Source organism: Mycobacterium sp. NGS68 (assembly GCF_059812195.1).
Genome location: NZ_JCALCE010000015.1, coordinates 1 through 56,964, shown reverse-complemented (window position 1 = coordinate 56,964; position 56,964 = coordinate 1). Strand labels below are relative to the sequence as shown.

Genomic DNA, 56,964 nt, shown 5'->3' with positions numbered 1-56,964 from the left:
GTGTTAACGATTTAGCTTCGGCGCCGCGTGGCGTCAGACGTAGTCGGGTACATAGACCCCTTGCCCCTGGGCCATTGCCTCCAGGGTGTGATAGGCGATCCACACGAAACCCTTTTCACCCCAACCCGTTCCGAAGCTGTTCTGCACCTTCACCGCGCCGTTGTCGTTGCGGAACGCGTCATCGTAGCCGACGATGAGCATCACGTGGCCGACCTTCTTGCCGTTGGCGCCCTGCATCCACTGCCCGTTGCCGACGTAGGGCGCGCGTTTGCCGCGATAGCGCGGGAAGTCGCTGTAAAGGTATGTGCCGAAAGCGATCGGCATTCCCCTGGCGATGACGGTGCGCATATTCTCCAGGCCCTCGGGGCCGGTGATCTTGGTCAACTTCCACTCGGGGATCGCGAAGGCCGGGTCGGGCGGGATTGGCTGCGAACCATACGCCGCCCAGTTGACGTCACACGACGATCGCGGCGCCTGCTTACCGAGATTCGGCGCCGCCGCCAGCGACGGAGTACCACCATTGGATTTGAGCCACTGAAGGCATCTCCCGATTTGGCCACCCACACAGGTCTTTTGGCCTATCTTGATCGACGTCTGGTAGTGGATGTAGGCGTAGTCGGGACCGGCCTGCCTGTCCAGGCCGGTCGGCGGGGTCTTGCTCTTGCGGGCCGCATAGAAGGTCGCCAGACCGTACACGGACGCCCACACGAAACAATTCGGCATCGTTTGCCTGCCGACCGGCGGCAGCCAGTCGGCACGGACGGACGCCGACCGCGGCAGTTCGTCGAGGCGTCTGGGCCGCTCCACCGGTGCGGGTTCGGGGACGGACGGGTCGTATCCATAGTCGTCGAGTACGTAGGGCTCCTCGCTCGGGCCGCTCGGCGGCGTCGAACAGCCCGGCAAGGCCGCAGCGAGAGCACCGGCCGCCGAGAGCGCGAGCATCGACCGCCTGTCGATCCGTGCCTTCATGCGCGCTCCCTCATTTCGGTCAACCTATGCTGGACCCATGGCGTCGATCTTCACCAAGATCATCAACCGTGAACTGCCTGGCCGCTTCGTATATGAGGACGACGACGTCGTCGCGTTTCTCACGATCCAGCCGATGACCCAAGGGCACACGCTCGTGGTGCCGCGCGACGAGATCGACCAGTGGCAGGACGTCGACGGCGCGGCGTTCGCGCGCGTCATGGCGGTGAGCCAGCTGATCGGCAAGGCAGTGTGCAGGGCCTTCGACGCGCAGCGCGCCGGCGTGATCATCGCCGGGCTCGAGGTGCCCCATCTGCACGTGCACGTGTTCCCCACGCGCAGCCTCAGCGACTTCGGCTTCGCCAACGTGGATCAAGACCCGTCGGCGGAATCGCTGGACGAGGCGCAGGCCAAGATCAAGGCGGCGCTGGCCGAGTTGGCGTGAGACGCCGGCTACACCGTCGCCGGCACGTCGCTCACGCGCGGCATGCGCACCCGGAAGCAGCAACCCTCCCCGGGTGCGGTCGTCACCGTGACAACGCCTCCGTGCGCACGCACCAGTGAGGCGACGATCGAAAGCCCCAGGCCCGTCCCGCCGCTGGCCCGCGCACGCGACGAGTCGGTGCGATAGAACCTTTCGAAGATCCGCGCCGCGTCCTCCTGGCTCATGCCCGGGCCCTCGTCGGCGACCTCGAGCACCGCGTCGTCGCCCTCGGTGCCCACCCGCACCGTGACCGCGGCCGTCGCGGGGGTGTGTTGCAGGGCGTTGGCCACCAGGTTGGACAGCACCTGGCGCAGGCGGGGCTCGTCGCCGAGCACCTCCGGGGTGCCCGGACCGTCGAGGACCTCCATCGCGACCTTGCGCTTGGGGTCGATCGCACGCGCGTCGTGCACAGCGTCGCTGGCCAGCGCCAGCAGATCGACCCGATTGTGTTCGAGCGGCCGCTGCACATCCAACCGGGCCAGCAGCAGCAGGTCGTCGACCAGCATGCCCATCCGGCTGGCCTCGCTTTCGATCCGCGACAGCAGCATGGCCACATCGCGCGCGGCGCCCTGCCGATAGAGCTCCGCGAACCCGCGGATGGTGGTCAACGGCGTGCGCAACTCGTGGCTGGCGTCGGTGATGAACCGCCGCATCCGCTCCTCGGATCCTCGGGCCGTCTCGGCGGAGGACTCCGAGGACGCCAGCGCCTCCTGAATCTGGGCGAGCATCCCGTTGAGCGCCAACGAAAGCCGGCCCACCTCGGTGCGCGGGTCACGCTCGGGAACCCGGCGATCCAGCTGGCCGGCGGCGATCGCGGCGGCGGTCTGTTCGACCTCGGCCAGCGGCCGCAGGCTGCGGTGCACCACCGCGTAGCCGGCCAGGCCGACCACGACCAGCACGGCCACCCCGATCCCGAACTGCAGCCAGACCAGCGACCGCACCGTGTGCTGGACGTCGGAGAGATCGATGGCCACGGTGGTGAGGCCGTGCGGCCCGCGAACCGACACCGCGCGCCATTGGATGTCCGAGCCGTTGATCGACGGCAGCGTCGTCGGGGTGGGGCCGACGTCGTTGTTGGGCGGCAGAGCCGGCTCGCCGTTGCGGTCGTTGATGGCGGTGAACGCGGTGCCGTCGACTCCGACGCCCCGCACATAGAACTTCGACGGCGGACGGCCGGGATCCGGGCCTTCGTAGGGCGGCGCCGACTGGCGCCGGGGGGCCTGCGCCCAACTTCTGGACGCCTCGAGCAGGGTCGAGTCGATCCTGCTGATCAGGCTGTGCCGCAGTATCGAGGTGACCGCGATCCCCGATGCCGCCAGGCCGCAGGCCACCAGGAGCAAGGTGCCCGCCACCAGGCCCACCCGCAGCGGCAGTCCACGTCGACGCTGTCTAACCATTTCCGCCTATCCCGCGTGCGAGCCCCGGCGCTCAGCGCGGCTCGCGCAGCACATAACCGACCCCCCGCAGGGTGTGCAGCAACCGCCGCTCGCCGGTGTCGATCTTGCGGCGCAGGTATGAGACGTAGGACTCCACGACATTGACGTCTCCTCCGAAGTCGTAACGCCACACGTGGTCAAGGATTTTGGGCTTGCTCAACACGGTGCCCGCGTTGATGACAAAGTAGCGCAACAGCGTGAATTCGGTGGGTGACAGCGAGACCGGTTCTCCGGCCTTCCACACCTCATGCGTCTCCTCGTCGAGTTCGATGTCGGCGAACGACAGGCGCGCATTCTTCGGTTCCGCACCGCCCTTGCCGGCGCGCCGCAGGATGACTCGCAGCCTCGCGACGACCTCTTCGAGGCTGAACGGCTTGGTGACGTAGTCGTCACCGCCGAGCGTCAGGCCGGCGATCTTGTCCTGCAGGGAGTCGCGGGCCGTCAGGAACAGCGCCGGGGCCTCGATACCGTCGGCCCGTAGCCGGCGCAGCACCCCGAAGCCGTCCATGCCGGGCATCATCACGTCGAGAATCACGGCGTCGGGCCGGGCTTCCCGGGCCCGGTCGAGCGCCTGGGCCCCGTTGGTGGCGGTGATGACCTCGAATCCCTGGAATTTGAGGCTGACGGAGAGCAGTTCGACGATGTTGGCCTCGTCGTCGACGACGAGGACACGCGCCTCCGGCGAATTTCCGCTTGGGGTTCCGGCGGTCATGGGATCAGTTCTCTCGCATTTTGTTGAATGTTAGCTTGACAATCATTGTGAAAATCCTGGGAACTCGGTGCGAATGGTCTGAATACATTCTGCCAGGCGGCCCGCTGGGAGCCCTCGCGGCCACTCCGGCCAACCGGCGTTTTCTCAGGGCGGAGCCTTTCAGAACAGACCCCGAATACACTCGCAGCATGAATCTCGGCAAAAGCATCGTTGGGCTGGCGACCGCTCCCGCGCGAATCGGGATCGTCGCTACCGAAGCGAGCTTGAATCTTGCCCGCGCGGGCCTCGCCATCGCCAAGCAGGCGCTGGGCGACATCGGCGGGCCCGGCGGCTCCAACGCGATGGCCAACATGCTGGGGATCGACGACGCGCTGGCGCGCGCCAACCGGCTGGCCAGGCTGCTGGACGAGGACATGCCGCTGGGCCGCGCGATCGCGGCCGACGGTCCGATGGACCGCCTGCTGCGCCCGGGTGGGCTGGTCGACCTGGTGACGGCACCCGGCGGACTACTGGACCGCCTGACGGCCGAGGGCGGCAGCCTGCAGCGCGCGCTTCAGCCCGGCGGGCTCGCCGATCGGCTGTTGTCCGAGGACGGGATGATCGACCGGTTGCTGGCCGAGGACGGGGTGGCCGAGCGGTTGCTCGCCGAGGGCGGCCTGATCGACCAGATCACGTCGAAGGACGGCCCGCTGGAACAGCTCACCGACCTCGCCGACACCCTGGCCCGGTTGGCGCCCGGGATGGAAGCGCTCGAACCCGCGATTGCCACCCTGCAGGACGCGGTCACCGCGCTCACCCTGGTGGTCAACCCATTGAGCAACATCGCCGAGCGCATTCCGCTGCCCGGGCGCCGCATGTCGCGCCGCCCGTCGTCCCCGCCGTCGCGGCCGGTGCGCTCGCAACGCATCATCGACAGCGACGAGTGACCACCGGCTAGGCTGGCACCCGGTTTTTGCCTCCTTAGCTCAGTGGTAGAGCACTCGCCTTGTAAGCGAGCGGTCGTCAGTTCAATCCTGACAGGGGGCTCCGGCTCGGGAATTGAAGTACCGCGATACTGCATCGACACGACGCGACACGATGCATGTTCTTCGGGTGAGCGATGAATTCAGCGAGCGCCAGCAGGCGCGACGCGCCGCCAGTCCTGTCCCGACGCCGGACTACCGGCGACCGCAGGGCCCGCCCGGCCAGTGGGATCCGGCGGCGACGCAAATCCGTCCGCAAACGCCACCCCACTATGGACCGCAGTTCGCGCCGCCGGCCCCCACAAGGGCGGACGGGGTCAGTCGGCGCACGGCAATCGCGCTCATTGTGAGCGTCGTCGTTCTCGTCATCATCCTTGTGATCGGCGCGGCCGTCTTGGTCTCTACCCTCAACGAACGCAGGCCTGCTGAGGCGTCCTCAGGATCGCCACCGCCGACAATTTCGGCAGCACCCCCGCCAACATCGGCGTCCCCAACCTCGACGCCGCGGTCCTTTGCGGCTCAGGTGGAGTTGCCGTTCACGGGGATCAACTTTCCCAACGGTGTCGTGGTGGACGGCGCCGGCAATGTCTACGTCACCATCTCCGGGGGCAAGAACCAGGTGCTGAAACTGGCGCCTGGTTCGACCACTCCGACCGCGCTTCCCTTTACTGGCCTCGACCAACCCATGGGCGTCGCCGTGGACAACGCCGGCACCGTCTACGTCACCGCAATCGGCAACAACAAAGCCCAGAGGCTTGCTGCGGGCTCTGCTACTCCGACTGCGCTGCCCTTCACCGGCCTCAACAGCCCCAGCGGTGTGGCCGTGGACGGCGCCGGCGCCGTCTATTTGGTCGACAACGGCAACAGCCGAGTGCTGAAGCTGACGGCGGGCTCATCCGCCCAGACTGTGCTGCCCTTCACCGGCCTCAGCAAGCCCTCGGGTGTGGCGGTGGACAACGCCGGCTCCGTCTACTTGGTCGACAGCGGCAACAACCGAGTGTTGAAGCTGGCGGCAGGCTCATCCACCCAGACGGTGCTGCCGTGCACCGGCCTCAGCTCGCCAATGAATGTGGCGGTGGACGGCGCGGGGAACGTCTACGTCAACGAGTTCGCGAACCACCGGGTGCTCAGATTGGCGGCCGGGTCGACCGCTCCGGAAGCGCTGCCGTTCACCGGCCTCAAGAACCCCACAGCCGTGGCGGTAGACGCCTCCGGCAACGTCTATGTCACCGACCTCAACAACCGGGTACTGAAGCTGCCGCTGCAGTGATCGGGTGCCGAGTCGCCGCAATTGCAGTAACCCTCTACTGAATCCGTCGCGGCCCGCGCGAGTAACGATCGGCCCACACCACCGAGCGGGGAGGCCTGATTCGTGACGCCGGTACTGCAACTCACGGACGTCAGCAAGACGTACCGCCGAGGCGACGAGCAGGTACACGTGCTCGTCGACTTCGACTTCTCTTTGGATGCAGGCGAATTCGTGGTCGTGACGGGGCCGTCGGGCGCCGGCAAATCGACGCTTCTGCATGTCGCCGGCGGGCTGGACGCACCGGACGCCGGCACCGTCGCCGTTGCCGGCGAGGACATCTGGGCGAAGGGCACCGGCGCGCGGGCCACGTTCCGTCGGCGCAACCTCGGGTTCGTGTTCCAGTTCTTCAACCTGGTGCCAATGCTGACCGCGGTCCAGAACGTGTCGTTGCCGCTGGTGCTCGACGGTGTGTCGGCCCGGACGGCCGACGCCCGCGCCGAGGAGCTGCTGCAGCGGGTCGGGCTCGGCGATCGGGCAGGGCATCGCCCGGCCGAGCTGTCGGGCGGGCAGATGCAACGAGTGGCGGTGGCGCGCGCACTGGTGGCCAAGCCGTCGCTCGTCCTCGCCGACGAGCCGACCGGAAACCTGGACCGCCACTCGTCGACCGAGGTCCTGGAGTTGCTGCGCTCGTTGTCGGACGAGGACGGCACGGCGGTGGTGCTGGTGACACACGACCTGACGGCGGCACGCTACGGCACGCGCGAGCTGCATCTGGTCGACGGGCGTGCATGCGCGGTCCCCGACACCCTGGCCGCCGGGGAACCGTGATGCAACGGCTCCGCGCCGGGTGGACGACCTTCCGTCGCATCCACGTGGCGGCGTTGATCGCAGACTGGCACCGAACGCTGCTCAGCGCCATCGGCGTTGCCCTCGGAGTGACCGTGGTGCTCGGTACGCTGATCATGAAATCCGAGCTCTCCCGCCCGTTCGACGCTTTCGGGCCATCGCTCACCCACGCGGCCGCCACAGGGGTCGTGGAGGTTACCCCGAACGTGAGCGGCCGGTTGCCGATAGGGACGGTCAACCGCCTGCGTGCGGAGGTGACGGACGCGGAGGCGGTGATCCCCGTCGTCGCCGCGTTGACGCCAGTGGACATGCCGGGTGGCCGCAGTCGCGGGTTCTTCCTGCTGGGTGGGTCGTGCCAGATCGAGCTGCTGGTCGGCCCGTTCGACTGCGAGAAGCGCGCCCGCGACGTCAAGCCGGCGGCCGGACCCGGTGTGCCGCTGCAGGTTCCGGCGATCATCGCCGCACGTCATGGCCTCAAGCTCGGCGACGAGCTGCGCCTGCCCGGCTTGCCTCCCGGTTCCGCGCACCTGGGTTGGACGTTTCCGGAGTTCGACCGCGTCAAGGGCATCAACGACGGCTACGTGCTGCTGGCCCCGTCGGCAGACGTCGCCGCGAGCCTGCTCGGCGCGCCCGGCTACGCCACGGCCGCATTCGTCCTCCCGCGGCACGGCGCCGAAAAGCCGCTGATCGCAACCGATCTCGACCGCGCAATCGCCGGTGTCGCAACGGCCGGTCCGCCGCGCCCACACCTGCCGGCCGTGTTCGCGAACAGCGCACAGAGTCTCAACCTGATCGCGCTGGCCGGCATCATCGTCGGGGTCCTCATCTCGCTGAACACCATCCTGCTGGCCGTGGAGGACCGGCGGGCGGTGATGGGAACCATCGGCGCGATCGGCGCCAAACCGCGCGGGTTGTTCGCCGGGATGCTCGCCGAGGGTGCAGTGGTCGGTCTGCTCGGCGGATTACTCGGAGTGCCAAGCGGTTTCCTGCTCGGGACCTATCTGGTGAACCGCTTCGGACAGGCTATGCTCGCCGGGTCAGGGGGCGCGATCGCCGCGCACTTCACGCCGGACCTGTTCGGGATTGGCGCTGCCGCGGGAATCATCTGCGGGATCATCGCGATGATCGGACCCGCCGCCAGGTTGGTCCGCGACGGGCCGTTGGCGTCGATGGCAAGCGCCGGCGGCGTGCAGCGCGCCAGGACGATTCCGATCTGGCCGCTGGTCGTCGGGACGGGCCTGCTGGCGATTGCCAGCGTCGTGTCGAAGATATTCGGGCGCGGGTCACTGCCGCTCAGCGCGGGCATCAACGCCATGACGGTTGGGTTGTGCGGCGTGGTGTTGGTGACGGTCTGGCTCGCCCCCCGCGGCGCGGGACGGGCGATCGAACTGCTGACGGTCGCCCGTCCCGCCGTCGGGCGCCTGCTCGGGGCCGATATGCGGCGCTACGCGCTACTGTTCGCCTTCTCCGCCGCACTGCTCGCCGAGAGCACCACCTTGGCCATCGGCTCACACAGCATGCAACTGCTCGGCACCAGGCAGATTGCCGCGCAGAAGGCCGAGCGACTGCCCGCCGCGTTATTGATCGCCGCGCAATCGGTGCTGGATCAGCGCGACGGCCAGATCTCCGACCCGGCGTTCGAATTGATAAGCGGCGCGGCCGACGGGCGCAGCGTGTCGTCGCACTGGCGATCGACGATCTCGTCGGGGCCGTCGTCGCGCTTGGTCGCGGGCGTCACTCCGGGCGACTGGTACAGCCAGGCGCTCTACGAGCCGGCCGGCGGCGCCGACGGATTCTGGAACCGCTTGCAGCAAGGGGAGATTGGCCTGAGCGAGATCGCCGCCAGTCGGCTCCGCGTGGCCGCGGGCGGCACCGTCGAGCTGCCCACCGTCGACGGGCCGAAGCGGTATCGGATCGCCGGCATCTTTCATCCACGAATGGTCAACGACGCCGCGTTGGGCGACATCGTCCTGGTCTCCGACAGATTGGCGCGTTCCGCCTGGGCCGCCGTACGCGATCAGGTCGCGGTTGGCTATTCCTCCTCCGCCGAAGCGGCCGCCCACCGCGGCGATTTCGGCAACCTGGGCTTGTGGGTGTACGACGACGATCGGTGGCGCTCGGTGGCCACTGCCGGCATCACCCGGTTCCTGGAGCCGATCACGCTCGCGGGGTATGTGGTGATGACGGCCGCGGGCATCAGCGTGCTGAATGTGTTCGTGCTGGCGCTCGTGCAACGCAAGCGTGAGCGGGCGGTATTGCGAGCGATCGGAGTGACCTCGGGACAAGAGCAGGCCGTAATCCTCGCTAACGCCGCGCTGCTCGGCGTGCTGGTCTCCGGCCTCGCCGTGCTCGGCGGCATCGGCCTCACGTACCTGTGGTCGCTGGGCTCACCGGTCTACTACGGCATCAAGATCGAATGGGGTGTGCCGCCGTCGGCGCTGCGAATGGGTGTGACGGCCGTGATGTTCATCGTCGCGGCCGCCGCGATCTATCCGGCGCTGCACGCGCGGCGGCTCGAGACGGTCGAGGTGCTACGCACCAGTTAGCCGTGCAACTCAGCGTGCACGCGCGGTATGTCGTCGCCGGCGTGCCGAAAGCGGTGCAGGTCCGCGAGCGTCGCCGGGCCAGACACTGTCGCGAATTCCCTGGGCGGCAACGCTATCTGGAACAGCAACCCGCGTCCGCCCGCCCCTTCCACCAGCGCGCCGACCCCCGCAACGGGCATTTTCAGCACCGGCGTGAAGTAGGAGGCGGTGGCGCCTTCGAATTGGATGCGGTAAACGCCGAAGCCGCTCTGGTTGGAGACAAGCGGATTCCAGCGGTCCGGGTTGAATGCGGTGGACACACAACGGGCACCCCGCCACGCGCCGACGCCGTCGAAGAACCGTTGGTTGAGGCGCATGTCGCAGTATTGGTCGGCGAAGTGGTCCACGCGTGAGCGGATGCGCTCGGCGATGGTGGCGGCATCCTCGCCGCGCCGCAGGTCGACGTTCAGCGTCGTGAGGATGTTGCCGGCAAGCCTCGGATCGAGGCCACAACGCTTGCGCGTGTTCACGGCGATCGCGAGGGTGCGGCGGTCGACAGCTGGATCCGCCGTCATGAGCGCCTCGGAGACCTGTGCGCAGACAACGTCGTTGGCGGACAAGCGCATCCGGTGTCCGTAGGCGGCGCGCATTCGCGCGATTTCGTCGTCGCCGAAGTAGAGGCTCAGGGTCCGCTGCTTTCGCGCGTCCTTCGCGAGGTACAGCGCGCTGCGCGCGAGTTCCGCCAGCCCGAGGCACCGCACGCCGGCCTCGCGGGCGCCGTCGGCGGGAAGATGCCCGTCGAGGTGGGCGGCGCGGTCTTCGACGATCAATGGCTCGGCGAGTGGCTTGTCTGCAGCGGCGCTTGCCCACGCGTTCATCAAAAACATGAACGTCTGCATGTCGCCGACGCTGTGGTGCCACGAGCAACCGATCGCCGTGGCGTCGTCGGCGAGGTGCGTGACACGCACCGTGCACAGCGGACGCCACCCCCAGCGGGCGACGGCGCCGTTCACCGGATCGACGAGCCAGACGCCGGCGTCGTCGGACACCGAACGAATCGCCTCGCGGAGCGTGCGTTCCGACGACACCGACGTGAAGGGCACTCCCTTTGCGTCACATCGGATTCGCATCGCGCCGTGGACGAGTGTCATTCGCCCCGCGAAGATCGGCAGGTTCGTCAGCGCGCGGGCAAAGGCGCGGGCGAGCGCCGTCGCGTCGAGGCGCCGCCCGAAGAAGAAGACGACGTGAATCGCCAAGTTCGCGACCATGGCATCGGCTACGTTGCAACTGATTTCGAGATTCTGCGGCGGCGCCGGCCGGATCAGTTGGGTCGACACTATGGTGCTACGTTCGCCGGTTCACGACCACGCGGCCACCGCGCTTCGGAGCATGGGCGACCCCGCGGAAATGCGGCTTCTCGTCGGGCGCCGCATCGGTCTGGATCCGGAAGTTCCGCAGCACCACCCGCAGCACGATATCCATTTCGGCGATCCCGAAATCGGCGCCGGGGCAACGCCGCGCTCCGCCCCCGAACGGCAGCCACGCTGACGCCGGAGGTCTGACGCCTTGGAAGCGGCACGGATCGAATCGTTCCGGATGCGGGAAGATTTTCGCGTTCTCGTGCAGATCGACCACACGCACGATCACCGTGCGGCCATGCGCCAACCGCCACCTGCCAAGGTCGAAGTATGTCGCGCTGACCCGGCGACCGATCGAATCGACGATGGTGCGTGACCGCAGCACCTCGAAAATGGTTGCCCGGCGCAGTTCGTCGCCCCCGTCGTCCGCCTCACGAACAAGTGCGGCCAGCACTTCGGGGTGACGCCGCAACCGCTCAAACGTCCAACTCAGCGCCGTCGCCGTGGTTTCGTAGCCGGCCCCGATCAGGGACAACAGCTCGTCGCAGATGTCTCGCCGCGACATCTGCGCTCCGTCGGTGTGACTATTGCGCAGCAATAGCGCCAAGACGTCGGTTCGCTGAGGCAGACCCGGATCGCTTTCGGCCCTGTCGATCAGCGTGAGCAGGATCCTGTCGAGCGCCGCACGGGACGCGTCCAGCTTGGCCCATGGGCCGCGGCGTCCGGCCCAGCGCGGTGGCGGCGGGACAAAAGTCATCAGTTGGCCAATTTTCATGAAGGTCGGGATGACTTTTCGCAGTTCCGCACGTTCGTCGGGTCCTGCCTGATCGGTCCCGAAGAGGATGCGCAGCATCACATTCACGGTGATCCTGGCCATCGGTTCGAGCGTCCGAAATTCCTTGCCCTCAGGCCAATTGGCGCTCTCGCGCAGGGTCTCGTCCACGACGATCGCCTCGTAGCCCTTGAGGCACTGGCCGTGCAGGGCCGGCGCGAGCAACCGGCGCCGATCGCGATGACGGCTGCCGTCAAGCCCGAACACCGACCCGGGTCCGAACCAATTTCCGAGGTTCGGCTGCACGTTGACCAGTTGCTCGGCGCCCGCGGTGCACACCGACTTCACCAGAGCGGGATCGGACACGACGACCGACCGGCCGAAGAATGGGGCATCGACTTCGAAGACGCGTCCGTGCCGGCTCATCCACTTCCGGATCGTCCTGCGCTGAAACAACACGAATCCGATGCCCTGCAGGAGCTTGGGCGAATGCACGAGCGGCGGGGTCAACCCGTGCGTCGCCGATGTTTCGCCAATATCGGCCACTGCCCGCTCGGTCATGCCGTCCCCAGATGTTCGTCGAATCGCCACGCTCGATGAGTGCCAGAGAAATCGTCGCTCGCGTCGGGTGAAACGAAATCGGTAGTGCACTACTGCAATGTCCACGCGTTCGGTGGGCAGTACCTAGGCGATTCTGCCGCCCCGACGGTGTGACGGGACCCTCATCACCGCGGCCAATAGCGACAAAAACGATGATGGCGAGCCACGTATGTGGCTACCATCTGTCGCCATAAGGGGGGCCGACCGGCAAAGGAGATGACGGTGATGCGCAGGTGGACACTGGGCCTGGCGCTGGCCCTGCTCATGTTGTTCGGGGCGCCAGGCACGGCGGATGCAAAGCAGTGGCAGGTCGGCGACAAGGTCCAGGCGTACAACGTCGATTGGTACGACGCGACGATTGTGGAGATCGGGTCCGGCACGTATCAGGGCTACTACCTCGTCAAGTGGGACAAGTTCTCGGGCCAGCAGTACATCGCCGCGGTCAACATCCGCGCCCGGCCCGGCGCCCCGTCGGCTTGGTCCACCGAGGACCCGGCCGCTGGTTCGCCACGGCGCGCATCAGCCGAACCGATAACGATTCCCTCTTCCTGCTGGCCCGGTGGATGCCAGAACGGCGTGATGCCCACCTGATGCCCGGCACCGCGCTAACCTGCCAGCAAAGCGATCGCCGGGGGGCCTAGCGAAAGTTGGGGGGATGACGTGAAAAGGACAAGGTGGGCGGGCGCCGTCGCCGCCTGCGCCCTGATCGCCGGGTGCGGCGGTAATCCAAGCCCCAGAGCGACCACATCGGCCCCTACCACCACACCTCCGCCGCCGCCACCACCGGTCGCGGCGCCCGCCCTCGACGGCCTCCTGCTCAGCCCCGAACAGATCAGCGCCGCGATGGATACCACCGGTTTGAAGGTCACCAGGACGTTGTCCGCGCTGATCGACGCCCGGAACGCCGTGGCCGACACGGACTGCCGGGCGATCAGCGACACCGCGGAACAGACGGCCTATTTCGGCAGTGGGTGGACTGCTGTGCACGGACAGATGCTGGAAGATGCCGGCCAGATCGCGACCGACAATTTCATGGTGCGTCAAGTTCTCGTGTTGTTCCCCTCCGCGGATCAGGCGGCCGGATTCTTCACCGCCTCCGCCAAACGCTGGCCCGCCTGCTCGAATCGACGCTTCACCAGCAACCTGGGCGGAATCTTCGGGCAGGTCGACGTGGGCCCGGTTGCAAACACTGGCGGAACACTCAGCGCAACCAAGACTCAACTGAATGCGAACGGATGGTCGTGTCAGCGGGCGCTGGCCGTGGCCAACAACGTGGCCATCGACGTATCGGCGTGCAGCTACAGGCCGGCCGACTCGGGGGTCAAGATCACCCAGCAGATCGCACGCAGCATCACTGGCGGATCCGGCAGGTAGTCTCCGATGGCCTGTCGCAGAGCGGTTTCCAGCTTCGAACTCAGGTCGGCTACAGCGAACTGACCACGCTCTGGATGACCGCCCCGGGGAACCCGATCGTCGTCGAGGCGACGTCGTTGATGCCGTCGTGCAGCGCGTTCACGATCGTCGCCGGATCTCCGGTGAACAGCGACTGCCCGATGTCCCAGGTCGCATACTGCGGCGCGGTGATCAGGTTGCGCAGGTCGACGAACAACTTGGTGCCCAGTGACGCCTGCGGGACCGGCACCCCGTCCCAGCTGACCAGCGTCCAGCCGTCGTGCGGGTTGCCCGTCACCTCGATGACGCCGGTGTTGGGCAGCGAATGCGTGAGCATGAGAAGAGGATTCGGGTTGTTGACGTTCATCAGCGTCCCGGTCTCGATGCTAAGCGCGCTGGAGTAGGCGACGACCCTGCCGCCCACGACCGGGCTCGTGACGGCCGCGGAATACATCGTGTTCATCGCGTCGGTGAAGCCGTGGTTGAAAACCACCCCGTTGACAGTGGTCGAGCCCGGGACCAGCATCGGCAGAATCGGGAATCCGGCTGTCCACGCCAGCGGACCCACCAGATAGAGCAGACCCAGCGGAATCTGCGGTTGACCTTCGAGGATGCCGGCATTGATCTCGTTGAGACCGGGCAATTGCTGTGCGCTGTTCGGAATGATGCCCAGGGCGTTGAGCAGCGGCAATGCGGTGTCCTGCGTCCTGAACACCTGCGAATCGAAGACGGCAGAGATGAGACCCCGCGACTGGAGTACGCCGGAGATGGCGTTTGCCTGGGCCCAGCCCGTCGCGTTGAGGTGCGGCCCGGGCACCGCGGTGTCGATCAGGTTCGCCACGTTGCTGTCCGTCTCGCCGTGCCGCACGAAGTCGATAGTTATCGTCTGTCCGCCGGGGAGGCTCGGCGTGCTTCCGGTGCCGACGAACCACCCGCCGCGGCCCAGCGCCCCGTCCACACCGCCAGTGCCCGCGGTACCGCCGGGGCCGCCGTTGCCGAACAGCAGGGCCTGCCCGCCGGCGCCGCCGTTGGCGCCGAAGGACCCGCCGCCACCGAGGCCGCCGTTGCCCATCAGCCCGCCACCGGTGCCGCCGCGGCCGCCCGCCCCGCCGAGGTCGCCGTTGCCACCGGTGCCGCCGGTGCCGATGAACCCGGCGTTGCCGCCGTTGCCGCCGTTGACCGGTCCGACGCCGCTGGTCGCGGTATAGCCCGTGCCGCCGTCGCCGAACAGCAGACCGCCCGGCTTGCCGTTGGGGCTTCCCGCCGTTCCGGGGGCGCCGTTGCCGATCAGGTCGCGACCCAACAGCAGGTTGGTGGGCGCGTTGAGGATCGGGTCGAGCGCCTGGCCGGCCGGGCTGGCGATCCAGGCCTGGCCGAGCGTGTGTACCGGTCCGTAGACCGCCGTCTGGAACCCGCCGGCGACCGCTTCTCGCACCGCGTCCTGCAGCGACGCGGCGATGGCCGCCTCAGCGCCCGCATACGATGTCGCAGCCGCGCTCAGGTTGTGGATGAACTGCTCGTAGGACGCCGCCGCCTGCGCCGCAACCGCCTGGTACTCGTCCGCATGCGTGCCGAACAGCGCCGCGATGGCAGTCGACACTTCGTCGGCGGCCGCGGCCGCGAGTTGCGTCGTCGGGATGGCTGCCGCCAGATTGCCGGCCCGCACCGCCGAACCGATCTGCGCAACGTCCGCCGCGGCCGCGTCCAGCAATTCCGGCGCTACGAGCACTGATGACATCGTCGTCTCCTGTTGCTATCGCCTACCAGACATCATGGAACGCGATGCCGGAAATGTTGGCCATATCGTTAAAACGGGGCGCCCCGCTAACGTCGCACAGGTGAACACCGCGCCCTACGGATCCTGGCCCACACCGTTCACGTCCGCGTCGGTGGTGGCCGACGCGGTGCGGCTCGGCGAACTTGCCATCGACGGCGCCGACGTTCTGTGGTCGGAGGGCCGGCCCGCCGAGGGCGGCCGCACCCAACTCGTGCGCCGCGGCCCCGACGGCACCGGCACCGACCTGCTGCCCGACGGCTACAACGCGCGCACGGCCGTGCACGAGTACGGCGGCGGCGCGTGGTGGGCCCGCGACGGCGTCGTCTGGTTCGCCAACTGGGCCGACCAGCGGCTCTACCGGCTCGCGCACGGCGCCGCACCAACGGCGCTCACCCCGGAGCCCGCCGCGCCGCGGGCCGACCGCTTCGCCGACGGCGACCTCGCACCCGGCGGCGGCACTATCGTCTGCGTGCGCGAACGTCACCGCGGGCCGACGGCCACCGAGGTCGACAACGAGATAGTGCGCCTCGACGCCCACGCCCCCTCCGAGCCGGAGGTGCTGGTCACCGGGTCCGACTTCGTCGCGGCCCCGCGCGTGTCGCCGGACGGAACCAGATTGGCGTGGCTGCGGTGGAACCACCCGTCGATGCCCTGGGACGCCACCGAGCTCGTCGTCCGCGATCTCGGCAGTGGCGCGGAAACGGTGATCGCGGGCGGGCCGGAGGAGTCGGTGCTGGAGTCCCGCTGGGACGCCGACGGCGCGCTGTGGTTCCTGTCCGACCGCACCGACTGGTGGAACCTGTACCGCTACGCGCCGGGTGGCGACATCACGCCCGTCGTCCGCATCGACTCCGAAATCGGTTTCCCACCTTGGGGACTCGGCTCGGCGCGGTACGCGATGCTCACCGACGGGTCGGTGGTGTTCGCGCGGGCACGCCGCGGGTACGACGGGCTCGCCCGCCGCGGTCCCGACGGCACCGTCACAGATCTGGATACGCCGTTCTCGCTGGTGACTTCGGTGCGAGACGGCGGCGACGGCTCGGTGCTGGTGGTCGCCGGATCGCCGACGCGGGAACCGGGCGTGCACCGCATCGCCGCGGACGGCCGGGTGGTCGAGACGCTGCGGCCACCGCGCGACCTCGGCGTCGATCCCCGGTTCATCTCCGTACCAGAGCACGTCACCTTCCCCACCGAAGGCGATCGCACCGCGCACGCGCTGTTCTACCCGCCCGCGCATCCGGACCTCGACGGGCCCGACGGTGAGCTGCCGCCGCTGATCGTGGCGATCCACGGTGGTCCGACGGCCGCGGCGGCGCCGGTGTTCTCGACGGCCGTGCAGTACTGGACCAGCCGCGGGTTCGGCTACGTCGATGTCAACTACCGCGGGTCGACGGGCTACGGGCGCGCCTTCCGTGGCGAGCTCGCCGGACAGTGGGGAATCGCGGACGTCGCCGATTGCCTCGCCGCCGCCCGCCACCTTGCCTACACGGGCCGCGTCGACGACCGGCGGCTCACCATCCGCGGCGGTTCGGCGGGCGGCTTCACCACGCTGGCCGCGCTGGCGCGCGACGACACCCCGTTCGCGGCGGGCGCCGACCACTTCGGCGTCGCGGATCTGGAAGCGCTGGCGCGCGACACGCACAAGTTCGAAAGCCGCTACCTCGACGGGCTCGTCGGCCCCTACCCCGCCGAGCGTGAGCGCTATGTCGAACGCTCGCCGATTCACCATGTCGACCAGCTCAACCGCCCGCTGATCGTGCTGCAGGGCAGCGAGGACGCCGTCGTGCCGCCGGCGCAGAGCGAGACGATCGTCGCCGCGCTGCGCGACCGCAGGGTCCCGGTGGCCTACCTGCTGTTCGACGGCGAGCAGCACGGCTTTAGGCGCGCGGAGAACATCCGCAGGGCACTCGACGCCGAATTATCCTTCTATGCACAAGTTTTGGGTTTCACCCTGCCGGCCGACGAGGGTATCGAGCCGGTGGCAATCGAAAACCTCTAACTGGCCCGCCTAGGGAGCGGGGGCACCGCTCGGCGGTGGCGGCTGAGGCGACGGCGGCTGATGCGAACAATCGGGCACGAAAATCCAGATACGTCCCGTCTGCTGCCAGGTAACCCCGCAGCCCAGCGGCACCCCGTCGGACGTCCCACCCGTCGTGATGACGGCGGCCACTGCCGCGGCGGCCAGCACCAGGCGAGAGACCGGGTGTGCCATGAGGTGTCCGTTCTGCCGGGAAGCTCAATCTCTGAGTCTGGGAGAGTTGGCGTACGCACGCAACTTGAAGCGCGCCACGACTACCCCGTGGACACCGGCAACCTGGCCCAGCCACGCACGCTCGAGGTGTGCGCCCGCTCCGCGTTGGCGTAGTCGACTTCCCAGTCCCGCCAGCGCTTGAGCACCTCTTCGAAGGCCACCCGCGCCTCCATCCGTGCCAGCGCCGAGCCGAGGCAGAAGTGCAGGCCCACCCCGAAGCTGAGGTGGCCGCCCTGGCGGCGGATGTCGTAGCGGTCCGGGTCGGGGAATCGACGTTCGTCACGGTTCGCGGAACCGTTGAGCAGCAACATGAACGAGCCTTCCGGCACAACGCGACCGTAGTGCTCGTCGTCGCGGGCGACGTAGCGGGCCTGCACGGGAGACGGGGGTTCGTAGCGTAGCGTCTCCTCGACCGCGCCGGGGATCAGCGACGGGTCCGCGGCGAGTTCACGTCGTTGGTCGGGGTGATCCGACAGCAGTTGTCCCATGAAGCCGATCAGCCGGGCGGTCGTCTCGTTCCCGGCTCCCGCAATCATCGTGGTGTAGGCCAGCACCTCGGTGCGGGACAACGCCCGTCGCGTGCCGTCGGCTTCCTCGATCTCGGCCCGCAGCAGTTCGGTCATCAGGTCGTCGGACGGGTGGTCGGCGCGCCAGTCGATGAAGTCGGCGAACATGAGCATCATGTCCTGGAACGGATCCGGGTTGGCCGCACCGGACTGGCGCCGCTTGTTCATCTCGATGATGGACCCGTTGCGGTCGCGGATGCTCGCCTGATCCTGTTCGGGAATGCCCAGCAGATAACCGATGGTGCGCATCGGCATCATCGCCCCCAGGTCCGCGATGAAGTCGAAGCCGCCGGCGCCGATCAACGGATCCAGTTCGCGCACACAGAATCCGCGCACCAGCGACTCCACGGCCAGCATGCGCCGCGGGGTGAAGACGCGGGACAGCAGGCGGCGATGCAGATCATGCAGCGGCGGGTCCTCGAACAGCAGAATGCCCGGCGGCACTTCGATTTTGCTGAACAGGATGTCGGCCGTGGTCCCGCGACCGGATCGGTAGGTCTCCCAGTTCGGCAGCTCGCGCGCCACGTCCTCGTATCGGCTCAGCGCGTAGAAGTTGTACTTCTCGTTGTAGTACAGCGGCGCTTCTTCGCGCATCCGCTTCCACACCGGGTAGGGATTGTCGTCGATCTCGAAATCGAATGGGTCGTAATACAATTCGACGGCGCTGAGCTCTGTCATATGGAGTCCCTCTCGTTGCGGTGCAGAAAGCCGTGCAGGGTTGCCTGGACGAGTTCGTCGACGATCACGTCCCTCGAAGGCTGCGTCGGCCCGAAGAAGGTCGAGCGCAGGGCGGCCATGCCGGCGATCATCGCGACCGTGGAATGCGCCGGCAGATCCGGCTGGCCCGAATGCATTCCACGCATCTGCATGCCCTCGGCGCTGATCCGGCCCAGCACGGCGAGCGCGCGCCTGACCTCGGCGATGCCGGCATCGGCCAGCTCCTCCTCGCTCAGCGCCTCGGATGCCAGCAGCGTGAGCAGCAGACCCTGGTGTTCCACGAACACGTCGTAGAGCTGTCCGACGAAGTGCCGGGCCAGTTCCTCCTCGGTGATCTCCTCCGGAACCACCGACTGCCACGTCCTGCCGAATTCGTCGACGAAGCCGGTGAACGGCAGGACGAGGGCCTCGCGGAACAGCGCCGCCTTGGAACCGAAGTTGCGGAAGAGCAGGTGTTCGGTGACGCCGGCGGACTGCGCGATCTCCCGCGTCGTGGTGCTGCGATAGTCCTGGCGGGCGAACAGGCGTCGGGCGGCATCGAGCAGAAGCCGACGCGGCTCGCCACGTGGCCGTCGCGTCTGGGTCACCAAGTCCACTCCTTTTAGGATAGTATGCACTATCTTAACCTGAGGGAGTTGCGACGTGGGTGCTGCAATCATGTTGGGGACGCTGTTCGGACTGATCGTCCTGGTATTCGCCCTGGTCCTGCGCTTCGATCCCGAGGCCCGCCGATGACGCCGCTACTCAAGGCGTCCATGGGGTTCGCCTACGTCACGGGCATCGCGTTCGCCTTGATCGGTATCTACCTGAGCTACCGGCGGCGCCGCCTGCACCCGCTGCTACTGCTGTGCATCTCGGCGATCTCGTTCTCGTGGATCGAGGCGCCCTACGACTGGGCGATGTACGCGCAGTTCCCGCCGGCGCTGCCCCGCATGCCGTCGTGGTGGCCGCTGAACATGACGTGGGGTGGGCTGCCGTCGTCGGTACCCATCGGCTACATCGCGTACTTCGTGCTGCCCGCCGTGATCGGCGCCGCGCTGGGACGATGGCTGGTCGCGAGGTTCGGCTGGCGTCGGCCGATCACGCTGCTGATCGTCGGGCTCGTCGTCGGCTTCTGCTGGGCGCTGCTCTTCAACGCGGTCCTGGGCGCCCGGCTCGGCGTTTTCCACTACGGCTACGTGATCCCCGGGCTGGCGATATTCGAGGGCACACCGCATCAGTACCCGCTGTATGACGCCCTGGCGATGGGCGTGCAGATGATGGTCTTCACCTACCTGCTCGGACGCACGGATGCGCAGGGCCGCAACGTGATCGAGATGTGGGCCGACAAGCGATCGAGCAGCCGTCTGCAGTCGTCGCTGCTGTCCGTCGTCGCCATCGTGGTGATCGGAAACTTGCTCTACGGCGCAGTTTTCGCGCCGCACCTGGTCACGAAGCTGGGGGGTTGGGTGACCTCTGGGCCCACGACACAGCACTTTCCTGGCGTGCCGAACCAGCCCCGGTAGGCCTACCCAAACCCCTCAGCGTCGATCCTCAGTAGAGCGGGACCCACACCCCGAAGAACCAGTAACCCCAGCCGCCGTACATCCAGTTGAAGACCGGAACCACGGTGAACGTGTTGTAGGTGAAGGGGACGAAGTTCGTCTGCGCGACGAGCACCGGGCGCTCCGGACCCTGCCACGGGCGGTTCCAACCACCGGGAGGCGGCTGCGGCGCGTTCCATCCACCCCGCGGCGGGGGACCTATCCAGCCTGGCGGCGGGTGACCGGGCGGAGGACCGTCGTTCCAGCCCCAGCCACGTGGCGGCGGCGGAGGCGGCGCTCCCCTGCCCTCGACGCTGAAGGTGACATTCCCGCCCGGGCCGCCCACGGTCGCGCTGGCGGTGACGGTTCCGCGCGGGCCCAACCAGGGCGGGTGCGGAGGCTGGACGCTCGGCGGGTTGAGCACCACGGTCGCCTGAACGCCCGGCGACGGACGGCTCGACGGCGAGCCCGCCGGCGTGCTGGTCGCGCTGGACGGCGCACCGCTGCTGGCCGCGGGCGTGGTCGACGGCGGCGACGATGCCGGGCTCGATTTCGCGGCCGGGCTGCTCGTCGGCGTCGGCGACGCCGACTGGGAAGGACTGGAAGCCGGATTCGACGTCGGCGTGGGTGCGGCCGTGGTCGACGGCGGCGCCTTCGACGGCGCCGGGGTCGACGCGGGCGCGCTGGACGGCGCCGGCGCCTGGGTGGTGGGCGGCGCATGCGTCGGTGGCGCATGCGTGGGCGGCGGGCCCTGGCTGGGAGCCGGATGGTTGGGCGCCGACGGCTGTGGAGGCTGCGGCTGCGTCGGGTCGGAATTGGCGAATCCGGCGTTGAACGTCGCGGCGAAGCTGAGGCCCACCGCGACCGCCGCAGCGCCGAGAGCGCGTTTGTTTGACATGGCTATGTCCCCTTTGGTCGGCCCGCCTACGGGCAGGTCACGGTCAGCTCGAATGGTTTGGTCACCGTCTTCGGGTTCGCCGGGTCGCTGAGATCGGCCCCCGTCGCCGTGCCCTTGATCGCGTAGGACTTGTCCTTCTTTGCGGCCCCGGCGTTACCGTTCTGACCTGGCGCGGCATCCGAGAAACCGAGGGTGATGCCACCCACGTTGCCCAGTCCGACGGCGTGCACGATCGGCGGATCGGCATTGCTGACCACCGCCCCGATGCCGTTCGCCGCATCACCGACGCCGATCTTGGTGTTGTCGCCGTCGACGGTGCAGGTGACGTCGCCCTTGATGTCCTGCTTCTGGCCGTCGACGATCAACTGCGGCCCGGCCGGCGCGGCCGCCGCCGGGGAACTCGACGCACCGCTATCCGACTTCTTATCCGAACAGCCGGCGACGCCCGCAACCACAACGGCCGCGGCGGTCACTCCGACGACGATGCCACGCTTCACCACTGCACTCCTCCGTGTCGCTGGTATCGCTACTCTATTTCTTCACTGTGCGCAGGCAATAGCTCTTCGGGTCTACTAACGATCCTCACAGGCCACACCCATAACGACGCATCTGCTTGTACCCGGTCGCCGGGTTTGCTAACCGCACTTCGTCGACGGGTCAGCGCGGGGCGTTGCGTGGCCGCGTCAGCGGCAGGTCGAGGGCACTGAGGGCGCTGAGCAGTCCCGGCGACTGGGGTGTGGGCGCCGGTGGCGCCAAACCGAAAGGCGGATCGCACTCGCTGCGAGCGAGGCATATAGTCAGCGCATTCACTGCTTCTGCGGGAGGCGAACGATGACGTTAGCCACTGATCACCGGGTGCCACTGCGCCGGACCGACCGGTTCTTCATCAACGGCGAATGGGTCAAACCGAGTTCGGATGCCACGATCGACGTCTTCGACTCGGATACCGAGGAGCTGTACTTCCGGGTGCCTGAGGCCCGCCCGGCCGACATGGACGCGGCCGTCGCCGCCGCTCGGCACGCCTTCGACCGTGGGCCCTGGCCGCGCCTGACGCACGCCGAGCGCGCCGAGTACCTGCGCTCGATCGCCGACGGGCTCGACGCCCGCACGGCCGACTACGGCCAGATGTGGCCGCGCGAGTCCGGCACGCTGTTTTCGATGGCGAAGTACTCGGCCATGGGCGACGCCGGGGTCTTCAGGTTCTACGCGGAGCTGGCCGACGACTACGTCTTCGAAGAGCCGTACCAGCCGCCCGCGACGGGATTGGCGCGCGGCGGCTTCGGTCTGCTGGTGCGGGAGGCCGTCGGTGTGGTGGGCGCCATCGTCCCGTGGAACGCGCCGCTGACCCTGATCGTCTCCAAGGCCGCGCCCGCGCTGCTGGCCGGATGCACGCTGATCGTCAAGGTTTCTCCGGAGGCGCCCGGCGCGGGCTACCTTCTCGCGGAGATCGCGGACGAGGTCGGCCTGCCGGCCGGCGTGCTCAACGTCGTCACGGCCGACCGCGAAGTCTCCGAGCAACTGGTTCGCGATCCGCGCGTCGACAAGATCGCATTCACCGGATCCACGGCCGCGGGCAGGCGGATCGGCGCGATCTGCGGGGAGCGCATCGCCCGCTGCACCCTCGAACTCGGCGGCAAGTCGGCGGCGGTGATCCTCGACGACGCCGACCTGGGCGCGGCGGCGGCGACGCTGGCCCGCGCGGAGTGCCTGATGACGGGTCAGGTGTGTGCCTCGCTGACCCGGATCGTGGTGCAGCGCGATCGGCACGACGAATTCACCGAAGCACTGGCCGCCGCATTCTCTGCGATGCAAGTGGGCGATCCATTCGACGCCGCAACTCATTTGGGCCCGCTCGCGATGGAGCGCCAGCGCGACCGCGTCGAGGGATACATCGCCAAAGGCATCGAGGAGGGCGCCACCCTGGTCACCGGCGGCGGCCGGCCGAAGCACCTCAAGCGCGGCTACTACATCGAGCCGACGGTATTCGCCAACGTCGACAACAAGCACGTCATCGCCCAGGAGGAGATCTTCGGCCCGGTGCTGAGCGTGATACCGGCCGACAGCGAGAGCCACGCGGTCGACATCGCCAACGACACGATCTACGGACTCAACGCCGCCGTGTTCACCCCGGACATCGCCCGCGCCCGCGAAGTCGCCGGGCAGCTGCGGTCAGGCACCGTGGGCCACAACAACATGCGCATTGACCTGGGTACCTGCTTCGGCGGATTCAAGCAGTCGGGCATCGGCCGCGAGGGCGGCCGCGAAGGGCTGCTGCCGTATCTGGAGACCAAGACGCTGCTGCTCGACGAGGCGCCGCCGCGCTACCGGTGAGGCTGCGCTGACGGCGTCGATTCTCCCGTCGACCACACCCTGAGCGCAGGCTCAGCGACCATTTCGACGAGATCCGCGACGAGGACGGCTACACCGGGCCCGGCGGAGCCGCCCTAGGCTTCCGCGGTTCCGGTGCCGCTGATCGCCTGCTCCAGCCACTGCACCTCGCTGAAGTTCTCCCGGCCGGACTCGCGCAGAAGCGATTGCAGCGCTTGGCGTTTCACCTGCGACGCGGCGGGGTCGGCGGGCGAGTTCGCCAAGACGATGTCCGTGAGATGCAGTGCTTGCAGCGCGCGGCCCTGCTCGACGTGGGTGCGGGCACGACTAGTGAGCGCGGTTGTGCCGCCGGTCAATTCGACGATGTCCTGCCACACCGCCGACGGCGGGGTGTCATACAGCTCGGTGGTCGACTCGTAGCGAAACCACCCGACGTGTTCCTCCCAGATGGCACGCACGATCCACGGCACCTTGCCGTGCACCTGGGGCAGTGCCAGTTCGGCCGGCAGGGTGACCTGACGCATCAGCGTCCAGAGGTCCGCGCCGGCGTTCATGCCGTCGATGGTCCGGTCACGCAGGTACACGGTCGCGTCGCGCACCTTGGTCATGGTTTGGGCTATTTCGTCGGCGCCGTTGAACACGTCGTGCCCGTTGATCAGCGTTTCCGGGTTGAGCGCAAGCACCCTGTCCACCGAGTGGACGAAGGCCATCGCGCTGCGAATCTTGTCCCCCCGCAAGGTATACAGATTCGGCACGTGCCCGAAGAACGGCCCCATCAGGTTGCCGACGAAGACGGTGCGGCGTTCGGGCATCCAAACGGCCAGCGCATCGGTGGTCTCACCGCCGGGCGTCGAGTACAGCTCAAAACGCCGGCCGCCGAGTTGGAATGCGTGGCTGTCCAGGAACGTGTCGGTGAGCACCGGTTCCGGCGGTAGCGTCATCGCCCTGGCGTCGACGTCCATGAATGCGCCCCACAGCGTCGTGATGCGCCGCGCATAGAACGGATGCAGGCGTCGCCAGTACTCGCGCACGTCGCCGTGGCTGGCCTGGGCGATCGTCTCGACGCCGGAGGCATTGAACAAGCTCCACCCGCCGACGTGGTCGGGGTGCCCCTGGGTGAAGGTGATCAGCCGCAGCGGCCCCCTGCTCACACTGGCAAACCGCGCCCTGATCGCGTCGGCTTCGAAGCCGGTGCCCGTGTTGACCAACACATCGCCGTCGTCGGTGACGATCAGGTAGCTGTTGGCGATGTTGCGCGACATGAAGATCCCGTCGCCCAGGTCGACGGCATCCTGATCGCCTTCACCTTGTCTGACGAGCGCATCGAGGGACTGCGCCATCGCGGGCGACCTCCTGAGAAAGGGCTACCGCAGCAACCTAACATTTGTTCCCCGGAGGTGGGAGGCCTGCGCTCAGGAGCCCGACGGGACCTTCGGGTTCTTGTGCGACTTGATCGGTGCGGCGCTCGGCGCCTGATTCATGAGGTTGCCGCGCAGGCTGCCCCCGGCGGTGCGCGCCGCCACCAGCAGCCAGGTGGCCAGCAGACCGGCGTAGGCGATGCCGGCGGCCACCTTGAACGCCGGCAGGTGGGTGTGCGCGGCCAGTTGTGCGGTTCCGGTGACGAAGGTGCCCACCGGGAACGTCAGGCTCCACCACGTCAGGGCGAACGGCATCCCGCGCCGCAGCGTATGCACGGTGAGTGCGGTGGCCAGCGCGATCCACAAGATTGCGAAGCCGAACACGGGGACTCCATAGAGGATTGCGAATGCCTGCATGTCCTCGGCCACGTCGGCGTGCACGGCCAGCGCGGCGTTGGCCCCGAGCAAACCGGCGGCCGTGATGGATTGGCCGAGCGGGCCCAGCACGATCCACAGCGTCGGCACCCGCGCGGTGCCCGAGGTGCCGTAGTGCGTCAGCCGACTCCAGATCATCGCGATGATGTTCAGCGAGGCGAGCAAGGAAAGTCCGAACAGCGCGTAGCAGCCGTACAGCAGGGTTTCGCGGCCGGCGCCCGGGGCCGCGTGCGGGATCAGCAATGCGCCCGAGGCGGCGGTCACCATGGGCGGGACGACGGGCATCAGCCATCCGCCGAAGGCGGCGTCGGGTTCGACCTCGTACTGGGTGAACATCAGGAAGGGGATGCTGACGGCGGTGAACAGCCCGCCCAGCGTGCCCGCCGTCCACAGCACCCAGTCCAGGTCGACGGCGATGCGGTCACCGATCAGGTCACGACCGACCAGCACAGCTCCGGCACCGACCGTCATCAGCGCCATCGGTGCGGCGCCGTAGAAGTGCGCCATCTGCGGATTGCGGGCGTGAGTGCGCGCCACCCGCGGGTTGCGCAACCAATGCCCACCCACCACGACGATCAGCACCACGAGCAGGACCGCGGCGATCACCCAGACCACTTCCGCGAACCCGCGCAAGCCGTACACGCGGAACGGCAGGCTGGCGCCGGCGGTGGCGACGATCCCGGTACCCATCACCGAGGCGAACCAGTTAGGCCCGATGTTGCCCAGCACCTCGACGCGCGTCTGGGACGGAAGGTCGTCCGGGTTTGCGGTGGCCATAGCTGACAGACACTACTGCTCCCGACTGCTCCCGCGTCGTCAGATATTCACCCTGGCGAACGCGGCGGGTCGGATACGCTGCCACCGGCCATCCATCCGCCGCGAGACGAGGTGCGCCCTTGACCAAGGTCCGACTTTGGATCGTGATCGTCGTCGTGATCGCGATCGGCATCCTGGCACTGCCCGTCAAACAGCGGTGCGGTGCTCCGGGCCACGCCTGCGCCACCGGGGTGGATCCGCAGGGCTATGTCCACTTCTATTACGAGGTCGAACCGCTCGGTGTCTTCCTTCTCGAAGGCGTCACCGGCACGAACATCCGCTGGTACTACAAGTCGGGCATGGAACGCGAGAGGGCCTAGCTCGGAAGAGGTTTGGGTGCGCCAACCGACCGGCGCGACGGCGATCACCGACCGGTCATGCGCCCTCGAGCTGCTTCCGGCGACTCGGGTGGCGATCGAGCCAGCGGTACGTGACCAGCTTCACCCGATCCTCGACGAGGAACCAGAACAGCGCATAGCCCCACACCACCGCAGCCCACTGCCAACTAAGTGGCGTCATCAGCAAGCCACAGACGGCGATCATCGTCGCGACGGCCTGCGTACCGACGACCGCCACCAGCAAGATCCCGGACGGCCTCGGCGAGGACCAGAACGGCCCCCGGGCGCGGGTGACGAACACTGTCAGGTGTCCGGAAACAGAGAGCTTGAGGTAGATCAGCGTGCGGATCACGTCGTGGTCCAAGCCGAAAGATTTGTCGGCGACCATGAACAATAGGAAGGTCTCCGCGACACCCATCACGCCGAGCACGGTCGCCAGGGTGAGCACGCTGCGCATGTCCCAGGCCGCCGGCTTGGACGAGCCGCGGACATGGTCATAGGCGATCGCCAGGATCGCTCCGTCGTTGAGCAGCGCCAGCAGCACGATCATCGCGGCGGTGACCGGAAAGAAGTTCATGATGACGATCGCCAGCGTGATCAGCAGCAGGACCCTGATGGTTTCGGCGATGCGGTAGGTGGCGTAGTTCGTCATCCGCGCGAAGATTTCGCGGGCCTGGCGTATCGCGGCGACAATCACCGACAGGCCAGGAGCGAGCAGGACAACGTCTGCCGCGGCGCGGGCGGCGTCGGTGGCTCCGGCGACGGCGATGCCGGCATCCGCTTGCTTGAGTGCCGGGGCGTCGTTGACGCCGTCGCCGGTCATCCCGACGATGTGTCCGCGGGCCTGCAAGAGGCGGACGATGCGGTACTTGTGTTCGGGAAACACCTGCGCGAAGCCGTCGGTCGCTTCCACCCGTCGGCCCAACTCGGCATCGGCGTCGTCGGCGTCCAGTATCGCGGCGTCGACGATGTCCTCGCCCATGCCGACGCGGTGGGCGATTTCTCGTCCGATGGCGACCTGGTCGCCGGTGATCATCTTGACCTCGACGCCGAGTTCACGGGCGGCCTTGATCGTCGCCGCGGAATCGTCGCGCGGCGGGTCGGCCAAGGCCAGCACCCCGGTCAGCCGCCACTCCCCCTCACCGTCGGTCCGGGCGATGCCGAGGGACCGATAACCGCGTCCGGCGAAGCCGGCGACTACGGCGGCGATCTGGGTGCTGGCGACGTCCCGGCCGCACAGCGCCGCGATGACCTGTGGTGCGCCCTTGCAGACGCGGTAGCGCTGCCCGTCGTCCTGGCGCACGACGGCTTCGGCCCGTTTGCTGACCGGATCGAACGGCGTGAACTCATCGACGGTCACCCGGGGCAGTTCACCCGCGGCGGCCAGCACCGCGTCGTCGATGGGGTCGTGATTCTCCGAACGCGAGGCCAGCGCTGCGGTGGCGAGCAAATCGCGGTCGGCGACACCGGAGGCCGTCCACTGCGCGGCCAGCCCGAGCCGGTTCTGGGTGAGGGTTCCGGTCTTGTCCGAGCACAGCAGATCCATGCCGCCGAGTTCCTCGACGGCGGGCAGATGGCTGACGACCGCCTGCTGCCGCGCCAACTTGCGGGCACCCACGGCCATCGTGACCGACAGCACCGCCGGCAACGCGACCGGCACCGAGGCGATCGTGACCACCAGGGCAAGCTCCAGCGTCTCCAACACGGGGTTGCCGCGCAGCAGGGACACCAGCACGGTCAGCGTCACCAACGCCACCGCAAGCACGATCAGGTAGTTGCCTATTCGCAGGACCGCACGCTGGAAATGGCTCACCGTGCCGGCGGTTCCCACCAGTGCCGCGGTCCGGCCGAAGTAAGACGACGCTCCCGTCGCGTACACGATCGCGTTGGCCTCGCCACGCACCAGCACCGAACCCGAATACAGCACGTCACCCTGGCCGCGGGGCACTGCCAGCGACTCACCGGTCATCGCGGACTGGTCGACCTGCAGCGTCACGTCCTCCAGCACCCGCAGGTCGGCCGGGACCACGTCACCCAGGCGGATCCGCACCACGTCGCCGGGCACCAGTTCGCGCGCGGCCACGGTCACCCAGGAGCCGTCGCGCAGCGCTCGCGCCGAAGACACCAGCCGCTGTTTCAGCGCGGCGATCGCGCTCGCGGCCTGACGCTCCTCGATGAACGCCACCAGGCCGTTCATCAGCAGCAGCACTCCGATGATGATGCTGTCCGTCCAGTGCCGCGCGGCGATGGACAACGCCAGCGCCGCCTCGATCATCCACGGGATCGGCGCCCAGAAATAGCCCAGGAACGTCAACACGGGGTTGCGGTGTTGCTCGGCGATCTCGTTGGCGCCGCAGCGTTGCAGCCGGGCATCCGCCTCGCCGCTCGTCAGGCCCTGAGCAGAGCAGTCCATTTGCGCCAGCAGCTGCTGCATCGGTAGCGAACCCAACGTGTCCTCAGCCGGCACAGCCCACCACCCCCGATTTATGTACCACTAATACTGTTGCACGGACATATACCGTGCCCAGGGTCTAAAGACCGTTACCGGAATTCCTGTGGATAACCCCCCGGCCGTCCACCAAAGGCGGCCAAGGCCGAATTGTGACCAATTCGTGCTCGCCCAGTCCTCGAGCCGCCGGGGCCGCACAGCTCGGCGAAAAGGTGCTGGTAGAGGCGAAAACGAGGCCTTAGGCGCCATCTCGTTTCGCCCGAAGGTCCCACCCGCATTGGCCGGCCGGCGATTTTTTGGGGGGTGGGCGGCGGAGCAAGCTACCGCATACTTGAAGTCATGCAACAAGCGCCATCACCGCAAACCGCAGCTGCGGTCGCGGGTCGTGCGCGCCGCGAGCAGACACAAAAGGTCCCGATCCGGCGCGAAAACGGGGTCTTTTGCGTCTGCTCGCGCGTAATTAACCGAGGTTTATGATGACGCGGCCCGCCCAACGGCACCGTCACCGTGCCGTCCGACAGCCCTCGCGCATCCGGCGCGGGGTGATGCGCGGCGTGATGACGCTGGTGTCGGTCGTGGCCGTGGTGCTCACCGGGGCCGGCTATTGGGTGGCCCACGGCGCGCTGGGCGGCATCACCGTCTCGCAGGCCCTCAGCCCGGATGACCCGCGGTCCAGCGGCAACCAGATGAACATCCTGCTCATCGGGCTGGACTCGCGCAAAGACCAGGACGGCAACGACCTGCCGTCGTCCATCCTGCGCCAGCTGCACGCGGGCGACTCCGACGACGGCGGCTACAACACGAACACGCTGATCCTGGTGCACGTCGGCGCCGACGGCAAAGTCGTCGCCTTCTCGATCCCCCGTGACGACTGGGTGCCGTTCAACGGTGTCCCGGGCTACAACCACATCAAGATCAAGGAGGCCTACGGCCTCACCAAGCAGTATGTCGCGCAGAAGATCGCGAACCAGGGTACGAGCAGCCAGAAGGAACTCGAGACCAAGGGCCGCGAGGCCGGCCGGGCCGCGACCCTGCGCGCGGTGCGGAGCCTGACCGGCGTCCCGATCGACTATTTCGCCGAGGTCAACCTGGCCGGTTTCTACGATCTGGCCCAGACCCTGGGCGGCGTCGAGGTGTGCCTGAACCACGCCGTCAATGATTCGTCGTACTCCGGCGCCAACTTCCCGGCCGGCCGACAGAGGTTGAACGCCTCGCAGGCGCTGGCGTTCGTCCGGCAGCGGCACGGCCTGGACAACGGCGACCTGGACCGCACCCACCGGCAGCAGGCGTTCCTGTCGTCGGTGATGCGCGAACTGCAGGATTCGGGAACGTTCACCAACCTGGACAAGCTCAACAGCCTGATGGCCGTGGCCCGAAAGGATGTCGTGCTGTCGTCCGGATGGGACCAGAGCCTGTTCCGCCGGGTGGGCGATCTGGCCAGCGGCAACGTGGAATTCCGGACGCTGCCCGTCGTGCGCTACGACAACATCGACGGCGCCGACGTCAACATCATCGATCCGGCCGCGATCAAGGCCGAGATCGCCGCCGCAATCGGCGCCGCGCCGCCGACCACCGCCGCCGCCACGACGACCACCAAGCCCGACCCGTCCACCGTCGTCGACGTGATCAACTCCGGCAGCCTCACCGGCCTCGCCAGCGACGTGTCCCGCGCGCTCAAGAAACAGGGCTACACGATGGGCCAGGTACGCGACCGCAGCACGGGTGAGCCGACGGCCACGACGATCACCTACGGCGCCGGCGCGGACACCGACGCGCGCAACGTCGCCACGCTGCTGGGCATCGACGCCCCCAAGCAGCCCGACCCCACCCTGTCGCCCGGACACATCCGGGTGGTCGTGGACACCAACTATTCGTTGCCCGCCCCCGACGAAGCCACCACCACCACGACGACGACATCGTCGACCAAGTCGAGCACCTACGGGTCCTACGGCTACGGCGCCACCACCACTTACCCCACACCCGACCGCGGCAAGCCGATCGCCGCCGGCGGCGTGCCCTGCGTCAACTAACTAGGCGTGGGTTCCGCCGTCGATGCGGATCTCGGTGCCGGTGATGAAGGCGCCGTCGGCGGACACCAGCATCGCGATGACCCCGGCGACGGCCGACGGGGCGGCCATGCCGGCACCGCTGGAGGTCTCCGTGGTGGGCAGGATCGGCATCAGCCGGCCGAACAGCTGCCAGTTGGCGTCCTGCGGAATGTATCCGCCGGTGGCGTCGGTGATGCCGGACTTGATGCTGCCCGGCGCGACACACACCGCGCGCAACCCGTCGCGGGCGTACTCGAGCGCCAGCGAGTGCGTGAAGGCCTGGACCCCGCCCTTGCTCGCGGCGTACGCGGCCATGTACGGGTGCGCGAAGGAGGCCGACGTGGAGCTGAAGTTGACGACCGTGCTGCGCTGATTGCCGAGCAGCGTCGGTAGCGCTTCGCGGACCACCAGAAACGTCCCGGTGAGGTTGACCGCGATGATCCGATTCCACAGCTCGATGCCGGTTTCGTGGGTGTGCGCGGCGCGCAGGATCCCGGCCGCGTTGACCAGCGAATCCAGGCCACCCAGCGTTTCGACGGCCGAGCGCACGCCGTCGACCACCGACTTCTCGTCGGCCACATCCATCGTCACCACGCGCAGCCGCTCACCGGTGGCGGCTTCTTCCGCCTCAGCCCGCGTCTGGTTCAGGCCGTCGGCCGACACATCCGCGGCCACCACCGACGCGCCCTCGCTCAGCAGCCGCAGCGCGGTGGCCTGGCCGATGCCCGATGCGGCGCCGGTCACCAGGATCCGCTGGCCGGCCAGCCGGTTCATGCTTGCGCCACCACGCCGCGCAGCGCGTCGGCGCCGAACGCGGGTTCCAGCATCGCGGAAAAGTCCGGGCCGCGGCGCAGGATGTGGCCGCCGTCGACGTTGATGCACTGGCCGGTGATGAAGCTGGCGGCATCGCTGAGCAGGAACATGGCCAGGTTGGCGACGTCCTCGACCTCGCCCACCCGCGGCAGCGGCGTGCACGCCGCGTAGTCGGCGCTCAGCTCGGGAGACTCGGTCACCGGCGCGAGCAGTTCGGTGCGGGTCAGGCCGGGGCGGATGCTGTTGACCCGCACCCACGACGCCCCGAGTTCGTCGGCGGCCAGCATCATCATGTGGTCGATCGCTGACTTGGTGACGCCGTAGGGTCCGAACCAGCGGTGGGTGTTGCTGGCGGCGATCGACGAGATCCCGACGAACGAGCCGCCACCGCCGCGCACCATCTCGCGTGCGGCGTGCTTGAGCACGTACATGGTGCCGTTGACATTGAGGTCGACCGTGCGCCGCCACGCGTCTGAGTCCATCTGCGTGATCGGCCCGATGGTCAGGGAGCCGCCCGCGCTGTGCACCACACCGTGCAGGCGCCCGTGCCACGCCGTGGCGGCGTCCACCGCACGGCTGACCTCGTCCTCGTTGGTGACGTCGGCGGGCTCGAAGCGGATCGAGCCTGTGGGCGCGAGCGCTTCGATGTCCTTGACCGCGTCGGCCAGCCGGTCCGGGTTGCGGCCGATGATCATGACCGAGGCCCCGGCCGCGGCCAGCCCGGCCGCCACCCCCTTGCCGATTCCGCTGCCGCCGCCGGTGACCAGGTACGTGCGGTCTTCGAATGAAAGCTGCATGGGCGCCCCTCTGGAACTGAAACAGGTTCTAGTCATAGAACCATGCGGCCGGCGGCCTGCCGCAGTGAGTACCGCGAGCAGACACAAACCTGATGGCGATGACCCGCTTCGCCCGGCTCCGCCGCCCTCGCGATCGCCGCTAAGGCGTGTCGCGGCGGGCGACCTTGGTCGGCTTGGCCGTGCGCCAGTCCTCGACATCCGGCGGCAGCCCGACGGGGAACCGGTTCTCGTTGTGGGCGGCCCAGTGGGCGTGCCCCAGCTCGTGGACGTGGAACGCGTGACGCAGCGCCTCGGTGAATCCCATTGCGTCCGAAGCGGCGTTGACCGAGTCCTTGATCAGCAGTGCCGCCATCGTCGGCCGCTCGGCGATTCGACGCGCGAACTCCAGGGTCTTGTCCTCCAGCTCGTCGACCGGAAAAACCTTGGACACCATGCCAAGTCGGTACGCCTCGTCCGCATCCAGCGAATCACCGGTCAGCAGCAGCTCTTTAGCTTTGCGTGGGCCGAATTCCCAAGGGTGGGCATAATATTCGACGCCCGGCATGCCCAGCCGAACGGCGACGACGTCGCTGAACTTCGCGTTGTCGGCGGCCACGATCAAATCGCACGCCCAGATCAGCATGAGTCCCGCCGAGATCGCGTTGCCCTGGACCTGGGCGATGGTGATCTTGCGCAGATCGCGCCAGCGGCAGGTGTTTTGGAAAAAGAAGTGCCACTCCTGGTGATACAGCTTCTCGACGATCGGCTCGAGAGTGGCGCCGTGCGAACGGAAGGTGGGGTGCTGCGTCGGGCCGGGCTTGCGCTCCAGCAGCGCCGCATCCGAGCCGAGGTCGTGGCCGGCGGAAAAATTCCGGCCGCGCGCCGCGAGGATCACCACGCGCACGGTGTCGTCGGCCTCGGCGCGGCTGAACGCCTCGTCGAGCTGCACCAGCAGCGTGCGATTCTGCGCGTTGTGCTCGGCGGGCCGGTTCAGCCAGATCCGGGCGATGCGCCCCTCGTCGAGAGTTTCGTAGGCCACCGGCCCGTCAGCGTCGTCGCTGGCCGCCGCGGTGCTGGCCTGGTCGGAGAATGTCATTCTCCACACATTACGGCCACCCCGCAGGAACCCGCTCGGCGGGACGTCAGTCCTTTTCGAGTGCGGCGGCGAGCAGGGCCGCGGCGGCCTTGAGCAGCTCGTTCGAGCGGTTGAGTTCCGCGTTCTTTTCCTTGAGCTGGTCGATCTCGGACGACGGCCCAGAATCGCCATTAGTCGAGGGGGCGCTTCGACGCAGCCGCTCGTGCACCGTCTCGGTGATCGTGTTGCCGAGCACGTCGGTCACGGCCCGAACGGCCATCCGCTCCATGTCGTGACGGCCGTGCATCGCGGCGACGGTGTGCACCTCCTCGCGGTGGCCGACCCCGTTGACCGCGGCGGCCTGGGCCACCGTTCCCCGGAATTGCGCCGCCGCGGGGCGGTAGGGCCGCAGCACCTGGTGGGCGCTGGTCTCCGCGCCGACGCACGCCGCGACCGGCTCCTGTTGCTCCTGGCGGAGCTCGACTTCGGCTTGCTGCTCGGCGAGTTCGGCTTCCTGCTGACGAAGCTCGTTCTCCCACTGGACGAGTTCGGACTCCTGCTGCGCGAGCTGTGAGCCCTGCTGGGCAATTTGGGCTTCCCGGTGACGCAGCTCGTTTTCCTTCTGCGCGAGCGCGGCCTCCCGCTGGGCATATTCGGCCTCGAGCTGGCGCAGGTGGCCTTCCTGCTGACGGACCCGACTTTCGTACTGGCGCAGCGCAATCTGCTGCTGGGCAAGCTCGGTTTCCCGCTCCGCGACGGCCATCTCACGCTTGTGCAGCCCGCCGTCCCGGTTGCGCAGCTCGGCGTTGCGGTTGCGCAGCTCGGCGTCCTCCTCGATGTGCCGGGTCAGCTCTTGCTCGACCAGGTCGATGAAGAGGTCGACTTCCTGCTCGCTGTAGCCGCGCTTGCCGATCCGAGACCGGGAGAACGCGACATTGTGGACATCGGCTGGTGTAAGCGTCATTACTTATCCCCGGGAGTCAGACGGCGTCAGGCCCGCCCCGCCGGGCGGGGCGTTGTGGCATAGGATAATGCCTTTTTGCAGAACTGTGATCCGTTTGCCAGTCAATATGTGCCGCAAATCCGAAAAAGACATGCAACGGACTGGCCGTGCGACGGGATCGACCGTTGGGCTGTATCCAACTGGGCGTCGCGTCCTTCGACGTTGGCCCCGAAAGTCGGTGCTGCCGTCACCGGCAAGGCCCTCTTACGTTACCGTCAATTGCTGTCCCTGACCACGCTTTTCGACGCCATGAGGCCCTCGGTACAGCGGCCGTTCACCGGGCCGCCCGGCGCGCACGCACCGGGCGCCGCGCTCGCCCGCGTCTTCTCGATAGGCGTCCGCCGATATGCAATCGCGTTGCTGCGCTCTGAGCCAATTTCCGCCACGGATGACGTCAGGTAATTGCAAATTCCGCCTCCTGCGCCGGGCGGTCATGGGCCCGGGACAGTCGGCGCTCGGTCGCCGGAAGCACCCGAAAAGTGGGACGGCTGTCACGCAATACGAGCGTCCCCTAAAGTTGTGTTATGCCTACCAAATCTGACCCTGCCGATATCGGCGATGTGGAGCCGCTGGCCGACAGCACCGCGAGCCAGGCGAGGCGGGTCGTCGCCGCGTATGCCAACGATGCCGATGAGTGTCGAGTCTTCTTGTCCATGCTTGGTATTGGGCCGGCGAAACTAGAGACGTAAGTGGCTCGCCAGGGGGATCGCGACCCGGCGACGCCGAACCAGGAGCGCCCCGGAGATTCCGATTTTGTGGTCGTCGCCAACCGCCTGCCGGTTGATCTGGAGCGGCTGCCCGACGGCACCACCGCCTGGAAACGCAGCCCCGGCGGGCTGGTCACCGCGCTGGAGCCGCTACTGCGCCGACGGCGCGGGGCGTGGGTCGGCTGGCCGGGCGTGGTGGACGGGGACGAGGAGCCGATCGTCCAGGATGAGCTGCGGCTGCAGCCGGTGCGGCTGAGCGCCGAGGACGTCGCCGACTACTACGAGGGGTTCTCGAACGCCACCCTGTGGCCGCTGTACCACGACGTCATCGTCGCGCCGCTATACCACCGCGAATGGTGGGAGCGCTACGTCGAAGTCAACCGCCGGTTCGCCGAGGCGGCGTCCCGCGCCGCCGCCCAGGGCGGGACGGTGTGGGTGCAGGACTACCAGCTGCAACTGGTGCCCAAGATGCTGCGCGCGCTGCGGCCCGACCTGACCATCGGGTTCTTCCTGCACATCCCGTTTCCACCGATCGAACTGTTCATGCAGTTGCCGTGGCGCACCGAGATCATCGAGGGCCTGCTCGGCGCCGACCTGGTCGGATTCCACCTGGCCGGGGGTGCCCAGAATTTTCTGTTCCTGGCCCGACAACTGGTGGGCGCCAACACATCCCGAGGTGCCGTCGGTGTGCGGTCGCGGTTCGGCGAGGTGCAGCTGGAGTCGCGCACCGTGCAGGTCGGGGCGTTTCCCATCTCGATCGACTCCCGCGAACTCGACCAGGCGGCCCGCGACCGCAACATCCGGCGGAGGGCCCGCGAAATCCGCACCGAGCTTGGCAACCCGCGCAAGATCCTGCTCGGCGTCGATCGGCTCGACTACACCAAGGGCATCAACGTCCGGCTGAAGGCGTTCTCTGAACTGCTCGCGGAGGGCCGGGCGAAGCGCGACGACACCGTGCTGATCCAGCTGGCCACGCCCAGCCGCGAACGCGTGGAGAGCTACCGGATCCTGCGCGACGACATCGAACGCCAGGTCGGCCACGTCAACGGCGAATTCGGCGAGGTCGGTCACCCGGTGGTGCACTACCTGCACCGGCCCGTCCCCCGCGACGAACTCATCGCGTTCTTCGTCGCCAGCGATGTCATGCTGGTCACCCCGCTGCGGGACGGCATGAATCTGGTGGCCAAGGAGTACGTCGCGTGTCGCAGCGACCTGGGTGGCGCGCTGGTCCTCAGCGAATTCACCGGCGCCGCAGCCGAACTCCGGCAGGCCTACCTGGTCAATCCGCACGACCTCGAAGGGGTCAAGGACGCCATCGAGGCCGCACTCAACCAGCCCGTCGAGGAGGGCCGACGCCGGATGCGGTCGCTGCGACGGCAGGTGCTCGCCCACGACGTGGACCGCTGGGCGCGGTCATTCCTCGACGCTCTCGCCGAGTCCGGGCCGCGCCGAGCCGAATAGGTTGGCAGCGAGCGTGCGCAGAGGTACGGCGGCACGCCGCGCTGACCGGAATATTGCGCACACTCGCGCCGGCCCCTACCGGCCGCCCGCCAGACCGCGAGCGGCCCCAAATTTTCCGGGAATACCCCGCCAGCCCTGCAATTTGAGGCCCCCCGCGGCCAAGCAGGCCGAGCGAACCCATGGTGTTGCCACCCGATCGCTGTGATACTCAGATACAGCGCGAAACAAAGGACGTGAAGGAGGAGCCGACGTGAAAGTGCGTCGTGTGCTGGTCGCTGGAGCCGGCGTCGCCTCGGCCGTTGCGATTGGCGTTGCGCTGGAATCCGGTTCTCCGGCGCATGCGGTCGCGCCCCCGGCGGACGGCAAGTACTCATTCAACCAACCCGGCGTCTCCGGGGTGACGTGGACGGTCACGGCGCTGTGCGATCAAGTGAACGGCAGCCGCTACTACAAGGACTACGACAACCCGACCATCATGGCCAATTTCTGTGCGCTGAACGTGGTGAGCGCGACGGACGAGCAGATCACCCGCGCGGAGAAGCTGGGCAACTTCAGCGGCCGGGCGCGGTTGACGGGCGGGCTGTGGACCTTCAAGGTGGAGGTGCCAGACGGTATTTCGTGCCCGAACGGCGGTACCGGGCCGACCACCGAAACATATGCGTTCGACAACGAGACGCTCAGCGGCACGCGGACCATCCTGCACGGCGCCGTATGTGGAGCGCAGTCGGAGATGCGCAAGCAACCCTTCTCGCTGTCGCTGGTGGGCCCCCCGCCCAGTCCGGTCGAGCGTTATCCGCTGCGCTGCAACGACATTGCGATGTGCTTCTGAAGCCGTACGCTCAGATCGGCGTAATGAAGGCGATCAGCCATTTGCCGTCGACCTTCTTGAAGTCCACCCGCAGTCGGCTGCCGTCGTAGAGCGGCTGGCGTGATTTGTCGGTCACGGTGCGGTTCATGTAGACCATCACCGACGCCGATTCGCGTTTCGCGAAGATGACTCCCACGCCCACCACGTTGGCCTGGACGACGACTTCGCGTTTCTTGGCCTCGGGAATGATCTGCGCGTTGACGCTCTTCTGGAACTCCTGGCGATAGTCGGGCGTCAGCAACGGGTAGGCGGCGATGATGCTGCGCTCGACGGTCTGGTAGTCGTAGGCGAAGACCTGCGGGATCGCCCTGGCGGCCAGCTGCGGCAGCACCGCCCGGGCGTCGGCGGCGCCTCGCGCCTCCACGCGGTGCCAGTAGAGCGAGCCGCCCGCCGCGGACAATCCGATAAAGGCCGCTACCAGCAACGAGCCGGCGATCGCGATCAACAATCGCGGCAACCGCCGCATCAATTGCCCCCGTCGGGATACTTCAGGTCGTATCCGGTCATCCGACCAGCCTCGTCCTCATGCACGATGACCCGCAACCGGTAGGGCTGCGACGGCTTGTTGACTCCGTCCGCGTCGGCGACCGTGACGCGGACCGACACGAGGACCGACGCGTTGTCGGTCACCCCGTCGATGGCCTCGAGGGCGGCGCCGTTGATGACGGCTTCTGACGTCGCGTTGGTGGAGCGGAACAGCCCCTTGAGGTTTTCGACGTTGTTGTTCGCGCTGAGCATCCCGCGCAGCGGTCCGCTGGTCGCGTTGTAGAACCGGTTCACGCTGTCGTCGATGTTGTCCTGTTTGTAGCTGAACATATTGACCACCATCTGCGTGGCGGTGTCGACGAAGCGCTGCTCGCGCGCCTGATCGCGCTCGGCGTGCTTCTGGTCATGGATCAACCAGGCCACGCCGAGCGATAGCGCGGCCACCGCCAGCAGCACGGCGGCCAGCGAGACGGCTGCGACCAGCACCCAGTGCGATTGCCGCCGCGGCGGAGGCTTCACGGCCGTCGGCTTCTTGGCCGCCTTCGGCTTGGCCGCGTTCTCGGCCTTGGCGCCGCCGACGACGGTGTCGGCGCTGGACTCACCCTTCGCCGGGCCCGCCGCGCGGGACGCGCGCCGACGTACGCGTTGCGTCGTCGACTCCGTTACCGAGGAAGTGTCTACATCCACCACTAGAGAGGCCTTGGGTCACGCATCAGGTCCAACCAGTTCTCGGCGCTGGACGCGCCGCTGGCACCGGAGGCGAAAATACCAGTCCCCCCGGCGGGATCCGCGAACGCACCGGTTCGCGGGTCGTAGGTCGTGTACGCGGGGCCGCCGCTGGCCTGCGGCGCGGGCCCCGGAGGACCGATACCCTCCGGCGGTCCCGGCGGCGGGAGGTACTTCGGGTACGGAATCTGCGGCGGCACCGGCGGGATCCCCGGCGGCATCCACGAGGGATTGCCCGGCGGCGGCCCGCTGTCGTTGGGCGGCGGCGGGTCGTACGCCGGCTGGTGCGGCGCCGGGCCCGGACCGGGCACCACACCGGGTGGCGGCGGCCCGACCATCGGGACGCCCGGATCGGGGTCCGCGCCCGGCGGGATATACGGAAACTTGTTGGGCGGCAACACGTTCAGTCCGTTGGTCATCGGCGTGTTGTACGGGACCGGCGGACCGCGCCAGGGGTTGCGTCCCGTCGGCACGTAGCCCTTCGGGTCGCGGCACAGCTGCACCGTCGGCGCCCGCTTGCCGGGGAACTCCTGGCATGGATAGTTGCGGGCGCCGCGGACGGTGGTCGGGTCGTTCTGCGCGGCCTTGCAGTACATGTCCCGCGGAAGCTCGCGCACCGTCTCGTCGGCCGGCGTCCGCATCAACGGCGGGGGCACGAAGCCGACGGCGCACGGGGGCGGGTCGTTGAGGTCGAGCTTGAAGTCCAGCTTGGCGCCCTCGTCCTGCGGGGCGCCACCCGCGGCGGTGGTGATCGCCGCGAACAGCGCCGGCAACACCACCAGCAGCTGCTCGATCGACTTGTGATAGACCACGCCCACTCGGCCCAGGTTGGCCAGGTTGGCCGCCAGCGCCGGGAAGGACGGCCGGATGCCCGAGAACGCGGCGTTGGCCTGGTCGATCGCGCTCGGGGCGGTGGCCAGCGTCTCGCGCAACTGCGGGTCCGCCTGGCGCAGCTCGGAGGTGAAGCGCGCGAGGCCGTCGGCCAGCGACCGGATGTCGCCCTTGGCCCGGATCTGGGCCTGCAGGAACGGGTCCGCCTGGTCGATCAGCTGGGAAACCTTCGGGTAGTTGGCGTTGGCCTCGTCCACCAGCAGACGGGCGGATTCGAGGAGCCGGGCCAGCTCGGGACCGGTGCCGTTGGTTGCCACGAACGCCTCGTGCAGCAGCTCCCGCAGCTTGGTGTCACCAAGGCTGTTGACCAGCGCCTCGGCCCGGCTGAGCAGTTCGGCGACTTCCTTGCCGATCTGGGTGTTCTGCCGCTCGATCCGGTCTCCGTTGCGCAGCTTCACCGACGACGCCGGCTTGTCCTTGGGCGGCACCAGGTCGATGTACTGCTCGCCGATGGCCGACACGCTCTTCACGGTCGCGGTCACGTTCGACGGGATCTCGGTGCCGCTGTTGAGTCGCATGCTGGCGGTCACGCCGTTGGAGTTCAGCCCCACCGATTCCACCCGGCCGACGGCGACACCGCGGTAGGTGACGTTCGCGTTCTTGTACAGGCCGCCGCCCGCTTCGAAGTTGGCGCTGATGCCGTAGGTACCGAGACCCAACGTCGCGGGCAAGCGCAGGTAGAAGATGATCATGATGGTCAGCGTGACGACCGTGACCAGCGCAAAGATCGCGAGCTGGATCTTGGTGAGTCTGTCTATCATCGTCCCACCCCCTACGGTGCTGCCGTGCCAGGCGGAATCTTGAACGGATCGGCGGCCTGCCCGGACAGGTTCGCCAATTCGCCGACCAAGAAATCAGGCGGGTTCAGGATTTCGGACATGTGCATCATGTTCGGGTCGAGCGCATACGACGTGGTGAAGAACGTCTCGCCGAGTCGCCGCAGGGTCAGGTCGAACGTGGTGAACACGTTGAGGTAATCGCCGCGCACCGCCTGTTTGATACCGAAGTTGGGGAACGGGAACGTCAGCAGGATCTTCAGCGAGGTGACGAAGTTCTTCCGGTTGTCGGCGAGGGCCTTGATGACCGAGTACGCCGCCTTCATGTCCTCGGCGAAGCGACCTTGGTCTTGGCGAGCACGTGCGACGTGACCTTGGCCAGCCTGTTGAGCGCGCCGAACGCCTCGACGATGTGGTCGCGCTGTTTGTTGAGCACCTTGACCGCCTCGGGCAGCGTGTCCAGGGCCCGACCCAGGTTGTCCTTGTCGCGGGCGAGGCTGTCGGAGAACCGGTTGAGCCCCTCGATCGCGCCGATGATCTCGTTGACCTGGCCGTTGAGTCCCGACGTCAGCTCCGCAAGCCTGGGAATCAGGTCGTGGAACTGACCGACGCGGCCGGCGACGGCCTGATAGGTCTCGTCGGTGATGTCTTCCAGCGCACCGACATTGCCCTTGTTCACCACCACACCGAGGGCCGAGAAGACTTCCTCGGTGGTCGGGGCCCGGCCCTTGCTGCTCTCCACGATCCGCGAACCGTTACCCAGCTTGCCGGTCGCCGGCTTGCCCTCGGGGCGGAGCAGTTCGACGTGCATCGAGCCCAGCAGCGACGTCTGGGAGACCTTCGCGGTGACGTTGGCCGGCAGGTTCACGCTCTTGTCCAGCGCCAACTTCACTGCGGCATAGAAGCTTCCGTCCGTCCGCTGCTCGGCTGTGATGCCGGCGACGCTGCCGACGGTGACGTCGTCGACCATCACCGGCGAGTTCTGCGGCAGCGTCGCCACATCCGCCATCTCGACGGTGATCTGGTACGAACCGATGCCATGCCCCTTGGTGCCCGGCATCGGCAGGGAGTTCAGCCCGCCGAACTGACAACCCGCCAGCACCACGGTGCCCGCGGCTAAGACGCTGCCCCGCAACAGGAATCGGTTCATCCGCCGGCTCCCCGCTCGGCGGGCAGCGGGCCGGGCGCGGGCGCCGGAAGCAGACCGGCGGCCGGGCCCGGGTTGGCCACCGGGCCGGGCGCGGGACCATAGCCCGGCGCGGAGGGGGCGGGCAGCGGAACGGGACCCGGCGCGGGACCCGGCGCGGCGCCGGGGGCCGGAGCCGCCCCGGGGGGTGGAGGCACGAGCAGGTTCTGCAGGTCCGCCGGGTTCTGCACGGGATGCACGCCGGGCGCAGGCACCCAGGTGAGCTGCGGGATCGGCGTCTGCGCCTTGGCCTGGGTGGCCGGGGTGTCGTAGATGATCTGGCCCTTGTACGCGGTGATCGTGTTCAACGGGTGGAACATGATCGGCGGGTAGTTCACGGCGAGTCGGCGCAGCACCGGTCCCAGCCGCTCGCGGCAGATCTCCGCGCGCCGGAAATACTCGGGCGCCCTTGAGCCGGCGGCGGTTTCGAAGGAGCCACCGCAGATGAACTGGACCGGGTTGGCGAACTCGGGGATCGAGATTAGACCGTTCAGCGTGCCCTGGGCGGGGTCGTAGATGTTGTAGAAGTTCGCGATGCCGGGCCCCGCGACGTGCAGCACCTGCTCGATGTTGTCGCTCTGGTTGCTCAATGTCGTGGTCAGGTCGCTGAGCTTGTTGACCGTATCGATCAGCGTCGCGTTGTTCTGGCCCAGGAACCCGCGGATGTCCGTGAGCGCCTGGTTGAGCGTGCCCAGCGTGTTGTCAAGATGAGCCGAGCTGTCCGCGAGCACCTGCGTCACCGACGCGACGTTGCCGGCGAACTGCACGATCTGCTCGTTGCTCGACGACAGCGCGTCGACCAGGATTTGCAGGTTTTTGACCGTGCTGAAGATGTCACTGCGCGAATCGCCAAGCCTGCCGGCGGCTTGGGCCAGCTCGCTCAGGGCGTTGTGGAACGATTGGCCCTTGCCGTCCAGCGTGTTCGCGGCCTGGTTGATCGCCTCGCCCAGCGGGCCGGGCGTCTTACCGTTCGACGTGGTCACCGGCCCCAATTGGACCGACAGCTGCGTCAGCGCCGCCTTGACCTCGTCCCATTCCACCGGGACCCCGGTGTTGGAGATGGGGTCGGTCTGCACCGGGCCGCCGGTGTACGCCGGGGTGAGCTGGATGAACCGCGACGACACCAGGTTTGGCGAGATGATCAGCGCCTTGACGCCCCGCGGGATCTTGACGTCGTTGGACACCTCCATGGTGACCACGACGCGGGAGGGCTCCGGCTTGATCGACTTGATCTCGCCGACCGGGACCCCGAGTACCCGCACCTGATCTCCGGGATAAAGGCCTACGGCGGAAGAGAAGTAGCCGACGACGGTGCGGTTGTTGCCGCTCGACGTCAGCAGGTAGATGCCGCCCGCCAGCACCGCGACCAGTGCGATCACGATGCCGATGAGCAGCGGCCGGCTGCGGGTTATCCGGTTGATCATGGCGACTTCGGCCTGATGATCCAGCGCTCTTGGATCAGCCCGCGCAGGTAGTCGGCGAGGCTGGACGGCAGCTTGCCCGGCTGGTAGACGAAGTCGAACATCGTCGCCAACAGCGGCGCGGGGATCACGCCGTAGACGTTCACGTTGAAGCCCGGCCCGGAGCCGACGACCTCGCCCAGTTCGGTGGCGTAGGTGGGCAGCCGCTTGAGCGCTTCGGTGATGTAGTCACGGCGCTCGTTGAGGGTGTCCAGCACCTGGTTGAGCTTGCCCAGCGACGGACCGAACTCCCGGCGGTTGTCGGCGACGAACCCGGAGAGCTGGGTCGACAGCCCGCTGATCCCCGAGATCAGCTGCCCGATCGCCGCCCGCCGCTCGTCGAGGGCGGCGAACAACTGGTTGCCGTCGTTGACCAACTTGTCGACCTGCTTGGCCCGGTCGGCCAGCACCGACGTCACCGACTTAGCGTGCGCCAGCAGGCCCTGCAGGGCCTCGTCACGGCGGTTCAGGGTGCGCGACAACGACGTCACCCCGTCCAGCGCGCCGCGCAGCTGCGGGTTCGCGTCGTGCAGCGTCGCGGTCAGGACGTTGAGTGCCTGCTCGAATTTCGGCTTGTCCAGCTTGTCCGCGTTCTGGCCGAGGTCCTCGAGCGCGTAGGCCAGCGTGTAGGGCGTCGTGGTTCGGCTCAGCGGAATCGTGGTCGCCTTGCCGTTGCCGCCCGGGCTCACCGAGATCGAGCGCTCGCCCAGGATCGTGTCGGTCCGGATCGCGGCCAGCGACTGGTCACCGACGTTCACGTGGCGGTCGACGGTGAAGCTGATTCTGGCGCTGTCTCCGGCCAGCGCCACTTCCGACACTTTGCCGACCTTGAAGCCAGAGACGTACACGTTGTTGCCGGGGACGATGCCGGCGGCGTCGCTGAAGTAGGCGGTATAGGTCTTGCCCTGCGGCCAGAACGGCAGGCCGGCGTAGCCGAATGCGATCAACACCACGCACACCACCAACACCAGGCCGAAGATGCCGGTGCGTAGCGGGTCGCGCTCACGCTTGGGGCTATTTGGCAAAAGCGCACCTCCCCTTGCTCGGATCCACCTGGCCGCCGAACGGTATGAGGATGTCGCCACCGGCCGGTCCGTTGATCTTGATCGTCACGGTGCAGAAGTAGATGTTGAAGAAGGACCCATAGGCACCCAGGGCCGCCAGGCGCAGATAGTCCTCGCCGAGTTGCTCGATGTCGTCGGCCACTTCGGCCTTACGGTTGTCCAGTTCGGTGGCCAGCGGCCGGGCGTTTTCGATGACGCCCTGCAGGGGCCGGCGCGAATTCCGCAGCAACTGGGTCAGATCCGTCGTCGTCGAGGCCAACGGCGGAATGGCGCCGGCGATCACATCCTTATTCTTGGCCAGCCCGCTGATCAGCTGCTGCAACTGGTCGACGCTCGTCGAGAACTGCGCGCTCTTGGCGTCGATGGTCCCCAACACCGTGTTGAGATTGGTGATCGCGTCGCCGATGAGCTGGTCGCGGTCACTGAGCGCCCGCGAAAATGAGCTGGTGTCGGCGAGCACGTTCGACAATGCCCCACCCTGGCCCTGCAGCAACTCGATGACGGCGCCGGTGATGGTGTTCAGCTTGTCCGCGTCCAGACCCTTGAGCACCGGCTTCAGCCCGCCCAGCAACGCGTCGAGATCCAGTGCGGGCTGGGTGTGTTGGGCGTTGATCGTGCCGCCCGGTGCCAGCTTTTTCAGCTCCCCCGGACCGGCGGTGATCTCCATGTACCGGTCGCCCACCAGGTTTTCATACCGGATCAGGGCGCGCGTCGACGAGTACAGCTGGTAGTGCTTGTCGACGCCGAACTTGACGTCGATGGTGTTGTCCGGGTTGAGCTTGATCTCCTTGACCGCGCCCACCGGCACACCGGCGATGCGGACCTTTTGACCGGCCTTCAACCGCGAGGCGTCGATGAAGGTGGCGTGATAGGTGGCCTCCGGCCCGAACCGGAAGTCGCCGAAGACGATCACCAGGCCTGCACTGACCAGGAGCATCACCACCGCGAAGATGCTGACCTTGATCACCATCGACCGGTGTGAAGGCATGCCGCCCCCCGCCTCCGCCATCAGAAGTCGTCCCGTTCTGCGAAGCTGCCGTGGAACAGGAACTGCAGCGTAGAGGGCGCGTCGAACTGCAGCTCGGTGAACGGCTCGTAGGGGATGTTGGCGTTGTCGGTGACCAGGAACGGCGAGCGGAAGAACGACCCGCCGGTCTGCTTGGTCGGGATGTCGGGCAGCCCGCGACAGTTCGGCCCGCCGGACGCGTTGACGATCGGCAGGCTCTCCGGGTAGGTGTACGACGGCGCGCCGAGGACGAAGCTCGACGACGTGAACAAGCCCGCCTTGCGGCCACCCAGCAGCGGCGCGAACTCCTTGATGCCGCGGTCGACGCCCGCGAAGAAGCAGCCGAATTCGGGCGAATAGTCGGCGGCGACCTTCAGCGGGGCACGCAGCCGGTTGATGGCGTCGATGAAGTTCTGTTCCGCCGGGGCCAAGGTGTCGTACCCGTTGTTGGCCAGGCCGATGGTCGCCAGCAGCGTGGTGTTGAGGTTGTTCTGCTGGTCTACGACGGTCTTGTTGATGGTCGGTAGGTTTCGGAACACGGTGTTCAGGTCCGGGGCGGAATCACCGTAGACGTTCGTGACGATCCCGGCCTTGCGGAAGTCTTCCTTGAGGGCGGGCAACTTCGGGTTCACTTGCTGGGTAAGGGTATTCAGCCCGGTCAGCAGCGCCCCGGTGTCGTCACCGTGACCACGCAAACCCTCCGACAGCGCGCTCAGCGTCCCGTTCAGTTCGACCGGATCGATCTTGTGCAGCAGGTCGATGAGCGACTGGAACAGGGTGTTGACTTCCAGCTGTACGTCCGAGGTCTGCTTCACCGTGCCGGGCTGCAGCGACCCCTGCGCGTTCTTTGGCACCAGGAATTCCACCGACTTGGACCCGAAGATGGTGTTGCCGCCGATCCGGACCGGCGCGTTCGACGGGATGAAATGCAGCTGGTCGCTGTAGATGGCCAGCTTCAGCTGCGCCTGGTCGCCGCTGTAACTGATGTCGTCGACGCTGCCGACCTGGATGCCGCGGTACTTGACTTTGGCGCCCTTTTCCATCACCAGGCCGGCGCGACTCGCGTCAACCTTGACGGTTTCGGTCGGGGTGAACGCCGCCGTGTACGAGAGGTAAGTCAGGACGGCGGCAGCGACGATCAGGCTGGCCAGCACTGCCGCTGCCAGCCGGACCGAGGTCCGTCGCGATCCTGAACTTGCCATGCTTGTTTCGAGGTCTCCTTAACCAGAGAGGTTGAAATTACCGGACGCGCCGTAAACGGCAAGAGAGATGCACAAGGTAATGACGACGACGACGATCAGCGACGTCCGCACCGCCTGGCCCACCGCGATACCCACGCCCACCGAGCCGCCGCTGGCGTTGTAGCCGTAGTAGGTGTGTACGAGCATCACCGCGATCGACATCACGATGGCCTGCAGGAACGACCACAGCAGGTCCGACGGTATGAGGAAGGTATTGAAATAGTGGTCGTACAACCCCTCGGACTGGCCGTTGATGAACACGGTCGTGAAGCGGGCGGCGAAGAACGCGGCCAGCACCGACAGTGAATACAGCGGGATGATCGCGATGAGGCCGGCTATCAGCCGGGTGGACACCAGGTACGAGACCGAGTGCACCGCCATGCATTCCACGGCGTCGATCTCCTCGGACACCCGCATGGCGCCCAACTGTGCGGTGGCGCCCGCGCCGATGGTGGCCGCCAACGCGATGCCGGCGATCACCGGTGCGACGACGCGAACGTTCAGGAACGCCGACAGGAACCCCGTCAGCGCCTCGATGCCGATGTTGCCCAGCGACGAATAACCCTGCACGGCGATGACGCCGCCGGACGCCAGCGTCAGGAAGGCCGCGACGCCGACGGTGCCGCCGATCATCACCAGCGCCCCGGCGCCCAGCGTCATCTCGGCGATCAGCCGGATCGTCTCCTTGCGGTACCGGGTGAGCGCGTTCGGGATGTAGCGCATGGTCTGGCCGTAGAACAGCGCCTGTTCGCCGAAGCCGTCGACCGGGGCCTGTAGCCGGTTGAAGAAGTTGCGCACCCGGTAGGTGAGGTCGTAGCTCATCGGGCGCTCATTTCGCCGACAACCGCACGCCGATGGCCGTCATCACGACGTTGATGACGAACAGACAGATGAACGCGTAGACGACGGTCTCGTTGACCGCGTTGCCGACGCCCTTGGGCCCGCCCTTGACGGTCAGTCCGCGGTAACACCCGACCAACCCGGCCATGACGCCGAACAGCAGCGCCTTGACCTCGGCCAGAATCAGCTCCTTGAGCCCGGTGAGCACCGTCAGGCCGTTGATGAACGCGCCGGGGTTGACGCCCTGCAGGAAGACCGAGAACACGTAGCCGCCGGACAGGCCGATCAGACACACCAGGCCGTTGAGTAGCAGGGCCACCAGCGTGGACGCCAAAACCCTGGGCACGACGAGACGTTGGATCGGGTCGATGCCCAGCACCCGCATCGCGTCGATCTCCTCGCGGATGGTGCGCGCACCCAGGTCCGCGCAGATCGCGGTGGCACCGGCGCCGGCGACCACGAGCACCGTCACGATCGGACCCAGCTGCGTGATGGTGCCGAATGCCGTTCCGGCGCCGGACAGGTCGGCGGCGCCGATCTCGCGCAGCAGGATGTTGAGGGTGAACGCGACCAGGACCGTGAACGGGATGGACACCAGCAACGTCGGGACCAGCGACACGCGGGCGACCATCCACGTCTGATCCAGGAACTCACGGAATTGGAATGGCCGGCGGAACGCGGCCCGGAAGGTCTCGATCGTCATTTCGAAAAACCCGCCGACTGCCCGGGCCGGGACAGCGAGTTTTTGCATCAACTTGGTCCCCCCCGTCTGCTGCTCGCGGCGAAGTCTCGGTGTCCTCCGGGCCCGGCCAGGGTTTGCCCAGTGCTCTGTGTGAGCCGGCTCATAGTAACCCAGAACGATCTCGCCGTGTCAATGAATGGCACGTAACGTTATTCGCGGTTGACACACTGTAATTTCGCCAGGTCAGGGCCATCGCGGAGCTGTCAATCTGACACAGGTTCTAGCTAACGAAGACGGGCGGTGAACCACTCGCACGGCGTCAGTCGTCCATGAGGCCGGTCGCGGAAAAGGTTCGGGCCGGATCGCGCCCAGCAAAGTAGTCTTGCAGCGTCGCACTGAGCTGCGCGGAATCCCACGCGGCGCCGTCGGCGCTGAACTGACGCTCCACGCTAGGAGCCGCCATCAGCGTGACGCGTGGACCGTAGACGACGAATACCTGACCGTTGACGTCCGCGGAGGCCGGCGAGGCCAGGAACTGGACCAGGGTCACCACGTGCTCCGGCGACAGCGGATCGATCTCGCCCGCTTCAACTTGAGAAGCGTCGGGCCCCGGCCCGAACACGTCGGCCGTCATCGCGGTGCGTGCCCGCGGGCAGATTGCGTTGGCGCGCACCCCGTATCGGCCCAGACCCCGCGAAGCCGTGAGGGTGAGCGACGTAATGCCCGCCTTGGCGGCGCCGTAGTTGGCCTGCCCCACCGGACCCATCAGCCCCGCCTCGGACGAGGTGTTGATCAGCCGGCCATATATGAGGCCGTCTTCGGCTTCCTTCGCCTTGTTGCGCCAGTACGTCGCGGCGTTGCGGGTGAGCAGAAAGTGCCCGCGCAGGTGCACGGCGATGACGAGGTCCCACTCCTCGTCGGACATGTTGAACAGCATCCGGTCTCGGGTGATCCCGGCGTTGTTGACCACGATGTCCAGTCCGCCGAGCCCGTCGGCGCAGGAGACGAGTTCGTCGGCGGTGGCGCGCTCGCTGATGTCACCGGTGACGGCGACTGCCTTGACACCCAGGGCCGCGATCTCGTCGACGACGTCGGACGCGTCCAGCGCGGCGGCCAGGTCGTTGACGACGACCGTGGCGCCGAGCCTGGCCAGGCCCAGCGCCTCGGCGCGGCCCAACCCCGCGGCCGCACCGGTGACCACCGCGACCTTTCCGGACAGATCGGTCGCGTTCATGCTGCTAGTCAATTACGAATACCTCTAGTTTCGGTTGGTGCACGGTCAGTCTTCGCGCAGCAGCGCGGCGCGCGGGCATTCGGCGATGGCCTGCTCGGCGAGATCTTCCTGGTCCGCGGGAATCGGATCGGTCTTGATGACGGCATAATCTTCGTCGTCCAGGTCGAAGATATCCGGCGCGATTCCCAGGCACACCGCGTTACCTTCACACCGGTCACGGTCAACAATCACTCGCACGACGCCCTCCTTGCCCCTGGCCTGCCAGTCCGATCAGGTACCGGTACACCATAAGGCCCCGCTACGTCTGACGAAACGGTCGCTGGATTCCCAGACTAGAACGTGTTACAACCGGGAAGGCGAATGGGTAGCCGTTGGTCACGTCGCGGCGCCCGATCGAATGGCTAGCTAATCGGACACCACAGCTCAACCGAAGGACGGCTGGAATGCGCATCAGTTACACGCCTGAGCAGGAGGAGCTGCGGCGCGAGCTGCGGTCGTACTTCACCGAGTTGATGACCCCGGAACGGCGCGAGGCGCTGCACTCGACACAGGGCGAGGTCGGGACCGGCACCGCCTACCGCGACACCGTGGCGCAGATGGGCAAGGACGGGTGGCTCACCCTGAACTGGCCCAAGGAGTACGGCGGTCAGGACCGCACCCCCATGGACTCGCTCATCTTCACCGACGAGGCGGCGATCGCCGGAGTGCCGGTGCCGTTCTTGACGATCAACAGCGTGGCGCCGACGATCATGGCGTTCGGCACCGACGAGCAGAAGAAGTTCTTCTTGCCCAAGATCGCGGCCGGCGAACTGCACTTTTCCATCGGTTACTCCGAGCCCGGCGCCGGCACCGATCTGGCGAACCTGCGCACCACCGCGGTGCGCGACGGCGACGACTACGTGATCAACGGGCAGAAGATGTGGACCAGCCTGATCGCGTACGCGGACTGGGTGTGGCTGGCGGTACGCACCAACCCCGAGGCCAAGAAGCATCGCGGAATCTCGATGCTGGCGGTGCCGACCACGGCCGAGGGCTTCTCCTGGACCCCGGTGCACACGATGGCCGGCGTGGATACCAGCGCCACCTATTACTCGGACGTCCGCGTGCCGGTGACCAACCTGATCGGTGAGGAAAACGGTGGCTGGAAGCTGGTGACCAACCAGCTCAACCACGAGCGGGTCGCGCTGGTGTCGCCGCAGCCGATCTTCCTGGCCCTGCGCGAGGTTCGGGAATGGGCGCAGAACACCAAGGACTCCAGCGGCGCCCGGCTCATCGACGCCGAATGGGTGCAGCTCAACCTGGCCCGGGTGCACGCCAAGGCCGAGGTGCTCAAGCTGATCAACTGGGAGCTGGCCTCCGCGTCGAGCGAGGACCTGAACCCGGCGGATGCGTCCGCGGCCAAGGTCTACGGGACCGAGCTGGCCACCGAGGCCTACCGCCTGCTGATGGAGGTGCTCGGCACCGCCGCGACCCTGCGACAGGACTCCCCCGGCGCGCTGCTGCGGGGCCGCGTCGAGCGGATGCACCGGGCGTGCCTGATCCTGACCTTCGGCGGCGGCACCAACGAGGTGCAGCGCGACATCATCGGCATGGTCGCCCTGGGTCTGCCCCGGGCGAACCGCTGAATTTTCTGCCAGGAATTCCAAAAAGGACGGGAATCAATGGATTTCACGACAACCGAAGCCGCCAATGACCTCGGCGGTCTGGTTGACACCATCGTCGACTCGGTGTGCACACCGGCCCACCAGCGGGAGCTGGACAAGCTGGAGCAGCGTTTCGACCGTCAGCTGTGGGGCAAGCTCGTCGACAGCGACATCCTGACCAGCGCGGCACCCTCCGCGCTGGGCGGCGACGGCTTCGGAGTGCTCGAGCAGGTTGCGATCCTGGTGGCGCTGGGTCACCAACTGGCCGCCGTGCCCTACCTGGAGTCGGTAGTGCTGGGCGCGGGCGCGCTGGCCCGCTTCGGCTCCGAGGAATTGCAGCAGAGTTGGGGCGTCGCGGCGGTCAAGGGCGAGAAGATCCTGACCGTGGCCCTCGACGGCGAGATGGGTGAGGGACCGGTCCGGGCGGCCCCCGCCGCGGGTGACGTTGCCGGCGTCGTCCTCACCGGCACCCGCACCCTGGTCGGCTACGGCCCGGTCGCGGACGCCTTCCTGGTTCCCGCCGAGACCGACTCCGGTACAGCGGTTTTCCTGGTCGCATCCGACGACCCGGGGGTCAAGGTGACCGCGCTGGACACCACCGGCCTGGGCAGCGTCGGGCATCTGGCGCTGGAAGGGACCCCGGTCGACGGGAACCGCAAGGTCGGCGGCGGCGAAATCGTCACCTGGCTGCGCACGATCTCCGCGCTGGGACGCGCCGCATTCCAGCTCGGTGTGCTCGAGCGCGGCCTGCAGATGACGGCCGAATACGCCCGCACCCGTGAGCAATTCGACCGTCCGATCGGCAGCTTCCAGGCGGTGGGGCAGCGACTGGCCGACGGCTACATCGACGTCAAGGGGCTGCGGCTGACGCTGACGCAGGCCGCCTGGAAGGTCTCCGAGGACCTCCCCGCCGAGATCGACGTGGCGTCGGCCGCGTTCTGGGCCGCCGACGCCGGGCACCGCGTGGCGCACAGCATCGTGCATGTGCACGGCGGCGTCGGGGTCGACACCGATCACCCCGTACACCGGTATTTCCTAGCCGCCAAGGAGACTGAGTTCGCGCTAGGCGGCGCGACCGGGCAGCTGCGCCGGATCGGGCGCGAGCTGGCCGAGACGCCCGCTTGAGCCGGTTGTCCGCTGCCGCCGCTGCGGCGGCTGCCGCCGCTGCGGCGGCTGCCGCCGCTGCGCCGAGCGTGACGCCAGCCGCACAATGGACGCCGAGCGTGAAGCCAGCGTCACACTCGATGCGGCGAGCAAGCCGGTGACCGCTGGCCCGACGGTCACCGACCTGCTGGTGCCGCTGACCGAGATCGACGACCGCGGTGTGCATTTCGAGGACTCGTTCACCAGTTGGCGGGACCACCTGCAGCATGCCGCGGCACTGGCCGCCACCCTGCGCGAACGGCTGGACCCTTCGCGACCGCCGCACGTCGGTGTGCTGCTGGAGAACACTCCGTTCTTCTCCGCGGTGCTGGTGGCGGCCGGGATGTCGGGAATCGTGCCGGTGGGCCTCAACCCCGTGCGCCGGGGCGCGGCGCTGACCCGCGACATCAGCCACGCCGACTGCCAGCTGGTGCTCGCCGACGCGAAATCCGCGGCGACACTGGACGATATCGACCATGTCAACGTCGATTCGAGCGAGTGGGCCGTCGAGGTGGCCGCCCATCGGGACACCGAGCCGCGTTTCCGCTCCGCTGCGCCGACGGACCTGTTCATGCTGATGTTCACCTCCGGCACCAGCGGTCAGCCGAAGGCGGTGAATATCAGCCACGGCAAGGTCGCCACGGCCGGCGCCGGCATGGCCCTGCGCTTCGAGCTCGGCGCCGACGACGTATGTTACGTGTCGATGCCGCTGTTCCACTCCAACGCGCTGCTGGTCGGGTGGGCGGTGGCCGTGGCGTGTCAGGGATCGATGGCGTTGCGGCGCAAGTTTTCCGCATCTGGCTTCTTGCCGGACGTGCGCCGCTACGGCGCCACCTACGCCAACTACGTGGGCAAACCGCTGTCGTATGTGCTCTCCACGCCCGAACAACCCGACGACGCGGACAATCCGCTGCGGGCGGTGTACGGCAACGAGGGAGTGCCCCGGGACATCGAACGCTTCGCCCGCCGGTTCGGCTGTCGGGTTCAGGACGGCTTTGGTTCGACGGAACTCGGGGTGGCGATCGCCCGTACCCCCGACACCCCGGCGGGCTCGCTGGGCCCGCTTCCCGAGGGCGTCGACATCGTCGACCCGGACACCGGCGAGTCCTGCCCGCCGGGTGTCGCCGGCGAGCTGGTGAACCTCACCGGCGCAGGCGGTTTCGAGGGCTACTACAACGACGAGGCTGCGTCGGCCGAGCGGATGCGCGGCGGCATCTACCACAGCGGGGACCTGGCCTATCGCGACGCCGACGGGTACGCGTATTTCGCTGGGCGGCTGGGTGATTGGATGCGAGTCGACGGCGAGAACCTCGGGACGGCGCCCATCGAGCGGGTGCTGCTGCGGCATCCCGACGTGACCGAGGTTGCGGTCTACGCGGTGCCCGATCCCGTCGTCGGCGACCAGGTAATGGCCGCGTTGGTGTTGGCGCCCGGCACTGCGTTCGACGCGGAGAAGTTCCGGGCGTTCCTGGCCGACCAGCCCGACCTAGGTCCCAAGCAGTGGCCGGCGCACGTCCGGGTCAGCGCCGAACTGCCGCGCACCGCGACGTTCAAGGTGCTCAAGCGGCAGCTGTCGGCGGACGGTGTCGACTGCGGCGAGCCGGTATGGCAGATTCGCCGTTAGACCGATGAATTCCCGTCCCCTCGAACTCGCGCTGGAAACCAGCTTCGACCAGTTGTCCGCATCGGTGCCCGCAAAAGTTGGCGTCGCGATCGCCCGTCCGGATAGGACCTACGCGTTGGGCCGGTGGTGGTCCGGTGTCGCATGGTCCACGATCAAGGTTCCGTTGGCGATCGCGGCGCTGCGCAGCAATCGGTTGCGCGCCCAGGACCTTTTGTCGAAAGCGATCACCGAATCCGACAATCCCGCGTCCGAACAGTTGTGGGCGCAGCTGGGTGATCCGGTGGACGCCGCGCGGTGTGTGCAGCGCATCATCGCCGAGGGCGGCGATCCCGCCACCGTGGTGGAATCACGGCGACTTCGGCGTGGTTTCACCGCGTTTGGTCAGACCCGGTGGACCCTGATCCGGCAAGCACGGTTCGCCGCCGAACTCCCCACGATCCCCGACGCGGCCGACGTCATCGAGCTGATGCAGCGGCTCACCAGCGACCATCGCTGGGGTTTGGCCGCCAAAGGCATGGCGGCCAAAGGTGGTTGGGGACCGGGCGTCGACGGTGAATACCTGGTCCGCCAGTTCGGGATCCTGCCCACCCAGGCCGGTCAATGGGGCGTGGCGCTGGCGGCCGAAGCCGACGCGTTCGAGACGGGCGTCGAGGTAGCCGATGCGCTCACGGATTGGATCCTGAGCCGACTTCCCGGGCTAGCCCGCTATTGAGCAGGACTATCACTGCCGGTTCGCCACGGAGGTGGCAACGGTCCCCAACTCCGGATCGACGGCGGTAACCCGACACCGCCATCAGTTTGCTGGGCTACCGCCACGCGGGAAGTCACGCGGGAAGTGGTGGAGGCGTCTTCGCCAGTGCGTCGGCCGGTAGTTGCTCGCATCGGCTGCGACGGCGATCAGGTCACATCGGGTTCGGTCACAGCGTCATCGAGGGTGGATTGGCTCGGTGTTAGGCGCGGCGTCGCTCGGTCTGACGTTCAAGCGCTCGGCTGCATGGATGCCCCAATAAGCAACTGGATACGGGTGTGTCGAGCGGATCTTCTCGCGGGACTCGGCCACTCCGTCGTGACATACCACCAGGTTGGGCGCAGAGACAGCAGCATTGGCGATAAGAGTGCCATCGAATGTGATGGCCGCCACAAATGCGGCGCTCATAGGGCTAGCGGGTGTCGGCCATGCGGGATATTTGCGCAACTGTTCTGCGGCGCGTCGTGGCGCCCAGGTATGCAGGCGAATCGGCGGCGTTTGCCCGACTGCCTTTCTTTCGATGCTGGCGGCATTGACCCGGGTGCGACCTTCGGCAACGCTTCGGTCACATTTGCATTAAGCCAAGCCAGGGGCTCGCTTGTTGTCATTCGTGTCGATTGCACCGCACACAGCGACTACTGCCGCCGGTGGTCCAGCACGGAATGAATCAGCGCGAACGAGTTTCGGCGCTGCGAAGGCGGCCAAGACAAGTCGCGTGTTGGCTGCGGGCGCAGATGAGCGGTCAACGCATAAAGCGGAGTTGGTCAATTCCTGCGCGCGACGGTACCGACCGTTGGGTGTCCTGGCTGACATTTCCCCAGTGTGTCGTGCCCCCCTCAGGTATGGAACCGGCCCCGCGCTGATCGCCGCAGTCCCACAACACAATCCGACCAAGGCACGCCTTCGGGCCGCCGAACTACCCCGTTAGCGTGCCCCGACCTCAGGAGTCGCAATGTCGTACGTGCTGATTTCACCGGAGTTACTACAGGACACTGCGGCGGGTTTGAAGCGCATTGGCGGGCTCGTTGGTGAAGCCAATGTAGCTGCGGCCGGGTCCACGACACAGATTGCGGCGGCCGCGGGGGACGAGATTTCGGAGCGGATCGCCCAGATGTTCGGCAGCTATGCGCGTGACTACCAGGCAATCGCGACGCAGGTGGAGGCGTTTCATCAGCGTTTCGTGGCGAATTTGAGCGGTGGTGCCGGTGCGTATGCGGCCGCTGAAGCGCTCAACGCCCAACAGGGCCTGCTCGGGTTGATCAATGCCCCGACGGAATTGCTGTGGGGGCGTGCGCTGATCGGTGACGGTCGCAATGCCACCACCGCCGGCGCGGCCGGGGGTGACGGTGGGTTGTTATTCGGTAACGGCGGTGACGGAGCTAGCGGCGCCGCGGGGCAGGCGGGCGGGGCCGGCGGGGCGGCGGGGCTGTTCGGCGACGGCGGCCGCGGGGGCGCTGGCGGGATCAACGGCGGCAACGGCGGTGCCGGTGGTTCCGGTGGCTGGCTGGTGGGGACCGGCGGAGCCGGCGGCGCGGGTGGAGTGGGCGGAGGCAGCGGGGGGATCGGCGGTAACGGCGGACTGGTGTGGGGCGGCGGCGGTTTCGGCGGTGCCGGCGGGTACGGCGGCGGGACCGGCGGGGCCGGCGGTCGCGGCGAGTGGTTGTTCGGGGCGGGCGGGACCGGCGGAGCGGGCGGCGTCGGCACCGACGCCGATGCTGGAGGCGCGGCCGGTGCCGGGGGTCATGGTGGCGTGGGCGGAGCCGGCGGGTTTTTCAGCGCGGGTGGTGCCGGGGGTGTCGGCGGAGCCGGGGGGGCGGGCGCTATCGGCAACGCCGGCGGCGCGTTGGGCGGCGACGGGGGCTTAGGCGGCTTGGGCGGTGCGGGAGGAGCAGGGGGGCACGGCGGTCAGTTGTTCGGGGCTGGCGGCGTCGGCGGTGCTGGTGGGGCCGGCGGTACCGGGGGCATCGGTGGGGCAGGCGCCGACGGCGCTACCGCGGGTCTGGGCGGTGTCGGCGGCAACGGCGGAACCGGTGGTAGTGGTGGGCAAGCCGGTACCGGCGGGGCCGGTGGGGCAGCCGGGTGGTGGAGTGCTGCCGGTGGTGTCGGGGCGGCCGGTGTCAGCGGTACGGGAGGTACCGGCGGTGCCGGTGGCGCCGGTGTGGCCGGGACCGACGCCGCCGTGGGCTCGGGCGCTTCAGGGGGCAGTGGGTTCGCCGGCGGGGCCGGCGGCGCGGGCGGGGCCGGGGGCAACGCCGCCGCGGGTGGGGTCAACGGTGCGGGTGGGTTGGGCGGCGCCGGCGGCACCGGGGGCAGTGGCGGGGCGGGCGGGTCCGGCACGGGCAATGGCAGCGTCGGCGGTCAAGGCGGCACCGGAGGCACGGGTGGGGCCGCCGGAGTGGGTGGGGCCGCGGGCACCGGGGGCCGCGGTGGACAACACGGTGCCAGCGGCGCCGGCGGGACCGGCGGCACGGGTGGCCGCGGCGGCACCGGCAGCGACGGCACCGGCGGCGCGGCGGGCACCAGCACCTCTGATGGCAACGGCGGCAACGGAATTAGCGGATTCGCTGGCGGCCAGGGCGGCGCCGGAGGCGCTGGAGGTGACTCCGGCGCCGGGGGCACCAACGGCAGCGGCGGCTCGGGCGGTGTGGGCGGGCACGGCGGCGGCGGCGGGACCGGCGGTGACGGCGCCGATAGCACCACCAGCG

At 67.8% G+C, this 56,964-nt stretch carries 49 protein-coding genes, 1 tRNA gene and 2 pseudogenes; 22 read left to right on the top strand and 30 right to left on the bottom strand.

What is annotated here, in order from left to right; translation table 11 throughout:
* Window positions 1-33: 33 nt before the first annotated feature.
* Window positions 34-969 carry a C1 family peptidase gene (locus AC5Y5V_RS17710; protein WP_499937852.1) on the bottom strand — a complete coding sequence of 312 codons (936 nt, stop codon included), beginning with the start codon at window positions 967-969 and terminating at the stop codon, window positions 34-36.
* Window positions 970-1,006: 37 nt separating this feature from the next.
* Here AC5Y5V_RS17710 and AC5Y5V_RS17705 point away from each other — a divergent pair, with 37 nt between their 5' ends.
* Window positions 1,007-1,411 carry an HIT family protein gene (locus AC5Y5V_RS17705; RefSeq protein WP_499937850.1) on the top strand — a complete coding sequence of 135 codons (405 nt, stop codon included), beginning with the start codon at window positions 1,007-1,009 and terminating at the stop codon, window positions 1,409-1,411.
* 8 nt (window positions 1,412-1,419) lie between these two features.
* Here the strand turns inward: AC5Y5V_RS17705 and AC5Y5V_RS17700 are convergent, their stop codons facing one another.
* Entirely contained in the window at window positions 1,420-2,847 is a 1,428-nt protein-coding gene (locus tag AC5Y5V_RS17700) for a sensor histidine kinase (RefSeq protein WP_499937848.1), read from the bottom strand.
* 31 nt (window positions 2,848-2,878) lie between these two features.
* Window positions 2,879-3,598: a response regulator transcription factor gene (locus AC5Y5V_RS17695; protein ID WP_499937846.1), complete on the bottom strand. Its 720-nt coding sequence runs from the start codon at window positions 3,596-3,598 to the stop codon at window positions 2,879-2,881.
* A 188-nt stretch (window positions 3,599-3,786) separates the two neighbouring features.
* Between AC5Y5V_RS17695 and AC5Y5V_RS17690 the strand changes: the two genes are divergently transcribed.
* The 5 genes and pseudogenes from AC5Y5V_RS17690 (at window position 3,787) to AC5Y5V_RS17670 (ending at window position 9,201) form a co-directional block, all read left to right on the top strand.
* Window positions 3,787-4,524, top strand: coding sequence for a hypothetical protein (locus AC5Y5V_RS17690; protein ID WP_499937843.1), 738 nt, complete (start codon window positions 3,787-3,789; stop codon window positions 4,522-4,524).
* A 28-nt stretch (window positions 4,525-4,552) separates the two neighbouring features.
* Window positions 4,553-4,624 (top strand) — tRNA-Thr (locus AC5Y5V_RS17685).
* A gap of 456 nt (window positions 4,625-5,080) precedes the next feature.
* A pseudogene (locus AC5Y5V_RS17680) lies at window positions 5,081-5,830 on the top strand (NHL repeat-containing protein); the annotation flags it as partial.
* Window positions 5,831-5,932: 102 nt separating this feature from the next.
* Window positions 5,933-6,637: an ABC transporter ATP-binding protein gene (locus AC5Y5V_RS17675; protein WP_499937840.1), complete on the top strand. Its 705-nt coding sequence runs from the start codon at window positions 5,933-5,935 to the stop codon at window positions 6,635-6,637.
* Window positions 6,637-9,201 carry an ABC transporter permease gene (locus AC5Y5V_RS17670; RefSeq protein ID WP_499937838.1) on the top strand — a complete coding sequence of 855 codons (2,565 nt, stop codon included), beginning with the start codon at window positions 6,637-6,639 and terminating at the stop codon, window positions 9,199-9,201. The genes AC5Y5V_RS17675 and AC5Y5V_RS17670 overlap by 1 nt, the downstream gene beginning before the upstream one ends.
* Here AC5Y5V_RS17670 and AC5Y5V_RS17665 read toward each other — a convergent pair.
* Entirely contained in the window at window positions 9,198-10,517 is a 1,320-nt protein-coding gene (locus tag AC5Y5V_RS17665) for an acyltransferase (RefSeq protein ID WP_499937834.1), read from the bottom strand. The two genes, AC5Y5V_RS17670 and AC5Y5V_RS17665, sit on opposite strands and share 4 nt — an antisense overlap.
* 7 nt (window positions 10,518-10,524) lie before the next feature.
* Entirely contained in the window at window positions 10,525-11,871 is a 1,347-nt protein-coding gene (locus AC5Y5V_RS17660; protein WP_499937832.1) for a cytochrome P450, read from the bottom strand.
* A gap of 264 nt (window positions 11,872-12,135) precedes the next feature.
* On the opposite strand from AC5Y5V_RS17660, the gene AC5Y5V_RS17655 reads away from it, so the two are divergent.
* Both AC5Y5V_RS17655 and AC5Y5V_RS17650 read left to right on the top strand, forming a co-directional pair.
* Window positions 12,136-12,501, top strand: a complete 366-nt coding sequence (locus AC5Y5V_RS17655) for a tudor domain-containing protein (RefSeq protein WP_499937830.1) — start codon at window positions 12,136-12,138, stop codon at window positions 12,499-12,501.
* 69 nt (window positions 12,502-12,570) lie between these two features.
* Window positions 12,571-13,284: a sensor domain-containing protein gene (locus tag AC5Y5V_RS17650; protein ID WP_499937827.1), complete on the top strand. Its 714-nt coding sequence runs from the start codon at window positions 12,571-12,573 to the stop codon at window positions 13,282-13,284.
* Between the two features lie 49 nt (window positions 13,285-13,333).
* Here AC5Y5V_RS17650 and AC5Y5V_RS17645 read toward each other — a convergent pair whose 3' ends face one another.
* Window positions 13,334-15,040, bottom strand: a complete 1,707-nt coding sequence (locus tag AC5Y5V_RS17645; RefSeq protein ID WP_499937825.1) for a PE domain-containing protein — start codon at window positions 15,038-15,040, stop codon at window positions 13,334-13,336.
* Window positions 15,041-15,140: 100 nt separating this feature from the next.
* Here AC5Y5V_RS17645 and AC5Y5V_RS17640 point away from each other — a divergent pair, with 100 nt between their 5' ends.
* Window positions 15,141-17,078, top strand: a complete 1,938-nt coding sequence (locus AC5Y5V_RS17640; protein WP_499937822.1) for a S9 family peptidase — start codon at window positions 15,141-15,143, stop codon at window positions 17,076-17,078.
* A gap of 9 nt (window positions 17,079-17,087) precedes the next feature.
* Here the strand turns inward: AC5Y5V_RS17640 and AC5Y5V_RS17635 are convergent, their stop codons facing one another.
* The 3 genes from AC5Y5V_RS17635 to AC5Y5V_RS17625 all read right to left on the bottom strand — a co-directional run bounded on the left by AC5Y5V_RS17635 (window position 17,088) and on the right by AC5Y5V_RS17625 (window position 19,209).
* Window positions 17,088-17,291, bottom strand: coding sequence for a hypothetical protein (locus AC5Y5V_RS17635; protein WP_499937819.1), 204 nt, complete (start codon window positions 17,289-17,291; stop codon window positions 17,088-17,090).
* Between the two features lie 80 nt (window positions 17,292-17,371).
* Window positions 17,372-18,574, bottom strand: coding sequence for a cytochrome P450 (locus AC5Y5V_RS17630; RefSeq protein ID WP_499937817.1), 1,203 nt, complete (start codon window positions 18,572-18,574; stop codon window positions 17,372-17,374).
* Window positions 18,571-19,209: a TetR/AcrR family transcriptional regulator gene (locus AC5Y5V_RS17625; protein ID WP_499937815.1), complete on the bottom strand. Its 639-nt coding sequence runs from the start codon at window positions 19,207-19,209 to the stop codon at window positions 18,571-18,573. The genes AC5Y5V_RS17630 and AC5Y5V_RS17625 overlap by 4 nt, the downstream gene beginning before the upstream one ends.
* A gap of 135 nt (window positions 19,210-19,344) precedes the next feature.
* Here AC5Y5V_RS17625 and AC5Y5V_RS17620 point away from each other — a divergent pair, with 135 nt between their 5' ends.
* On the top strand, window positions 19,345-20,118 hold the full coding sequence (locus AC5Y5V_RS17620; RefSeq protein WP_499937812.1) for a spirocyclase AveC family protein: 774 nt from the start codon (window positions 19,345-19,347) through the stop codon (window positions 20,116-20,118).
* 28 nt (window positions 20,119-20,146) lie between these two features.
* On the opposite strand, the gene AC5Y5V_RS17615 is transcribed toward AC5Y5V_RS17620, so the two are convergent.
* The gene (locus tag AC5Y5V_RS17615; RefSeq protein WP_499937808.1) at window positions 20,147-21,034 is read right to left on the bottom strand and encodes an MAP_0585 family protein; all 888 of its coding nucleotides are present in this window, start codon (window positions 21,032-21,034) and stop codon (window positions 20,147-20,149) included.
* Between the two features lie 26 nt (window positions 21,035-21,060).
* Window positions 21,061-21,531 carry a lipoprotein LpqH gene (locus AC5Y5V_RS17610; RefSeq protein WP_499937805.1) on the bottom strand — a complete coding sequence of 157 codons (471 nt, stop codon included), beginning with the start codon at window positions 21,529-21,531 and terminating at the stop codon, window positions 21,061-21,063.
* A 334-nt stretch (window positions 21,532-21,865) separates the two neighbouring features.
* On the opposite strand from AC5Y5V_RS17610, the gene AC5Y5V_RS17605 reads away from it, so the two are divergent.
* Entirely contained in the window at window positions 21,866-23,365 is a 1,500-nt protein-coding gene (locus AC5Y5V_RS17605) for an aldehyde dehydrogenase (RefSeq protein ID WP_499937802.1), read from the top strand.
* A 113-nt stretch (window positions 23,366-23,478) separates the two neighbouring features.
* On the opposite strand, the gene AC5Y5V_RS17600 is transcribed toward AC5Y5V_RS17605, so the two are convergent.
* Together AC5Y5V_RS17600 and AC5Y5V_RS17595 are read right to left on the bottom strand one after the other, a co-directional pair.
* Window positions 23,479-24,702 (bottom strand): alkyl sulfatase dimerization domain-containing protein, encoded by a 1,224-nt coding sequence (locus tag AC5Y5V_RS17600; RefSeq protein ID WP_499937800.1) that lies wholly within the window; start codon window positions 24,700-24,702, stop codon window positions 23,479-23,481.
* 72 nt (window positions 24,703-24,774) lie between these two features.
* Window positions 24,775-25,932: a TDT family transporter gene (locus AC5Y5V_RS17595; protein ID WP_499937797.1), complete on the bottom strand. Its 1,158-nt coding sequence runs from the start codon at window positions 25,930-25,932 to the stop codon at window positions 24,775-24,777.
* A 119-nt stretch (window positions 25,933-26,051) separates the two neighbouring features.
* Between AC5Y5V_RS17595 and AC5Y5V_RS17590 the strand changes: the two genes are divergently transcribed.
* Entirely contained in the window at window positions 26,052-26,291 is a 240-nt protein-coding gene (locus tag AC5Y5V_RS17590) for a hypothetical protein (protein WP_499937793.1), read from the top strand.
* 55 nt (window positions 26,292-26,346) lie between these two features.
* Here the strand turns inward: AC5Y5V_RS17590 and AC5Y5V_RS17585 are convergent, their stop codons facing one another.
* Window positions 26,347-28,743: a plasma-membrane proton-efflux P-type ATPase gene (locus tag AC5Y5V_RS17585; protein WP_499938069.1), complete on the bottom strand. Its 2,397-nt coding sequence runs from the start codon at window positions 28,741-28,743 to the stop codon at window positions 26,347-26,349.
* A gap of 488 nt (window positions 28,744-29,231) precedes the next feature.
* Here AC5Y5V_RS17585 and AC5Y5V_RS17580 point away from each other — a divergent pair, with 488 nt between their 5' ends.
* A complete protein-coding gene (locus AC5Y5V_RS17580) occupies window positions 29,232-30,788 on the top strand; it encodes an LCP family protein (protein ID WP_499937789.1) in 1,557 nt (518 codons plus the stop codon).
* Here AC5Y5V_RS17580 and AC5Y5V_RS17575 read toward each other — a convergent pair whose 3' ends face one another.
* From AC5Y5V_RS17575 to AC5Y5V_RS17560, 4 genes are all read right to left on the bottom strand, one after another.
* Entirely contained in the window at window positions 30,789-31,580 is a 792-nt protein-coding gene (locus AC5Y5V_RS17575; RefSeq protein ID WP_499937787.1) for an SDR family NAD(P)-dependent oxidoreductase, read from the bottom strand.
* On the bottom strand, window positions 31,577-32,416 hold the full coding sequence (locus AC5Y5V_RS17570) for an SDR family oxidoreductase (protein ID WP_499937785.1): 840 nt from the start codon (window positions 32,414-32,416) through the stop codon (window positions 31,577-31,579). Before AC5Y5V_RS17570 ends, AC5Y5V_RS17575 begins: the two co-directional genes overlap by 4 nt.
* Window positions 32,417-32,555: 139 nt before the next feature.
* A complete protein-coding gene (locus AC5Y5V_RS17565; protein WP_499937783.1) occupies window positions 32,556-33,491 on the bottom strand; it encodes an enoyl-CoA hydratase in 936 nt (311 codons plus the stop codon).
* A gap of 46 nt (window positions 33,492-33,537) precedes the next feature.
* Entirely contained in the window at window positions 33,538-34,434 is an 897-nt protein-coding gene (locus tag AC5Y5V_RS17560; RefSeq protein ID WP_499937781.1) for a DivIVA domain-containing protein, read from the bottom strand.
* A 563-nt stretch (window positions 34,435-34,997) separates the two neighbouring features.
* Here AC5Y5V_RS17560 and AC5Y5V_RS17555 point away from each other — a divergent pair.
* The 3 genes from AC5Y5V_RS17555 (at window position 34,998) to AC5Y5V_RS17545 (ending at window position 37,470) form a co-directional block, all read left to right on the top strand.
* On the top strand, window positions 34,998-35,162 hold the full coding sequence (locus tag AC5Y5V_RS17555; protein ID WP_499937778.1) for a hypothetical protein: 165 nt from the start codon (window positions 34,998-35,000) through the stop codon (window positions 35,160-35,162).
* Entirely contained in the window at window positions 35,163-36,641 is a 1,479-nt protein-coding gene (locus tag AC5Y5V_RS17550; RefSeq protein ID WP_499937775.1) for an alpha,alpha-trehalose-phosphate synthase (UDP-forming), read from the top strand. It abuts the gene before it with no gap.
* A gap of 250 nt (window positions 36,642-36,891) precedes the next feature.
* Window positions 36,892-37,470: a hypothetical protein gene (locus tag AC5Y5V_RS17545; RefSeq protein ID WP_499937771.1), complete on the top strand. Its 579-nt coding sequence runs from the start codon at window positions 36,892-36,894 to the stop codon at window positions 37,468-37,470.
* A 10-nt stretch (window positions 37,471-37,480) separates the two neighbouring features.
* Here AC5Y5V_RS17545 and AC5Y5V_RS17540 read toward each other — a convergent pair whose 3' ends face one another.
* The 12 genes and pseudogenes from AC5Y5V_RS17540 to AC5Y5V_RS17485 form a co-directional block, all read right to left on the bottom strand.
* The gene (locus AC5Y5V_RS17540; RefSeq protein WP_499937767.1) at window positions 37,481-37,975 is read right to left on the bottom strand and encodes a mammalian cell entry protein; all 495 of its coding nucleotides are present in this window, start codon (window positions 37,973-37,975) and stop codon (window positions 37,481-37,483) included.
* Window positions 37,975-38,685, bottom strand: a complete 711-nt coding sequence (locus AC5Y5V_RS17535) for an Rv1363c family protein (protein WP_499937765.1) — start codon at window positions 38,683-38,685, stop codon at window positions 37,975-37,977. The genes AC5Y5V_RS17540 and AC5Y5V_RS17535 overlap by 1 nt, the downstream gene beginning before the upstream one ends.
* On the bottom strand, window positions 38,685-40,373 hold the full coding sequence (locus tag AC5Y5V_RS17530; RefSeq protein WP_499937763.1) for a virulence factor Mce family protein: 1,689 nt from the start codon (window positions 40,371-40,373) through the stop codon (window positions 38,685-38,687). Before AC5Y5V_RS17530 ends, AC5Y5V_RS17535 begins: the two co-directional genes overlap by 1 nt.
* Window positions 40,374-40,384: 11 nt before the next feature.
* Window positions 40,385-41,538, bottom strand: a pseudogene (locus AC5Y5V_RS17525) (MCE family protein).
* A complete protein-coding gene (locus tag AC5Y5V_RS17520; protein WP_499937761.1) occupies window positions 41,535-42,998 on the bottom strand; it encodes an MCE family protein in 1,464 nt (487 codons plus the stop codon). Before AC5Y5V_RS17520 ends, AC5Y5V_RS17525 begins: the two are co-directional and overlap by 4 nt.
* Window positions 42,995-44,059 carry a virulence factor Mce family protein gene (locus AC5Y5V_RS17515; protein WP_499937759.1) on the bottom strand — a complete coding sequence of 355 codons (1,065 nt, stop codon included), beginning with the start codon at window positions 44,057-44,059 and terminating at the stop codon, window positions 42,995-42,997. The genes AC5Y5V_RS17520 and AC5Y5V_RS17515 overlap by 4 nt, the downstream gene beginning before the upstream one ends.
* Window positions 44,049-45,107: an MCE family protein gene (locus AC5Y5V_RS17510; protein WP_499937757.1), complete on the bottom strand. Its 1,059-nt coding sequence runs from the start codon at window positions 45,105-45,107 to the stop codon at window positions 44,049-44,051. The genes AC5Y5V_RS17515 and AC5Y5V_RS17510 overlap by 11 nt, the downstream gene beginning before the upstream one ends.
* Window positions 45,107-46,306 carry an MCE family protein gene (locus tag AC5Y5V_RS17505; RefSeq protein WP_499937755.1) on the bottom strand — a complete coding sequence of 400 codons (1,200 nt, stop codon included), beginning with the start codon at window positions 46,304-46,306 and terminating at the stop codon, window positions 45,107-45,109. The genes AC5Y5V_RS17510 and AC5Y5V_RS17505 overlap by 1 nt, the downstream gene beginning before the upstream one ends.
* Window positions 46,307-46,324: 18 nt before the next feature.
* Window positions 46,325-47,167: an MlaE family ABC transporter permease gene (locus tag AC5Y5V_RS17500; RefSeq protein ID WP_499937752.1), complete on the bottom strand. Its 843-nt coding sequence runs from the start codon at window positions 47,165-47,167 to the stop codon at window positions 46,325-46,327.
* A gap of 7 nt (window positions 47,168-47,174) precedes the next feature.
* The gene (locus tag AC5Y5V_RS17495; RefSeq protein WP_499937747.1) at window positions 47,175-47,939 is read right to left on the bottom strand and encodes an MlaE family ABC transporter permease; all 765 of its coding nucleotides are present in this window, start codon (window positions 47,937-47,939) and stop codon (window positions 47,175-47,177) included.
* Between the two features lie 247 nt (window positions 47,940-48,186).
* The gene (locus AC5Y5V_RS17490; protein WP_499937742.1) at window positions 48,187-49,101 is read right to left on the bottom strand and encodes a 3-oxoacyl-ACP reductase; all 915 of its coding nucleotides are present in this window, start codon (window positions 49,099-49,101) and stop codon (window positions 48,187-48,189) included.
* Window positions 49,102-49,146: 45 nt separating this feature from the next.
* On the bottom strand, window positions 49,147-49,338 hold the full coding sequence (locus AC5Y5V_RS17485) for a ferredoxin (protein WP_293329720.1): 192 nt from the start codon (window positions 49,336-49,338) through the stop codon (window positions 49,147-49,149).
* Between the two features lie 206 nt (window positions 49,339-49,544).
* Here AC5Y5V_RS17485 and AC5Y5V_RS17480 point away from each other — a divergent pair, with 206 nt between their 5' ends.
* From AC5Y5V_RS17480 to AC5Y5V_RS17455, 6 genes are all read left to right on the top strand, one after another.
* Window positions 49,545-50,726 (top strand): acyl-CoA dehydrogenase, encoded by a 1,182-nt coding sequence (locus AC5Y5V_RS17480; protein WP_499937739.1) that lies wholly within the window; start codon window positions 49,545-49,547, stop codon window positions 50,724-50,726.
* Window positions 50,727-50,762: 36 nt separating this feature from the next.
* The gene (locus AC5Y5V_RS17475) at window positions 50,763-51,869 is read left to right on the top strand and encodes an acyl-CoA dehydrogenase family protein (RefSeq protein WP_499937734.1); all 1,107 of its coding nucleotides are present in this window, start codon (window positions 50,763-50,765) and stop codon (window positions 51,867-51,869) included.
* Between the two features lie 136 nt (window positions 51,870-52,005).
* Window positions 52,006-53,511 (top strand): long-chain-fatty-acid--CoA ligase FadD17, encoded by a 1,506-nt coding sequence (gene fadD17 / locus AC5Y5V_RS17470; protein ID WP_499938067.1) that lies wholly within the window; start codon window positions 52,006-52,008, stop codon window positions 53,509-53,511.
* A gap of 4 nt (window positions 53,512-53,515) precedes the next feature.
* Window positions 53,516-54,223: a hypothetical protein gene (locus tag AC5Y5V_RS17465; RefSeq protein ID WP_499937732.1), complete on the top strand. Its 708-nt coding sequence runs from the start codon at window positions 53,516-53,518 to the stop codon at window positions 54,221-54,223.
* 646 nt (window positions 54,224-54,869) lie between these two features.
* Window positions 54,870-55,187 (top strand): PE domain-containing protein, encoded by a 318-nt coding sequence (locus tag AC5Y5V_RS17460; RefSeq protein WP_499938065.1) that lies wholly within the window; start codon window positions 54,870-54,872, stop codon window positions 55,185-55,187.
* A gap of 24 nt (window positions 55,188-55,211) precedes the next feature.
* A partial coding sequence (locus AC5Y5V_RS17455; RefSeq protein WP_499937730.1) for a PE family protein occupies window positions 55,212-56,964 on the top strand: 1,753 nt, incomplete at its 3' end.

Coding starts and splice junctions, on each gene's coding strand:
- AC5Y5V_RS17705 (WP_499937850.1), top strand. CDS start 1,007: ATGGCGTCGATCTTCACCAAGATCATCAACCGTGAACTGCCTGGCCGC.
- AC5Y5V_RS17695 (WP_499937846.1), bottom strand. CDS start 3,598: ATGACCGCCGGAACCCCAAGCGGAAATTCGCCGGAGGCGCGTGTCCTC.
- AC5Y5V_RS17505 (WP_499937755.1), bottom strand. CDS start 46,306: ATGGCAAGTTCAGGATCGCGACGGACCTCGGTCCGGCTGGCAGCGGCA.
- AC5Y5V_RS17700 (WP_499937848.1), bottom strand. CDS start 2,847: ATGGTTAGACAGCGTCGACGTGGACTGCCGCTGCGGGTGGGCCTGGTG.
- AC5Y5V_RS17555 (WP_499937778.1), top strand. CDS start 34,998: ATGCCTACCAAATCTGACCCTGCCGATATCGGCGATGTGGAGCCGCTG.
- AC5Y5V_RS17630 (WP_499937817.1), bottom strand. CDS start 18,574: ATGACAGAGCTCAGCGCCGTCGAATTGTATTACGACCCATTCGATTTC.
- AC5Y5V_RS17655 (WP_499937830.1), top strand. CDS start 12,136: ATGCGCAGGTGGACACTGGGCCTGGCGCTGGCCCTGCTCATGTTGTTC.
- AC5Y5V_RS17600 (WP_499937800.1), bottom strand. CDS start 24,702: ATGGCGCAGTCCCTCGATGCGCTCGTCAGACAAGGTGAAGGCGATCAG.
- AC5Y5V_RS17605 (WP_499937802.1), top strand. CDS start 21,866: ATGACGTTAGCCACTGATCACCGGGTGCCACTGCGCCGGACCGACCGG.
- AC5Y5V_RS17475 (WP_499937734.1), top strand. CDS start 50,763: ATGGATTTCACGACAACCGAAGCCGCCAATGACCTCGGCGGTCTGGTT.
- AC5Y5V_RS17465 (WP_499937732.1), top strand. CDS start 53,516: ATGAATTCCCGTCCCCTCGAACTCGCGCTGGAAACCAGCTTCGACCAG.
- AC5Y5V_RS17710 (WP_499937852.1), bottom strand. CDS start 969: ATGAAGGCACGGATCGACAGGCGGTCGATGCTCGCGCTCTCGGCGGCC.
- AC5Y5V_RS17530 (WP_499937763.1), bottom strand. CDS start 40,373: ATGATAGACAGACTCACCAAGATCCAGCTCGCGATCTTTGCGCTGGTC.
- AC5Y5V_RS17645 (WP_499937825.1), bottom strand. CDS start 15,040: ATGTCATCAGTGCTCGTAGCGCCGGAATTGCTGGACGCGGCCGCGGCG.
- AC5Y5V_RS17575 (WP_499937787.1), bottom strand. CDS start 31,580: ATGAACCGGCTGGCCGGCCAGCGGATCCTGGTGACCGGCGCCGCATCG.
- AC5Y5V_RS17595 (WP_499937797.1), bottom strand. CDS start 25,932: ATGGCCACCGCAAACCCGGACGACCTTCCGTCCCAGACGCGCGTCGAG.
- AC5Y5V_RS17500 (WP_499937752.1), bottom strand. CDS start 47,167: ATGAGCTACGACCTCACCTACCGGGTGCGCAACTTCTTCAACCGGCTA.
- AC5Y5V_RS17565 (WP_499937783.1), bottom strand. CDS start 33,491: ATGACATTCTCCGACCAGGCCAGCACCGCGGCGGCCAGCGACGACGCT.
- AC5Y5V_RS17690 (WP_499937843.1), top strand. CDS start 3,787: ATGAATCTCGGCAAAAGCATCGTTGGGCTGGCGACCGCTCCCGCGCGA.
- AC5Y5V_RS17520 (WP_499937761.1), bottom strand. CDS start 42,998: ATGATCAACCGGATAACCCGCAGCCGGCCGCTGCTCATCGGCATCGTG.
- AC5Y5V_RS17670 (WP_499937838.1), top strand. CDS start 6,637: ATGCAACGGCTCCGCGCCGGGTGGACGACCTTCCGTCGCATCCACGTG.
- AC5Y5V_RS17480 (WP_499937739.1), top strand. CDS start 49,545: ATGCGCATCAGTTACACGCCTGAGCAGGAGGAGCTGCGGCGCGAGCTG.
- AC5Y5V_RS17490 (WP_499937742.1), bottom strand. CDS start 49,101: ATGAACGCGACCGATCTGTCCGGAAAGGTCGCGGTGGTCACCGGTGCG.
- AC5Y5V_RS17585 (WP_499938069.1), bottom strand. CDS start 28,743: ATGCAGCAGCTGCTGGCGCAAATGGACTGCTCTGCTCAGGGCCTGACG.
- AC5Y5V_RS17635 (WP_499937819.1), bottom strand. CDS start 17,291: ATGGCACACCCGGTCTCTCGCCTGGTGCTGGCCGCCGCGGCAGTGGCC.
- AC5Y5V_RS17510 (WP_499937757.1), bottom strand. CDS start 45,107: ATGGCGGAGGCGGGGGGCGGCATGCCTTCACACCGGTCGATGGTGATC.
- AC5Y5V_RS17570 (WP_499937785.1), bottom strand. CDS start 32,416: ATGCAGCTTTCATTCGAAGACCGCACGTACCTGGTCACCGGCGGCGGC.
- AC5Y5V_RS17560 (WP_499937781.1), bottom strand. CDS start 34,434: ATGACGCTTACACCAGCCGATGTCCACAATGTCGCGTTCTCCCGGTCT.
- AC5Y5V_RS17615 (WP_499937808.1), bottom strand. CDS start 21,034: ATGTCAAACAAACGCGCTCTCGGCGCTGCGGCGGTCGCGGTGGGCCTC.
- AC5Y5V_RS17620 (WP_499937812.1), top strand. CDS start 19,345: ATGACGCCGCTACTCAAGGCGTCCATGGGGTTCGCCTACGTCACGGGC.
- AC5Y5V_RS17540 (WP_499937767.1), bottom strand. CDS start 37,975: ATGCGGCGGTTGCCGCGATTGTTGATCGCGATCGCCGGCTCGTTGCTG.
- AC5Y5V_RS17660 (WP_499937832.1), bottom strand. CDS start 11,871: ATGACCGAGCGGGCAGTGGCCGATATTGGCGAAACATCGGCGACGCAC.
- AC5Y5V_RS17580 (WP_499937789.1), top strand. CDS start 29,232: ATGATGACGCGGCCCGCCCAACGGCACCGTCACCGTGCCGTCCGACAG.